This window comes from Dyadobacter sp. CY351, from assembly GCF_021502625.1.
GTDB lineage: Bacteria > Bacteroidota > Bacteroidia > Cytophagales > Spirosomataceae > Dyadobacter > Dyadobacter chenhuakuii.
Map to the genome: position 1 here is coordinate 115,344 of NZ_JAKFFU010000009.1, position 57,671 is coordinate 173,014.

46 protein-coding genes (1 of these 46 only partly in view) are annotated in these 57,671 nt (G+C 45.4%); 28 read left to right on the top strand and 18 right to left on the bottom strand.

From position 1 onward, the window contains the following. Positions 1-737, bottom strand: the beginning of a protein-coding gene (locus L0660_RS17560; RefSeq protein WP_235160558.1) for an efflux RND transporter permease subunit. 2,380 nt of this gene lie to the left of the window's left edge; the window shows 737 of its 3,117 coding nt (coding positions 1-737); it begins with the start codon at positions 735-737; its stop codon lies off the left edge, out of view. Positions 738-791: 54 nt separating this feature from the next. Next, positions 792-1,862 carry an efflux RND transporter periplasmic adaptor subunit gene (locus L0660_RS17565; protein ID WP_233797542.1) on the bottom strand — a complete coding sequence of 357 codons (1,071 nt, stop codon included), beginning with the start codon at positions 1,860-1,862 and terminating at the stop codon, positions 792-794. 263 nt (positions 1,863-2,125) lie between these two features. Here L0660_RS17565 and L0660_RS17570 point away from each other — a divergent pair, with 263 nt between their 5' ends. Continuing rightward, a complete protein-coding gene (locus L0660_RS17570) occupies positions 2,126-8,233 on the top strand; it encodes an alpha-2-macroglobulin (RefSeq protein WP_235160559.1) in 6,108 nt (2,035 codons plus the stop codon). A 14-nt stretch (positions 8,234-8,247) separates the two neighbouring features. On the opposite strand, the gene L0660_RS17575 is transcribed toward L0660_RS17570, so the two are convergent. The 5 genes from L0660_RS17575 to L0660_RS17595 all read right to left on the bottom strand — a co-directional run bounded on the left by L0660_RS17575 (position 8,248) and on the right by L0660_RS17595 (position 16,876). After that, positions 8,248-9,459 carry a DegT/DnrJ/EryC1/StrS aminotransferase family protein gene (locus L0660_RS17575; RefSeq protein WP_235160560.1) on the bottom strand — a complete coding sequence of 404 codons (1,212 nt, stop codon included), beginning with the start codon at positions 9,457-9,459 and terminating at the stop codon, positions 8,248-8,250. Between the two features lie 28 nt (positions 9,460-9,487). Next, the gene (locus L0660_RS17580; RefSeq protein ID WP_235160561.1) at positions 9,488-11,266 is read right to left on the bottom strand and encodes a metallophosphoesterase family protein; all 1,779 of its coding nucleotides are present in this window, start codon (positions 11,264-11,266) and stop codon (positions 9,488-9,490) included. Positions 11,267-11,418: 152 nt separating this feature from the next. After that, complete coding sequence (locus L0660_RS17585; protein ID WP_235160562.1) at positions 11,419-13,137, bottom strand: SusD/RagB family nutrient-binding outer membrane lipoprotein; 1,719 nt, start codon at positions 13,135-13,137, stop codon at positions 11,419-11,421. A 38-nt stretch (positions 13,138-13,175) separates the two neighbouring features. Further along, positions 13,176-16,520 carry a SusC/RagA family TonB-linked outer membrane protein gene (locus tag L0660_RS17590; RefSeq protein ID WP_235160563.1) on the bottom strand — a complete coding sequence of 1,115 codons (3,345 nt, stop codon included), beginning with the start codon at positions 16,518-16,520 and terminating at the stop codon, positions 13,176-13,178. Positions 16,521-16,657: 137 nt separating this feature from the next. Next, entirely contained in the window at positions 16,658-16,876 is a 219-nt protein-coding gene (locus L0660_RS17595; RefSeq protein ID WP_233797548.1) for a hypothetical protein, read from the bottom strand. Positions 16,877-17,048: 172 nt separating this feature from the next. Here L0660_RS17595 and L0660_RS17600 point away from each other — a divergent pair, with 172 nt between their 5' ends. The 4 genes from L0660_RS17600 to L0660_RS17615 all read left to right on the top strand — a co-directional run bounded on the left by L0660_RS17600 (position 17,049) and on the right by L0660_RS17615 (position 20,803). After that, positions 17,049-18,473, top strand: coding sequence for a BamA/TamA family outer membrane protein (locus tag L0660_RS17600; protein ID WP_235160564.1), 1,425 nt, complete (start codon positions 17,049-17,051; stop codon positions 18,471-18,473). Positions 18,474-18,591: 118 nt separating this feature from the next. Further along, a complete protein-coding gene (locus L0660_RS17605; protein ID WP_235160565.1) occupies positions 18,592-19,182 on the top strand; it encodes a hypothetical protein in 591 nt (196 codons plus the stop codon). 5 nt (positions 19,183-19,187) lie between these two features. Beyond that, complete coding sequence (locus L0660_RS17610; RefSeq protein WP_235160566.1) at positions 19,188-19,895, top strand: peptidylprolyl isomerase; 708 nt, start codon at positions 19,188-19,190, stop codon at positions 19,893-19,895. Continuing rightward, positions 19,895-20,803 (top strand): NAD(P)-dependent oxidoreductase, encoded by a 909-nt coding sequence (locus L0660_RS17615; RefSeq protein ID WP_235160567.1) that lies wholly within the window; start codon positions 19,895-19,897, stop codon positions 20,801-20,803. The genes L0660_RS17610 and L0660_RS17615 overlap by 1 nt, the downstream gene beginning before the upstream one ends. A 3-nt stretch (positions 20,804-20,806) precedes the next feature. On the opposite strand, the gene L0660_RS17620 is transcribed toward L0660_RS17615, so the two are convergent. The 5 genes from L0660_RS17620 to L0660_RS17640 all read right to left on the bottom strand — a co-directional run bounded on the left by L0660_RS17620 (position 20,807) and on the right by L0660_RS17640 (position 25,524). Further along, the gene (locus tag L0660_RS17620; protein WP_235160568.1) at positions 20,807-21,406 is read right to left on the bottom strand and encodes a Uma2 family endonuclease; all 600 of its coding nucleotides are present in this window, start codon (positions 21,404-21,406) and stop codon (positions 20,807-20,809) included. A gap of 77 nt (positions 21,407-21,483) precedes the next feature. Beyond that, positions 21,484-23,130, bottom strand: a complete 1,647-nt coding sequence (gene glgP, locus L0660_RS17625) for an alpha-glucan family phosphorylase (RefSeq protein ID WP_235160569.1) — start codon at positions 23,128-23,130, stop codon at positions 21,484-21,486. Between the two features lie 69 nt (positions 23,131-23,199). Then, positions 23,200-23,946, bottom strand: coding sequence for a hypothetical protein (locus L0660_RS17630; RefSeq protein WP_235160570.1), 747 nt, complete (start codon positions 23,944-23,946; stop codon positions 23,200-23,202). Between the two features lie 94 nt (positions 23,947-24,040). Then, on the bottom strand, positions 24,041-24,607 hold the full coding sequence (locus tag L0660_RS17635; protein ID WP_233797556.1) for a hypothetical protein: 567 nt from the start codon (positions 24,605-24,607) through the stop codon (positions 24,041-24,043). 152 nt (positions 24,608-24,759) lie between these two features. Next, positions 24,760-25,524 (bottom strand): DUF1080 domain-containing protein, encoded by a 765-nt coding sequence (locus L0660_RS17640; protein ID WP_026628728.1) that lies wholly within the window; start codon positions 25,522-25,524, stop codon positions 24,760-24,762. A 192-nt stretch (positions 25,525-25,716) separates the two neighbouring features. On the opposite strand from L0660_RS17640, the gene L0660_RS17645 reads away from it, so the two are divergent. The 3 genes from L0660_RS17645 (at position 25,717) to L0660_RS17655 (ending at position 32,240) form a co-directional block, all read left to right on the top strand. Further along, on the top strand, positions 25,717-27,561 hold the full coding sequence (locus L0660_RS17645; protein WP_233797557.1) for a family 16 glycoside hydrolase: 1,845 nt from the start codon (positions 25,717-25,719) through the stop codon (positions 27,559-27,561). A 29-nt stretch (positions 27,562-27,590) separates the two neighbouring features. Next, on the top strand, positions 27,591-29,525 hold the full coding sequence (locus L0660_RS17650) for a c-type cytochrome (protein ID WP_233797558.1): 1,935 nt from the start codon (positions 27,591-27,593) through the stop codon (positions 29,523-29,525). A gap of 174 nt (positions 29,526-29,699) precedes the next feature. Further along, positions 29,700-32,240 (top strand): hybrid sensor histidine kinase/response regulator, encoded by a 2,541-nt coding sequence (locus L0660_RS17655; protein WP_235160571.1) that lies wholly within the window; start codon positions 29,700-29,702, stop codon positions 32,238-32,240. Here the strand turns inward: L0660_RS17655 and L0660_RS17660 are convergent. Both L0660_RS17660 and L0660_RS17665 read right to left on the bottom strand, forming a co-directional pair. Beyond that, the gene (locus L0660_RS17660; protein WP_026628732.1) at positions 32,228-33,598 is read right to left on the bottom strand and encodes a sigma-54 dependent transcriptional regulator; all 1,371 of its coding nucleotides are present in this window, start codon (positions 33,596-33,598) and stop codon (positions 32,228-32,230) included. The genes L0660_RS17655 and L0660_RS17660 overlap by 13 nt on opposite strands. 129 nt (positions 33,599-33,727) lie before the next feature. After that, entirely contained in the window at positions 33,728-34,060 is a 333-nt protein-coding gene (locus L0660_RS17665) for a hypothetical protein (RefSeq protein ID WP_235160572.1), read from the bottom strand. A 536-nt stretch (positions 34,061-34,596) separates the two neighbouring features. Between L0660_RS17665 and L0660_RS17670 the strand changes: the two genes are divergently transcribed. The 13 genes from L0660_RS17670 to cysM all read left to right on the top strand — a co-directional run bounded on the left by L0660_RS17670 (position 34,597) and on the right by cysM (position 47,412). Continuing rightward, positions 34,597-35,322: a ferritin-like domain-containing protein gene (locus L0660_RS17670; protein WP_235160573.1), complete on the top strand. Its 726-nt coding sequence runs from the start codon at positions 34,597-34,599 to the stop codon at positions 35,320-35,322. Positions 35,323-35,349: 27 nt separating this feature from the next. Then, the gene (locus L0660_RS17675) at positions 35,350-36,141 is read left to right on the top strand and encodes a ferritin-like domain-containing protein (protein WP_235160574.1); all 792 of its coding nucleotides are present in this window, start codon (positions 35,350-35,352) and stop codon (positions 36,139-36,141) included. A 229-nt stretch (positions 36,142-36,370) separates the two neighbouring features. Continuing rightward, positions 36,371-37,603, top strand: a complete 1,233-nt coding sequence (locus tag L0660_RS17680; protein ID WP_235160575.1) for a sulfite oxidase — start codon at positions 36,371-36,373, stop codon at positions 37,601-37,603. 21 nt (positions 37,604-37,624) lie between these two features. After that, entirely contained in the window at positions 37,625-38,047 is a 423-nt protein-coding gene (locus L0660_RS17685) for a hypothetical protein (protein WP_233797565.1), read from the top strand. A 47-nt stretch (positions 38,048-38,094) separates the two neighbouring features. Continuing rightward, entirely contained in the window at positions 38,095-38,643 is a 549-nt protein-coding gene (locus tag L0660_RS17690) for a thermonuclease family protein (protein ID WP_235160576.1), read from the top strand. Between the two features lie 18 nt (positions 38,644-38,661). Next, entirely contained in the window at positions 38,662-39,318 is a 657-nt protein-coding gene (locus L0660_RS17695; protein ID WP_235160577.1) for a hypothetical protein, read from the top strand. 96 nt (positions 39,319-39,414) lie between these two features. Continuing rightward, positions 39,415-40,536: a hypothetical protein gene (locus tag L0660_RS17700; RefSeq protein WP_235160578.1), complete on the top strand. Its 1,122-nt coding sequence runs from the start codon at positions 39,415-39,417 to the stop codon at positions 40,534-40,536. A 78-nt stretch (positions 40,537-40,614) separates the two neighbouring features. Beyond that, positions 40,615-42,006, top strand: a complete 1,392-nt coding sequence (locus tag L0660_RS17705) for a hypothetical protein (protein ID WP_235160579.1) — start codon at positions 40,615-40,617, stop codon at positions 42,004-42,006. Positions 42,007-42,035: 29 nt separating this feature from the next. Further along, entirely contained in the window at positions 42,036-42,545 is a 510-nt protein-coding gene (locus L0660_RS17710) for a GNAT family N-acetyltransferase (protein WP_235160580.1), read from the top strand. 141 nt (positions 42,546-42,686) lie between these two features. Further along, positions 42,687-44,402: an AMP-binding protein gene (locus L0660_RS17715; RefSeq protein ID WP_235160581.1), complete on the top strand. Its 1,716-nt coding sequence runs from the start codon at positions 42,687-42,689 to the stop codon at positions 44,400-44,402. 108 nt (positions 44,403-44,510) lie between these two features. Continuing rightward, positions 44,511-45,242, top strand: coding sequence for an alpha/beta fold hydrolase (locus L0660_RS17720; RefSeq protein ID WP_235160582.1), 732 nt, complete (start codon positions 44,511-44,513; stop codon positions 45,240-45,242). A gap of 82 nt (positions 45,243-45,324) precedes the next feature. Continuing rightward, the gene (locus tag L0660_RS17725; RefSeq protein WP_235160583.1) at positions 45,325-46,533 is read left to right on the top strand and encodes a S9 family peptidase; all 1,209 of its coding nucleotides are present in this window, start codon (positions 45,325-45,327) and stop codon (positions 46,531-46,533) included. Positions 46,534-46,539: 6 nt separating this feature from the next. Then, positions 46,540-47,412, top strand: a complete 873-nt coding sequence (cysM, locus tag L0660_RS17730; RefSeq protein ID WP_235160584.1) for a cysteine synthase CysM — start codon at positions 46,540-46,542, stop codon at positions 47,410-47,412. Positions 47,413-47,488: 76 nt separating this feature from the next. Here the strand turns inward: cysM and L0660_RS17735 are convergent, their stop codons facing one another. After that, the gene (locus L0660_RS17735) at positions 47,489-47,908 is read right to left on the bottom strand and encodes a cytochrome B (protein ID WP_235160585.1); all 420 of its coding nucleotides are present in this window, start codon (positions 47,906-47,908) and stop codon (positions 47,489-47,491) included. Positions 47,909-48,014: 106 nt separating this feature from the next. Here L0660_RS17735 and L0660_RS17740 point away from each other — a divergent pair, with 106 nt between their 5' ends. The 3 genes from L0660_RS17740 to L0660_RS17750 all read left to right on the top strand — a co-directional run bounded on the left by L0660_RS17740 (position 48,015) and on the right by L0660_RS17750 (position 49,467). Beyond that, positions 48,015-48,317: a DUF4286 family protein gene (locus L0660_RS17740; protein ID WP_233797576.1), complete on the top strand. Its 303-nt coding sequence runs from the start codon at positions 48,015-48,017 to the stop codon at positions 48,315-48,317. Positions 48,318-48,544: 227 nt separating this feature from the next. Further along, a complete protein-coding gene (gene hpf, locus L0660_RS17745; protein WP_026628748.1) occupies positions 48,545-48,922 on the top strand; it encodes a ribosome hibernation-promoting factor, HPF/YfiA family in 378 nt (125 codons plus the stop codon). 131 nt (positions 48,923-49,053) lie between these two features. Further along, positions 49,054-49,467, top strand: a complete 414-nt coding sequence (locus tag L0660_RS17750) for a MaoC family dehydratase (protein ID WP_235160586.1) — start codon at positions 49,054-49,056, stop codon at positions 49,465-49,467. A 55-nt stretch (positions 49,468-49,522) separates the two neighbouring features. Here the strand turns inward: L0660_RS17750 and L0660_RS17755 are convergent, their stop codons facing one another. Then, the gene (locus L0660_RS17755) at positions 49,523-49,702 is read right to left on the bottom strand and encodes a hypothetical protein (RefSeq protein ID WP_026628750.1); all 180 of its coding nucleotides are present in this window, start codon (positions 49,700-49,702) and stop codon (positions 49,523-49,525) included. A gap of 253 nt (positions 49,703-49,955) precedes the next feature. Next, the gene (locus tag L0660_RS17760; protein WP_233797578.1) at positions 49,956-51,227 is read right to left on the bottom strand and encodes a pyridoxal phosphate-dependent aminotransferase family protein; all 1,272 of its coding nucleotides are present in this window, start codon (positions 51,225-51,227) and stop codon (positions 49,956-49,958) included. Positions 51,228-51,477: 250 nt separating this feature from the next. On the opposite strand from L0660_RS17760, the gene L0660_RS17765 reads away from it, so the two are divergent. The 4 genes from L0660_RS17765 to L0660_RS17780 all read left to right on the top strand — a co-directional run bounded on the left by L0660_RS17765 (position 51,478) and on the right by L0660_RS17780 (position 56,053). Continuing rightward, positions 51,478-52,983, top strand: a complete 1,506-nt coding sequence (locus L0660_RS17765; protein WP_235160587.1) for an acetyl/propionyl/methylcrotonyl-CoA carboxylase subunit alpha — start codon at positions 51,478-51,480, stop codon at positions 52,981-52,983. Positions 52,984-53,177: 194 nt separating this feature from the next. Then, a complete protein-coding gene (queA, locus tag L0660_RS17770) occupies positions 53,178-54,227 on the top strand; it encodes a tRNA preQ1(34) S-adenosylmethionine ribosyltransferase-isomerase QueA (RefSeq protein ID WP_026632829.1) in 1,050 nt (349 codons plus the stop codon). Positions 54,228-54,309: 82 nt separating this feature from the next. Continuing rightward, the gene (locus tag L0660_RS17775) at positions 54,310-54,975 is read left to right on the top strand and encodes a 2-C-methyl-D-erythritol 4-phosphate cytidylyltransferase (RefSeq protein WP_235160588.1); all 666 of its coding nucleotides are present in this window, start codon (positions 54,310-54,312) and stop codon (positions 54,973-54,975) included. A gap of 1 nt (position 54,976) precedes the next feature. Then, positions 54,977-56,053, top strand: coding sequence for a winged helix DNA-binding domain-containing protein (locus tag L0660_RS17780; RefSeq protein WP_235160589.1), 1,077 nt, complete (start codon positions 54,977-54,979; stop codon positions 56,051-56,053). Here the strand turns inward: L0660_RS17780 and L0660_RS17785 are convergent. Continuing rightward, a complete protein-coding gene (locus L0660_RS17785; protein WP_235160590.1) occupies positions 56,050-57,195 on the bottom strand; it encodes an acyltransferase family protein in 1,146 nt (381 codons plus the stop codon). The two genes, L0660_RS17780 and L0660_RS17785, sit on opposite strands and share 4 nt — an antisense overlap. Between the last annotated feature and the right edge of the window lie 476 nt (positions 57,196-57,671).

Here is a 57,671-nt window from a genome sequence, read left to right on the forward strand (position 1 = left end):
ACGATCATCTCATTAAAATCCTCCTCAGTCCTGAACCTTCCGATTGTTTTTACAGTCAGCTCCGTGTTATTTCCAGCCAGTTTACCACTGGGCAGCTCCACATTTTCCTTATCCAGCGCAATCTTCACATCCTGCGTGGTAATGCCGAGCGAAGCCATCTTAATCGGGTCCATCCAGATCCGCATGGCGTATTTTTTCTGGCCAAAGATCCGGATCTCGCTCACGCCTTCAATAGTCTGCAAACGCTGCGCGATCACATTTTCCGCATAGTCACTCACTTCCAGATGCGACCGCGTATCGCTTTTGAATGTCAGCACGATGATGGGTTCCGAGTTCGCATCTGCCTTGGCAACCACTGGCGGCCCGTCGATATCCAATGGCAATGTCCGGGAAGCAGAGCCTACCTTGTCCCGCACGTCGTTGGCCGCGCGTTCCATGTCCACACCAATGTCAAATTCAACCGTTATCTGGCTCGTTCCCTGGCTGCTTGTGGAGTTAATGGACTTGATGCCTTCAATACTGTTCAGCTGCTTTTCAAGCGGTTCTGTAATCTGGGATTCAATAATGTCCGCATTGGCACCCGTATAACTGGTCCGGATGGACACCACGGGCGGGTCAATGGAAGGAAATTCCCTCATTCCCAGAAATTTATATCCAAGAAACCCGAACAGTATGATCAGCAGGTTCATGACAATCGCCAGGACCGGTCGCTTGATAGAGAGTGTTGATATACTCATAATTGGGGATTAATGTCGGCTGACATTGGTTTTGACATGTTCACGATTCCTTCCTCAGTTCACCCGCACGGCCGTATTGGGCTTGATAGCGATAATCCCGGAGGTGATCAGCGAGTCGCCTGGCTGCAAACCTTCGATGATCTGTATTTTTTTATCCGTACGCAATCCGGTCACAACCATAACTTCCTGTGCTTTGCCGTTTTTTACAACAAAAACCTTCTTTCCTTTCAAAACCGGCACAATGGCTTCGGTAGGGATCATCATGGCCGATTTATTGGCATCCAGGTCTGCCAGGATCTTCACAAACATCCCCGGAACAAACCGCCCCGCAGGATTTGGCGCTATGGCCCGCACTTTCAGCGTTCGTAAACTTTCCTCCACTTTTGGATCTATTGCGAGGATTTTCGCATTGTAAGTTGAGGCATCACCGTCGAGATTGAACTTCACGACATTACCAACTCTGATGTTGGGCGCGTATTTTTCAGGGACAGTAAAATCCACCTTTACCGGATTGCTTTGAACGATGGTCACGATGGGCGTACCCGGCGCCAGATACGCGCCTTCGCTAATGTATTTCAATCCTACGCGGCCACTGAATGGTGCCCTGATCTCCGTTTTTTCCAGCTGCGCTTCCAGGACTTCCTTTTCAGCTTCCAGGATCCTGATGTTATTCGAAGTCACATCATACTCTTCCAGATTAATCGCTTCCACATTCAGAAGTTTCTTCTGGCGCGCTTCAATTTTCTTAGTAAGATCCTGATTGTAAGCAACTTTCTGCAATTGTGCTTGTAACTCCCGGTCATTGATCTTGCCGATAAGCTGACCTTTTTCAATAAATGCGCCTTCTTTGATATTCAATGAAACCAACCTGCCCGATGCTTCGGCCATGACATTAACCTCTTCATTGGGAATCACCGTTCCGGACGCGAAAATCTGATTTTCAATAGTTTCTCTTTTAACAACATACACATTGACCGGCACTGCTGCTCCGCCGGACGAACCGCCTCCTTTGCTTCCCGCTCCTTTCACTTCCGAGGGCTTATCCTTTCCCGGCTTAGAGAAAACGAAAAGTTTTCCCAGCACGAGCACAATGATTATCCCGCCAACCAGCATTATCGTACGCATATTTCAATCAAATAAATTTCGTTCAACTTGAATATTAATAAATTATATTTTTCCAAAAGGCTTTATTAAATATACTTCATATTGTACAAAGCGGCAATCAGCTCGTTTTTTACTTCTGCCGAATGTTAAATTCTAATGAAGCCTGGATACTTCATAACCGCCTCCGGATAAATGGTATCCCAAAACATTTCCGTTTTAGACTATATTTAGCGTAACGAGCATTAACGGCGTTCATCATTGCATTTCATTCTCCCTAAAAGAACATGACAGCATTCCGGGCATACTTCCCTTATTTCATCACATTCTTCATTTGCTACTTACCTATGCACACCAACGGACAGGAAAAGCTCAAAAACTACGATGCCCAATGGAAAATCGTTGAAGCACACGAGCAAAAAAAATTACCAAAATCGGCGCTCGAAGAAGTCAGGAAGATTTATGATCTGGCCAAAAAGGAAAAGCAGGAAGCCCAGGTGATTAAGGCCGCGGTGTACATGGTCACGTTGCAAGCCGAAACACGGGAGGATCATCAAACGACTGCCATTAAGGAGCTGGAAAAGGAGGTTGCGGAGAGCAAGGGCCCGGCAAAATCTATCCTAACAAACCTGCTCGCTTCCACTTATTACGGCTATTATAACAGGATCCGCTGGCAACTTTACCAGCGAACGGCCACATTGAATTTCATAAAAGAGGATATCAGCACCTGGTCTGCCGAGGATTTTCATGCAAAAATTGCTTCGCTTTATCTGGCATCCATTGCGGACGAAGCACTTTTGAAACAAACAAAACTGGAAACCTACGACGCGATCATTACGAAGGGAAACATGCGAAAGCTGCGCCCTACCCTATATGATTTACTCACACACAATGCATTACAGTATTTTTCAAATGACGAACGGGACATTAAGAAACCAGCTTACGCATTTGAAATCGACAAAGCCTCAGCTTTTGATCCGGCTGCCGACTTCATTCACCACAAGTTCGAGACAAAGGACAGCACTTCGCTTGAATTCTTTGCCTTGCAGTTGTATCAGAAACTAATCGCATTTCACAGCAATGATCCGCAGCCTGATGCATTGATCGACATTGACTTGCAGCGGTTACAGTTTGTGCGGCAAAAGTCGGTTCATCCGGATGCAGAATCCCGGTATTATATGGCGATCAATCATGTGGCGGAACAATATGCGCAAACCCCGGCCGCAGCGCAAGCCTGGTATCTGATGGCCGCTTACCATGATACATTTGGAAATACATTCAAAGCAAACGGGGATACGACCCATCGTTTTGCCAAAGTCAAAGCGGCTGAAATATGTGAAAAAGTCATTAAGGAAAACCCTGAAACGGAAGGTGGAATTAATGCTTATAACCTTTTGAACAGCATAAAAAGGCAAGAATTACAGTTCACCGCAGAACATGTCAACATTCCTGAAAAGCCATTTCTAACACTCGTTCATTATAAAAATCTCAGCTCGGTTTTCTTGAAGATCGTAAAAGCGACCGAAGAGATAAAACGGAGCGTTGACAAAAACGATATCAATGAAACCTTCCGGCTGCTTCACAAAGCGCCTGCATTGCGGAGTTGGGAACAAAAACTGCCTGACATGAAAGATTATCAGCAGCATGGCGTGGAAATTAAGGTGGACGGCCTTCCAAGAGGCGAGTATATGCTGATCGCCAGCTCGAAGGCCCACAGTCTGGACAGAAATTTCACCTCTGGTTTCAAGCCTCTTTATGTCAGCAACATCAGCTATGTTCAGCGCGATGAAGATTATTTTATCCTCGACCGCGACAGCGGACAACCACTTGCCGGTGCAAATGCTTCGATCTGGAACTCCATATATGATTATAAAACAAGCAGTTATGTCAAAGCAAAACAATCCTCTTATATAACCGACAAAAACGGTTATTTCAAACAGAAAGAAAATCCGAAACGCCCCCAATCGCAGGGCGTGTTACTGGAAGTCACGCATGGAAATGATCATTTGTTTATTCAGCAACCTGTTCACACTTACTATAACACAAATATTGATACTGCGCGAAGTGCGCACAGTGCCATTTATCTTTTTACGGACCGAAGTTTGTACAGACCTGGCCAAACCGTTTATTATAAGGGCATTGCTGCAAAAGGAAAGACGGTTTTACAAGATCAGCGCGAACAAATTAAAGTAGTACTTAAAAACGCCAACGGCGAAGTGGTCGAAAAGGCAACCAAAACCGTGAATGACTTCGGGAGTTTTTCAGGGTCATTTGTCCTGCCTTCCGGGACACTTAACGGCCAGTTTTCCATCGTAGCGAACGACCGAGACGTAACTGCTTTTCATGTGGAAGAATACAAGCGACCGCGATTTGCCGTGCAGTTTGATACATTGCGTGCATCCTATCAGCTGGGCGACAGCATTAAGGTGTCCGGAACAGGCACGGCTTATGCCGGCAATCAAATCGATGGCGCGAAAGTCGTTTACCGTGTGGTCCGAAGCGAGCGATATTTATATCCATGGATTTACAAATCCAGATATTTCCCAATTGCCGCCCCGATGGAAATCGCTCATGGTGAAACTGTTACTGATGCGTCAGGCAAGTTTCACATTTCTTTTGAAGCCATCCCTAATTTGAGGGCGAAGCAAGACCTGGAACCTGTCTTCAACTTTACAGTTTATGCCGACATTACGGATATAAACGGAGAAACCCGGAGTGCGCAAACGAATGTCAATGTGGGTTATAAATCCATTTTAGTTAAAACCGACATTCCGGAAACCATTGAGATCAACAAATTATCCGATTTCAAAATACGCACGGAAAATATGAACGGGACATTTGTTCCGTCACCTGTAACCGTAAAGATCGCCAGACTTTCCCCGGAAAACAGGCTCATCCGCCCGCGTTACTGGGAGCGCCCGGACGTATTTGTTATGATCAAACCTGAATTTATCGCAGCTTTCCCAAATGATGAATATGATCAGGAAACGGACAAGGAAAACTGGCCGGAGCAAAGTATCGTTTTCCAAAAAACAGCACAGATAAACGAAAAAGAGCCATTTCAACTCGATAAAACGAAACTAGCAGCCGGCGTTTATAAAATTGAAATAACAGCAAAAGACGAGCGAAATGCAGAGGTTAAGGATATTAAATACATGGAGTTGATTGATCCCGCGAACAATACGCTCATTTATCCGCAATACATTCAGGCAAAAGGCAGCACAACAATCGAACCAGGCGAAAAAACGAACATTCAGCTTGCTACGTCTGCCGAAAACGCATTCGTAATCACCAGTTCCGGCAAAAAAAGCAAGCCGGACAATTTTTCATTTTTCAAATTAAATGCGGAAAGAAAGTCCTTCGACATAACTGCAACAGAAACAGACCGGGGCGGTTTTGGTGTCGATTACCTATTTGTAAAGCACAACCGCGTGCACCAGTATCAGGATTTTGTGAGCGTCCCCTGGACTAACAAGGAGCTAAAAATTGAATATCAGACATTCCGCGACAAAACCTTGCCCGGCAGCAAGGAAAAATGGACCGTAAAAATTTCGGGTTACAAGCAGGATAAAGTGGCGGCAGAAATGCTTGCTGGCATGTACGACGCCTCTTTGGATCAGTTTTACAAGCATGAATGGAATAAACCCGATCACTGGCCGGTTAGCCCGGGGCTCGCCAGGTGGGAAAACGGACTTAGTTTTATATACAAAGATGCCCAGGTGCTTTATTCGGGCGCTGAACCTTACAAGCATTTCGAGAAGCGCTACGACAATTTGCTAGGCCCTGATTATGGCGACAATGGCATCATATTGAGATTGAGTGGCAGGGCCGGCGGGCTAAGTGGCGGCGGCCGTAATGTGCGAAACAGAAGTATGGTAATGAGCGCTCCGATGTCCGCAAATATGATATCCGAAGAGGAAGTAAAGGAAGCGGTGATCGCAAAGAAAATACCGTTTGGAGAAGACGCTGCTGCTTTAAATGAGGTGGTGCAAGTCGGTTATGGTGTTCAACAGAAAAAAGATAAGCTTAACACTATTCCACCAGCCTCTCCGCGCAAAAATTTTAACGAAACAGCATTCTTCCTTCCTGACCTGAAAACCGATAAAGACGGCAGCATTACCTTCTCATTCACGATGCCCGAAGCATTAACGCGCTGGAAATTCCAGGCATTGGCGCATACAAAAGAGCTTGCATTGGGTTACAGCAGCAAAGAAATCATTACGCAGAAAGAACTGATGGTGCAGCCAAATCCGCCCAGGTTTTTGCGTGAAGGGGATCAGATTACATTTGCCACGAAAGTGGTCAACTTGTCGGATCGTTCTTTAAAGGGGAAAATTTCCCTGCAATTGATGGATATAGAAAGCAACGAGGCTATCGACGCATTGTTTGCGAATGTGGGAGATGCAAAAGACTTCAATGTTGCTGCCGGGCAAAGCACGGTGGCGCAATTTGCCATCAGCATTCCCAAACCGTATTCCCAAACAGTTACCTGGCGCATCGTAGCGAGTTCAGGCAACCTCTCGGACGGTGAAGAAAACACATTGCCTGTGTTGTCCAACCGCATGCTGGTAACCGAAACATTGCCTCTGGCCATGCGCGGAACAGGAAGCAAGCAATTCAAAATGGAAAAGCTGATCAATTCCGGAAGTTCAAAAACGCTTACAAATCAGTCTGTAACCGTAGAATACACCAGCAATCCTGCTTGGTACGCCGTGCAAGCGCTGCCTTATTTAATGGAATATCCGTACGATTGTGCCGAACAAACCTGGAACCGCTATTATGCCAATTCAATGGCAGCCAACATTGTCGCAAGCTCTTCACGAATTGCCAGGGTTTTTGAAACCTGGCGCAAAAGTGACACGACGGCTTTGCTAAGTAATCTCCAAAAAAACCAGGAACTAAAATCGCTACTGTTGGAAGAAACGCCGTGGGTGCTGGCAGCAAAAACAGAAAATGAGCAAAAGAAGAACATTGCCCTGCTTTTTGATCTTTTGCGAATGACCAATGAGCTGAGCAGCGCTATTGAAAAGTTACAACAGCTTCGAAATCCGGATGGCAGCTTTTCCTGGTTCAAAGGCGGCCCCGACGACCGTTATATGACGCAATATATCGTTAGCGGAATAGGGCATTTGCGTAAGGCCAATGCTGTTCAAAAAAGCCAGGAGGAGCAAATTACTGTCATTATTAAGGCTGCAATCCCATATCTGGACGCTCGGATTATCGACGATTATAATGATCTGATCAAGCATAAGGCTAACTTAAAAGAGTATACGCCATCGACATTGGTGACGCAGTATTTGTACATGCGAAGCTTTTTCCCGGATCAGCCCGTGCCCGCTGCTTCTCAAAAAGCATATCGCTATTTCATGGAACGGGCGAGGGTTACCTGGAACATTCAGACCAAATACATGCAGGGGCTAATTGCCATAGCATTGCACCGCTCCGGTGACAAGACCACGCCTGCCGCAATCCTGAAATCACTGAAACAAACGGCTATTATAAACGAAGAGCTAGGCATGTATTGGAAAACGAACCAACGCGGCTGGTGGTGGCATGAAGCGCCCATCGAGCGCCAGGCATTGTTGATAGAGGCTTTTCAAGAGATTGCAAGTGATGTTGCGGCAGTGGATGATATGAAAACCTGGCTTTTGAAAAATAAGCAGACCAACAATTGGGAAAGCACAAAAGCCACTGCAGAAGCCTGCTACGCACTGCTTATGACCGGAAATAACTGGCTTACCGACGACCGCACAATATTGGTGCATCTGGGCGACACCAAAGTGGAGGCAGAGAAGACCGAAGCGGGCACGGGCTATTTCAAAACGAGGATCGAGGGAAGTAAAGTAAATGCTGGCATGGGCAACATTGAAGTGCGTGTAAACGGAGAAAAAAGCACTGCCAGCGCACCATCCTGGGGAGCAGTCTATTGGCAGTATTTCGAAGATCTTGACAAAATCACTTATTCAGAAACACCGCTTAAACTATCAAAAAAGCTATTTATTGAAAAAAACTCGGATAGCGGCCCGGTGCTTACTCCCGTAAACCCGGATGACATCCTGCACGTGGGCGACAAAGTGAAAGTCCGCATTGAGCTTCGTGCCGACCGGGGCATGGGATATGTGCATATGAAAGATATGCGCGCCTCGGGTTTTGAGCCTGTGAATGTGCTAAGCAGTTATAAATGGCAGGGAGGCTTAGGTTACTATGAAAGCACAAAAGACGCCAGTACCAATTTCTTTTTCAGCACATTACATAAAGGAACATACGTGTTCGAATATCCGCTATTTATTAATCAGGAAGGCGATTTCAGCAATGGCATCACCACCATCCAATGCATGTACGCCCCCGAATTCACCTCGCATAGCGAAGGGATCAGGGTTAGAGTTGGTAAGTAAATGATGCGGGCGGTTCAGCAAACTGCCCGCTGGATTTTCAAGATCGCATGCGCGAAAGCTTGCATATCTTCCTTTTCGCCTAGCAATGCGTGTTGGAGGATCCAGATGGCCTCAGAGCATGCTTGTTCGGCGTTAGGGCAATGGACCCGGGTGTAATCTACGTGGTCGGGGATGGCGTAGCACATGAAGTTTTTGTTCTGAAAAAGGGGCTGCTTGTATAACGGATGCGGATAACCTTTGAAACTGGGAACGCCTTCTGCGGCCAGCATTGCTGCGAAATCGTTTCTTGATAAGCCGCCAAATTCACTGGCGTCGTATTTAAAGATATAGATATGATAGCAATGCAACGTGATGGCCTCACTGCGGGTTAGTGGCATTAAGCCTCTTATATTCGACAGTAATTCATTCAGAAAAAGACCATTATCATTCCTCTTTTGCGTTTGCATTTCCAGCCTCTTCAACTGTTGTGAGAGCAGCACGGCTTGCATTTGGGTGATCCTGTAATTGCAGCCGGGATGGTAGTGATCATACCATTGACCGCCTTCAATGCGCCCGACATTCCGCAGGGAGCGCATCATGGCATATAACTCATCATCATTTGTGATCACAATCCCGCCTTCGCCGGAGGTCAGGTTTTTGGATGATTGGAAGCTGAAACTTCCCACATCGCCTATTGAGCCTAACTTTTTCCCCTTATACTCGGCACCATGGGCGTGCGCAGCATCTTCAATAACGCGCAGCCCGTGTCTTTTTGCAATGTCCATAATGGCATCCATATCACAGGCGAGCCCACCGAAATGAACGGGAATGATAGCCTTTGTGCGCTCAGTAATAGCAGCTTCTATCGCTGCCGGACTTATGATATAAGTGTCGGCCTCGATATCCACAAACACCGGAACACAGTTGCATTCGATAACTGATGAAGCTGTTGTGATAAACGTATAAGGCGGAACGATTACTTCGTCGCCCGGTTTTACGCCGCAGGCAATCAATGCGAGACGGAGCGACACGGAGCCATTTACGCAGGTAATGGCGTATTTGCTTCCACAATAGGCTGCAAATTCACTTTCGAACCTAGCGACCTCGTCACCGCAATCCGGATTTCCCCATTTTCCGCTCATGACGATCTCCGTGACCGCATTTACGTCATTGCTATCATAGATCGGCCAGGGAAATTCTTTGTCCACGACTTTTGAGCCGCCATGTATTGCTAGTTTTTCGCTCATTTCCAGCTCGTTTAACTAAAAAGACAATTTACTTTTTGATCACCAATTGGTCCTTTACATTGCCATCGGGATCGTAGCATTTGTACGAAAGTGTGTTTCCTTTGATCGCAATGTGCTGGTAAAGCGGGCCTTCCTTCATTCTTACCGCAGCATATTCTTCCGCTAACCAATATTCCAATTCTCCCGGAATGCCGATAGACACCGTGTATATTGTTCCCTTTGCCGGCGATGCCACGGGCTGTTCGTTGAACATTGGTTTTGTACGCAAATAATAATGCATATGCCCGCTCATGACCATATCCACGTGATATTTGTCAAATAGCGAACACCATTCTTTTATAATCTCATCATACGAATTATCGTAGTTGTAAGGCGGGAAATGGAGCATGACAAATTTCCATTTTGCGTCAGAATTTTTAAGCTGTTGCTCCATCCATGCAGTTTGCGCATGAATCGGCAGCGTCGCATCCATCATCAGGAATAGCGCATGCTCATAATTGAAGGCATAGGTCATTTCGGAAGGTTGCTTTTTGGGACCATTGTCTGGCAGGCTGAACATTTCCTTATACATCCACGCCCCGAGCCCATCCTGGCTGTCATGGTTACCCGGAACAGGCATCAATGGCTTACCCGTAAACACGCTGTCTGAATAATCCCAGAGCTTATCCCATTCGTCGCGGTGCAAGCCGGTGGTGACCAGATCGCCCACAATAGAGAAAAATGCTGTTTCGGGATGTCGTTTCAATGATTTTTTGGCCATATCACCCCAGGCCTCAGAATGGTGCGTGTCACCAAACCAGATAAAAGAAAAATCTTCTTCATTCAAAGGGGCCGTCGTGAATTCGGCATGTTGCGACCAGCCGCTTTTGGAAGCCAATACATACTGATAGGCTTGTCCGGGGTCCAAGTAATTGAGATTGGCTGTGAACCGGTTCACGAAACGATCATTCCGAAGGAGCCTGTCTTCCATTTTAAAGACGGAAGCATCTACGTAAAATGTATCTATACCGCCTTTTTCCCAGTATTTCACCTTCCCTGATTTTACTTCCGGGCTGGTTCTCCATTGAATGTCCATGGTTGTTTTCGGGTCGCCGCTCCAAGTGAGCACGACCTGATCGGGCTTTGTACTGGAAGGCGTGTCGGTTGTTCTGAATGCGTTTACCAGATGTGCTTCTCTTGCCCGGCCGCGAACAGTCGTAAAAAGCACCTGATCTTTCAGTTCAACCGAAAGGAATTTCAGCTTTAATTCGTCCCAATCGTGATAGGTAAATTCGTTAAGGTCCATGACACCCAATGCATACCGGGGATTCACATTCGTGATTTTGAGCTTATCCTTCTCATTTTGCGGGGCCACGGTAATAAAATAGACAGGCCGGTGTTTATCAAAACCATTTATTCCAAGTCCAACCTGTCCGGCAGGGAATTCCTTCTGCCAAACCTCGTACTCATACTCATCATTCTTGACCTGAAATTGAGTCAGTTTAAACCCGCTCGCCTCTATCCAGAACGGGACCACCTCCTGATCCCTATCCCGCATTAAGGAAACAATTACGGGCACATTGACATCGAATGTCCAGAATTTCTTTGATAAAATCTCTTTGTCTTTATCTGTCAGCAAGCGTAAAATATATTCATTTGAAATCGTATCAAGTTGTGTTGGCGGGAGGGTTCTGTAAAGTTTTGTAACCAAATTGTCTATCACTTCTTTTACAGTGCCCGAAGGAAGTTCGTTACTCTTATTGCAACCTGTGAAAAGCGCTGCGAGGCATGCAGCGAGGAGGATTGTTTTTAAATAGCTCTTTTGCATTGATTCTTTCTTTCAGAATAAGTGTGGATAATAAATGTTGTAAACAAAAAACCGCAGTAGCGAAAAAGGGCACGAAGCTGCGTTCCTTTTACTCTACTGCGGTTCTGCTATGATCGGGCTATTTGGCAAAAAAACAAAAGCCTGTTTACTTGTTACCAGGGTTTTCCCGTGCCCTGCACCAACCATGGTTTCGACCACTGGCTGTTTTTCTTACGCGGTCCTGAGAACTTGGTCTCCTCTAATTTTTCAATTGCACTCTTTACGCTTTCTCCGTTGTTGTTAAGCTCGTTATTGCTGTAAATAAAACGCAGCGGCAATGCGCGGGATGTAGGCGCTACGCCCGGAACCAATGCGGGTAAGCCGGTCCGGCGATAATCAAACCAGCCTTCTGTGGCAGCTGTCCAGCTCGACACCCATTTTTGTTCCATAATCTGGGCTAATGTTCCGTTATAGGCAACGCCCTTTTGCTTGACAAATGTGTCGTATTTATCTGCTACACCCCAGGTTTGCAAAGATTGCTTGATTCCATTGTTATAATGCGCAGCCGCAGAACCGGCAGCCCAGCCTTTCTGTGCAGCTTCTGCAAGAATGAATGAAGCTTCGGCCGCAGAAGCCAGTCTGGCTTTCAAAATCCCACCTTTATTTCCCTGATAAGTGTAGCTCAGCTGCGACGCATGCTGATTTTGCACTTGCTGGCCCGTCGTAGGGTTTTCATTGTAATAAGTCGGATCAATCATTCCCGGAGGAACGCCCACATATTCGCCTGTATTGATCGGCCCGTTGAATTGTTCGGGACGGCTGGGCTTGTAAGTATTAGGGTTAAAATGGCGCGTATATTTATGTCCTGCGGCAATTTTCACCCTTAATTCCTGCTCAGTAAACGATTTTACACCGGTAAGGATTTTGCCATCTTCCCGAATGAATTCATCCATTCCCTTAGCCAATGTCGGATCTGCCACCCAACGCACGTGAACGGGCTGGAACCACACTTTCAATCGGGGGTCTTCATTGGTTACCAGATTATTGATCAATGTGGATGCTGGTCTTCTCCTTCTCCAGTTGGATTCGCTGACGTCGTATGCCGTTGCATTGGGCCACGAATTGTTCGAATCCGTCCCTATGAAGTCCATTACTGCGTCATCACTGGCATCTTTGAAGTAAATTCCGGATGCATACACGGCCTCAATTCCCGGTTTGGCAATGTCAGGAAGCTTGCTGGAAATGCGCATATAGTAACGGAGCAATAATGTGTTTGCAAATTTTTGCCATTTCTGCGCACTTCCATTGTAATACACATCATAAGCAGGCGCATCCCTTTCATCACCGGAAGAGGCAAAAATGGCTGAGGCCGCCTTCAAATCTTCAATGATCCCTTTGTAAATTACTTCCTGACTGTCGAACACAGGAAGCATTGTCCCCTCGTCCCCTTTCAGCGCCTGCGTGTAAGGTGCGTCGCCCCAAAGATCGGAAATGGTGCCGAAAATGAATGCACGCATCGTTAATGCAACCGCTTCATGGAATTTGACCTTAGTCTCAACAGCTCTCTTATACAGCAGGTTGTTGTTTCTCAGAAAGCCATACCACGATTTCCATTCATCGTCCTCTTCGTTCCAGTTATAATCGTTGAAACCATCTTTCCAGGCATCTTCCTGGGTATGCTGAATAACGCCGGCGATTCTGCCATAACCTAGTTTTACATATTGGTTGGCAACGCCCGTCATCACGGTGGGCATTATCAAGTTGGGATTGGCGCGGTTTGGATCGACGCCATTTGGGTTCTCATTGATCTCCGTGAGACTTTCCTTACAGGAAGTTACCATCAACAGCGAGAGCATGAAAACAAGTCCGGGTATATATTTTAAAATCTTCATTGCTTTATTTTTAAAGTATGATGAGCAAAAGGATCTGATCAGAAATCGAAATTGAGCTTAAATCCAAACGGGATAGTCCAAGGCATCACGTTCTGTCTTTCAATTCCCTGGCGGAAGCCTCCTTTGTTGGGATCAGCCCAAAATGCACGCTCAGGATCGATGCCGATTTTTGAAGCGGTCCATAGCATAATGTTCCTGGTGTACAGCGAAAGGTTCGCATTTCTCACAACCCCGAAAAGGTTTGGAATCTTGTAAGACAATGTTACTTCGCGCAGCTTCACAAATGAAGCGTCAAATGTAACCTGCTGGTTGAAGCTCCACGGATACACAGCCGTGATAGGCAGATATTTGGTGCCTGCTCCACCCAGCCACTCGTGGTACTCCCCAGCCTCATCCTGCCAGACACCCGGAATAAATGCTCCGTCCCCATCTGGTCCGAAACCACCTGTTGCAGCCGTATGCCCTCCTACTCTCGGGAAATTTCCGTTTTGCGGGATAATGTATTTTTCAGGATCTGATTTCAGCAAGGCAACCAGCTCGTCGGGGCTATATTGGCTTCCCGGGATCAGGTTATCGATCTGACGTTGTGATTTCCAGTCAGATTCGCCATAGCGATAGGTGAATGACATAAATTCACCGCCTTGTCTCCAATCGAAGCTTAATCCCAGGGAGAATCTTTTGTAAGTCAGATTAGCCTGCATACCCACCAGAAAATCAGGATTGTAGTTACCCACTTTCACATTGTTTTCACGACCACCCAGGCTCTGCCAGTCCATATCCCCGCCTTCGCCATCATAGGCGATGATCGGCCAGCGATAATAAGGAGAAGCTTTGTCCTGAACAGTAGCAAACCCGCGGCTGTACATGTTGCCGATTTGCTCCCCTACGAACGTGTAAGCACCCGCTCCGTTCTCTCCCCATTGTTCAAAATACGGGAAGTTTGGTGCCAATTCTTTAACAGTAACACGGTTACGGCTGAAATTAGCATTTAAATCCAGGCTCCATCCGCCTCTGTTGCTGATAGGCGTTCCACCCAGCCCGATTTCCCAGCCACGGCTCACCAGCTTACCAGCATTGATGTTTTTGCTCGCATAACCCGTCGAAGGCGCCATCGGAACGCTGAAAATCTGGTTCGTATTAGCTCTGTCATAGTAAGTAATGTCGAATCTCAAACGGTTATTGAACAAGTTCAGGTCAATTCCACCTTCTGTTGACGTCGCGATTTCCGGAAGTAATGCAGGGTTCAGTAAGTTTTCGCCCAGATTTGCCGTTACCAGGTCTCCCCAGTTTCCTGTTCCGAGGTTTGGATACAATTGATAAGGATCCGTATCATTACCCACCTGCGCCCATCCTCCGCGGAGTTTCAGTAACGAAACTGCCGACGGCATATTAAATGTTGTGCTCGCCAACCAGCTCAATGATGCGGATGGATAAAAATAAGAGCGGTTGCTTTCGGGCAATGTACTCGACCAGTCATTCCGTGCAGTCAGATCAAGATAAAGCTGATCTTTAAAACCAATTGAGCTCAAAGCGTATAAGCTGTAAATGGCTTTCTTGAAACTGCCGTTCCCAACGACCCTGTTACCAACCGGAATGTTGGAAATGTTATACAGTCCGGGAACAGAAAGGTCCCTGCCGCCCAGATTTGAGCTGTTTTGGTGTTGCTGCATAATGTTACCACCACCCGAAATGCTGATATCAAAATCGCTGGCCTTTATAGTTTTAGTGATCAGGAAGTCAGCATTGCTTTCATTGCGACCAATGTTTTCAAGATAGTAACCGCCTTTTGCCATGCTTTTGTAGCTCCATGGAATTTTGGTTTCACGGTCTTCATCAAACATATCATGCGAGTAACGTGCGAAGGCAGTCAAACCCTCGGCAATCGTCCAGTCGAGCTTAACATTTCCGTACAAACGATCGCGGGTATACGCATTGGTTAAATGTTTGGCAAGAAAATAAGGATTGTCCGTTTCGCCTTTTGCTACGGTCATTTGCTCTATTTCTTCCAGGCCCGGTTTCCACACGCCTTTCAGATCCTCAATGTTGTAACTAGGCGAGTAATAAACAGCCTGCAGCGGGTTTCCGTCTCTTTCGGAAGTTTGCGGACGGCTGTTTGAGCTGGAACGAACGAAATTGATATTCGTGCTCAGTTTCAGATTTTTAGCCATATCAAATGTTCCTGCCAGCGACAACCCGTTCCGGTAAAGGTCCGAATTAGGGATCAGGCCCCGGTTGATCATATTGTTATAGGAAACCCGGTAAGTCGATTTATCGGTGGAACCTGAAACCGTGAGGTTATTGGTTGAAGTAATTCCTGTCTGCAGGAAGTTCTTCATATTGTCTTTGTAAGATCTCAGCTCAGTCGGGATCGGATTGCCTTTGTCGTCCAGCGGGCTGTTCCATTGTACTTCCTTATTACCGGCATCCAGCGGCAAACCGCCCCAGTATGCGGATGATTCGTCCAACTGGAAAGGTCTTTCACCATTTGCATATTTATAATGCAGATCCAGATATCTGTAAGGTTTTTCAAAAACATTGGAAGTGGAAAAAGAAACACCAAGACCCTTGCCTTTCTTACCAGATTTTGTTGTGATCAAAATAACGCCATTACCTGCCCTGGAACCATAAAGTGCTGCCGCGCTGGGCCCTTTCAGCACAGACATGCTTTCAATATCGTCGGGGTTAATGTCTGAAATTGCATTGCCATAATCGACTTTGTTGCCGCTTCCTTTTTCACTTACGTTAGCAAGGCTGTTGGCCAGCGGCACGCCATCCACAACAAATAAAGGCTGGTTATTTTTCAATGAAGCCGCTCCCCTGATCACAATGCTGATCGAAGAACCGATACCGCTCGTTTGGTTGATAGAAACCCCTGAAACGCGGCCGGAAAGTGAAGTAAGCACATTTTCATTGGCCACATTGGCAATATCCTTGGCTTCAACTTTGCCTACATTATAACCCAGTGAACGCTTATCTCTTTTTATACCAAGGGCAGTAACCACCGCTTCCTGCAATGTCGCTACGTTCTCTTCAAGGACCACATCCACCACACTTTTTCCCTGAACGGCTACTTCAATTGAGTTGAATCCAATGTAAGAAAACACAAGGACTGCATTATCACCGTCGGCATCAATGGAGTACGTTCCGGCAGCGTCGGTTGTGGTTCCAACCTGGGTGCCTTTCACCAGTACGTTAACACCGGGAACAACGGCACCGTCCACGGCAGATGTCACGGTTCCCCGGATCCGGGCTACGGATTGGTCCTTCGCGGCGCTGGCAGGTTTTTCACCCGCTACGACCGGCGCGTCCTTTCCGGTAAAAAGCAGCACGGTGAGCAAACACCAAAGCACGCGCCGCATATTAATGATAGAGATTGAATTCATAATCTTTGAATTTTAGGTGATTGTCATAAGTCATGATAACAGGAGAAAAGTCTTCGTGAAATGGCTTTAAATTCGGGTCATTTTTGGGGATAAATACAGTTTAAATGTGTTTCAGATACATTACTTGGGAGATTTGCTTAAGTACTATCGTTTTTGCCGGGAGCATGCCCGTTCCGGCTGTTGCCGTTCGGCTGATTTTGTTGGAGCAGATAGTCGAAGTAAATTTCCAGCGCGTCGGAATATTTTTGCTGGTCTGTTTCACTGTTAATGCCTTCCAGCAATTCGGACAGTTCTTCCCCTGTGAGTTTGTTACTGATCAGTTTATTAATCAAAGTTTCAGCCCGGGAAAGTGACATAGTAATAGCTGTTAAGTCTTTGTAGGATACTCACTGAGTTTATGAAAAGACTATCCCGATTATATGTTTTTTTAAATGCACCGTTATGTGAATTGAGATAACCTTATTTTTACCGAATATTCACCAAATTCAAGGAAAGTATCGTTTCTATGACGAAACCTGGCAGTGACGAATGAACCTTAAAAGACACTATAAGAAGATATACTTTCCGCTATTCGTATTCCTTTTTATTCAAATCGCTAACGCGCAAACAGTTGCAACCGACACTGCCGGAACAATCGTTGTGGGCGACATGCTTGTGGAAGGAAATCACCGCACAAGGGCCGGCATTATCCTGCGCGAAATGGCCATTAAAACCGGCGATACGCTGAGTGCCGCATTGCTGGCAGAAACCCTCGAAATTGACCGCAGGAAAATTGTCAACACCAATTTATTCATCACCGTAGACCTGATCCCGAAAAGCAATCCGGACTCGATCCGGACAGACATCAGGATTGTGGTCAAAGAGCGGTGGTATCTCATTATTGTTCCCGTTTTCCAGCTTGCAGACCGCAATTTCAACGAATGGTGGTATGAACGAAAACGGGATCTGTCGCGCACAACTTATGGCGTATATATGAGCTACGGTAATGTTACCGGCCGTGCGGATAAGCTGCGCTTTCTTGCGGAGTTTGGTTTTATTCCAAAATTCGAGGTTGCCTACACTTTACCCTATATTGACAAAGCACAAAAAACGGGCATTACGCTGGGCTCTTCTTACTCGATTAACAAAACGACGGCTTTCAGGACATGGCGGGATAAGCTGCAATACTTTAATAGTGAAGATATTAACCGGGAAAGATTCTATTCCTATGTGAGCATTAGCCGTCGGAATAAATATTACACATTCCATACTGCAGATCTGCGGTGGAGTTACAGCAAGATCTCCGACACCATTGCCGCTTTGAATCCGAATTATCTGTTAAAAGGACGAATAATCCAGCGCTACTTTCAGCTTACCTATTCATTCAGCTACGATAAGCGCGATAATGTTCAATATGCATTGCGGGGGCAAACGCTTGGGTTACAGATTTCGAAGATCGGCCTTTTACCAACCGACGACGTTAATATGACCTATTTTTACGGCTCCTACCGAAAATACATCCCGATTTCTAAAAGGTGGTATTTCAATACAGGCGTCCGGGGAAGGGTTTCCTTGCCAAAGCGACAGCCATATCTGCAAACGATCGGGCTCGGATACCGGAACGATCTAGTGCGTGGATATGAGCTTTATGTGGTTGACGGACAGGATTATGCATTGCTGAAAAATGAATTGAAATACAAACTCTTCTCATTTCAGAAACACTTTTCCTTTATTCCGATCAAACAGTTCAACACACTTCCGCTGGCCGCCTACCTGAACACTTTCGCAGATGCCGGTTATGTTAAAAACAGTTATCCTGAACTCAGTAACACGCGGCTGGGCAACTCGATGCTCTATGGCGCCGGTACCGGCCTCGATATTGTTACTTTTTACAATATACTGGCGCGGTTCAACCTTACACTGAACGGAAAAGGCGAGCGGCGATTCTTTTTCAACGTTTCCCGCGAATTTTGAAATCGTTTTCAAAATTGCCAAATATGGCTACATTGCAGCATTAAAAGGCCTTTTCGGAAAAGAAGGCACGACTATTGTAACACTTATACTAAACTGAATGAAAAAAACCTCTACACGCATGAAAAGTTTCAAAACCGGGTTTGCAGCTGTCTTTTTTGCATTGGCAATCTCAGGATGTGACACCAAAACAAACGAGCAATCCGAAGCGGCTACCGACTCTGTGAAGGTGGAAGCGCCAGCCGAGAATGATCTCAACAGCGATCAATCGGCATTGCTGCAAACAATCTTGGGCACCGATAAGGCGGAAGGAACCGTGCTTCGGGGCATTTCGTTCGGTGACCCGATCAGTAAGATCAAAGCTTCGGAAAATTTCGAAATGTTTGAAGAAACGGCGGATCATCTGGGATATACGGCTGAGACTCCGCAGCTGGAAACCATTGACGTACAATATTTTCTGACGCCCGACAAAAAGGTGAACAGGATCACCGTCGACGTTTATCTGAACAGTCCGGAAGCCACAAAGCAGCTCTGGAATGCAGGAAAAAATTACTTCACGAAGGATTATGATGCACCTAAGGAAGAACCTAATAAGGTTACCTGGAACAAAAAATCTGTTCGGGTTAATATGGAAGATGTTTCAAAAGGGAAGGATTACGGGTTAAAATTCCAGTTTGTCCCAACCGATAAAAATGTACTCGCGGCAAAATAAAATTTATGAAAACCAAAAAATCATTAGTTCTGGCGTTTCTATGCCTGTTTTCTGTGGGCGTTTTTGCCCAAAAGAGCTCTAAAAAAGATGATGTTGTAACGATCAAAACGGATCTGGGGACTATTAGGGTGATCCTATTTGACGAAACACCAAAGCACAAAGCCAATTTCCTTAAACTGACAAAAGATAAATTTTACGACGGTTTGCTTTTCCACCGCGTCATAGATGACTTTATGATCCAGGGCGGCGATCCAAATTCAAGAAATGCCAAGCCGGATGATATGCTCGGAAAAGGTGATAATGGCTACAAAATTCCTGCTGAATTCAGCCCCAAGCTGTTTCACCAGAAAGGCGCATTGGCCGCAGCACGTGACAATAATCCAGCCAAAGAATCGAGCGGATGCCAGTTTTACATTGTGCAGGGCCGGAAATGGAGCAAAAATGACCTTAACAAGCAGGCTGCCCGCGCTGCCAGGAAGCTAACTGATCCCCAAAGAAAAGTTTACGAGGAAATCGGCGGAACACCGCATTTGGATGGTTCGTACACGGTTTTTGGACAGGTTATCGACGGAATGGAAGTGATTGACAAGATTGGCGCCGTGGAAAAAGATGAACGCGACAGGCCAGAGAAAAATGTGTCTATGAACATGTCTGTCAAGAAAATGAAGAAGAAAAAGATCACCAAGAAATACGGCTGGCAATACGAAGCTTAATGCAAAAAAAACGAATACTGATCACCGGCTCCAACGGGCTGCTCGGGCAAAAGCTGGTGGATTTATTGGCTGGAAACGAGCAATATGAAACATTCGCCACTGCCAAAGGTACAAACCGGTTAGGCGTTTCAGATGGTTATCATTTCCGCGAAATGGACGTAACTGATGCTGTGCAGGTGGATGAAGTGCTTACGGAGGTAAAACCTGAGGTTATCATTCACACAGCCGCCATGACCAATGTGGATCAATGTGAAATGGAGAAGGATGCCTGCTGGAAACTGAATGTTACGGCAGTTGAAATCCTGATAGCGGCCTGTAAAAAGCATAACATTTTTCTCGAACACGTTTCCACAGACTTCATTTTTGACGGAACGTCCGGGCCATACAAAGAAGAAGACGAGCCTAACCCGATCAGTTTTTACGGTTGGAGTAAATTTGCAGCAGAAAAAGCTGTAATGCATTCCGACATTCAATGGGCCATTGCCCGGACTGTGCTGGTTTACGGCATAGCGCACGATATGAGCCGGAGCAACATTATTCTCTGGGTTAAAAAATCATTGGAAGAAGATAAGGCAATCAAGGTTGTCACGGATCAATTCCGGACGCCGACCCTGGCCGAAGACCTTGCTATGGGATGTTATTTGATTGCAGATCAGCGCGCAGAAGGTGTTTTTCACATTTCGGGAGCGGATTTTTTAACACCTTACGAAATGGCCATTATGGCAGCCGATTACTTCTCGTTGGACAAATCCCTCATCTCTCCTACCGACGCGTCAGCATTCACCCAACCAGCCCGCCGCCCCCCAAGAACCGGTTTTGACCTAAAAAAATCCCGGAATATACTTGGCTACGAACCGCACACATTCCGGGAAGGAATTGCTTTGATGGCGAAGCAGATTGGGCATTAATGCTTAGGATTGATCGATCAATGAGAGATCGAGCTTAAAGCCAGGAAATAATGGATCGCCCGAGAGCGGAGTGTTGAAACTATTAATGTGCTCAATCTCTCTGCCGCTTCTGTAAATCGAAACGCGTTCCTTGAAACGGTCAATAAGCCACGCAAGCTGGCAGCCATTATCTATATATTCCTGCATTTTATCCTGTAAATATCTCAGACTATCTGATTTTGAGCGAACCTCAATGATAAATTCAGGGCAAATCGGTGCAAACCTTTCTTTGTCTTTTATTGACAACGTATCCCACTTGTCCCTAGAAATCCAAGACAGATCCGGAGACCTTACAGCGCCATTAGGAAGCGTAATACCTGTGGAAGAATCAAATAATTTACCTGCTATGCCATGGGTTTTTAACCAAATTGCTAGTGCAGTACTGACTTCCAAATTAAAACTGCCTGTTGACGTTCCTGTTGGCGACATAAAAATGATATTTCCATATTTATCCCGCTCCAAGTTCAGCATATCGTTCATCTGGCAGAACCGGAAGAACTCGTCTTCACTCATGATATCCCCCACTTTGAAGGTCACGGGCAATGTGATCAGTGATGTGTCCATGATGAGTAAGTTTAAAGGCAGCAATTTACAAATACTACAACGATTATTGAATCCCTTAGATTTCCCGAAACGGCCGTTTAATAAAGCTTTTCATAATACTCCCGCGCCATGCGGTCGGAGTTAAATTCTATGCTGACATCGTTCATGCTGTTGAGCACCATCTGCTGCCATTTTGATTGGTTGGCATAGTAAGTTGGAATGACCGATGTTTCCAGCTTTTGCATGAGATTATCGCAATCCTGCTTGTTGATATCATCCCCTTCTGCCACGGGCAGCAGAAATGAATTCTCACTATCCTTCGAAAATTCGCATATCCAGCCGTCAAATGTCGACAGGTTCAGGGAAGCGTTCATAGCCGCTGTCATTCCACTGGTCCCCGAAGCCTCACGGGTAACGACGGGCGTGTTAAGCCATACATCCGAGCCGTCTTTCAGCAACTTGGAAAGTGCCAGCTCGTAACCCGTAAGCACCGCCATATTGGAATAATGATGGCTTGTATAAAACAGCTTGTTAAAAGTGTCAATCGCGCCCTCGTCCTTCGGGTAAGGTTTTCCGGCCCAGATCACCTGCACCGGCTGTTCCTTATTTTCCATGATTTTCTTGAAGCGTTCCAAGTCCCAGATAAGCATATCCGGCCTTTTATAAGCTGCAAATCTGCGGGCCCAGACAATGGTCAGCACATTGGGGTCGAATATTTTACCGCATTGATCAGCCACTGTTTTGAACAAAACCCTTTTCAGCTCTTTTTTTCTGGCAGAAATCCTTTCCGAATCCTTTGCTATCCGTGCGCTTTCCAATTCGCTATCAACCCAGTAAGTGTTGTTCTGCGCATTGGTAATGTGGCCGATCTCTGCAATGTTCTTATGTGATTTCCACATGTTTCGTGACACTTCGCCGTGGAGCTTCGAGACACCATTGGCCTTTCTGCTCATGCTTAATGCGGCCAGCGAGTGGTTGAATGTGTCGCCTTTTATGTTACTGATTTTTCGGACCGTGTCCAGATCCAGACCTGAGAAAAATCCGAGATTTTCGAGAAAGTGAATGTCATGCTTTTCGTTTCCCGCCTCTTCTGGGGTGTGCGTTGTAAAAACAACGCGCTTCTTCACCTCAGCCACTTTCTTGAGTTTCTTGAATAAATGAAAAATTCCCGAAACACCGTGCGCTTCATTAAAATGATACACCTGCGGTTCATAGCTCAATTCCTCCAGAAGGCGCGCTCCGCCGATGCCCAGCACCATGCACTGCGCCACTTTGTAGGTTACATCCGCGTCGTATAAGGAATAGCTGATTGCCCGCGTGGTATCGTCGTTGCCGTCGGTGTCCGTGGTTAGCAGAAATAACGGGGCAGATTGAAAAACATCTGGCGGCAGATAATACGCTGCAATCCAGACATCCTTGCCCATGATCGGAACCTGAAAGCGGATTTTTGTATCTACCAGAAATGAATACATTTTCTCATGAAACTCAGGCTGCATACTGCCGTCCTTTGTCCTGCCCTGATCGTAATAACCGTATTTCCAGAGCATTCCTACGCCTATAAGGTTCTGCTTCAACGCATATACGCTGCGCATGTGAGAGCCTGCAAGGAAACCCAGACCACCTGAATAGATTTTCAGCGCCTGATCAACGGCGAATTCCATTGAGAAATAAACAACTGATTTTTTGTATTTGTTATCCGGACTAAATGGATGCTTATAAGGAACTGAAAATGTTTGTTGTGACATTAAAAGGCAGATTATTAGTGAAACCTGCCAGCTTAGATCCGACAGGTTTTAAAGCATTTTTTCCCCAAATCACTTCCCGAACAATCTTGCCCAGAAGCCTTTGGCTTTTGTTTTGGTTTCATCATATTTCTCCGAGGCAACTTCCTTTGCTTCCCTGAGTTCGCTGGCGGCTTTGGCCTTCAGCTCTTCCGTTCTCTGCTGCGCTTCGGCCAGTTTTTCGGCTGCAATGGCTTTGGTTTCTTCAAATGCTTCGTTAAGATCTTCTCTGAGGTCCTCATATCTGTCAACAGCCGCATCCTTAATGTCTTCATACTTTTCAGTGGCTGCTTCTTTGAAATCTTCTGCTTTTTCGCTCAGGTCAGAAAAAATTTCTTCTGCTTTTACTCTTCCGGCGGCAATGTTCAGCTCGACTTCATTCTGTAACTGTTCAGTTTTTTGCGAAAAGCCTGATTTCACTTCCTCAGCATCTGCTTTTACCTCCTCCACTTTATCTTCTGCTGCGGCTTCCAATTCCAGCGCTTCGTCTATGGTCCGGTCGGCTGTCGATTCGCCTGCGGCTTTCAGATCGTCAAGTGTTTCGTAAACCTCCGACTTGATTCCGTCTGCTGCCACACCGGCCTCCTGAATTTCCTCTTCCGCTATTGTTTCCAATTCATCCGCTTTGTCTGTCTCAAACAATTCTGCGTCCTCATTTATTTCCTCCGCCTGATCCACGATCTCCTCCTTTTCCTCAGCAGCTTGCTCTTTCAGCTCTTCAACTTTCTTTTGAAGCGATTCTGTCACCTCTTCGGGTGTGGGTTTTACGTTTTCGGCCATTGGGAAAAGAATTATAAGGTGAAAAATATGTAACAGTTGATTTCGAAAGCTACAAAGGAGTTGGCAACGTTGCAAGGAACCATTCAGCTTTGTACTACTCTAACCTTCTAACCATCAATTTTTTAATAAGCTCATAAAACGGCTCAGGCTGCATCGTACGCCAGTTATTAAGCTGCAATGTCCCCCCGAAATTGATATAGTAATCGAGCCTGAATTTGTTCCATTGCTCCTCCACGTGCTCTCTGAAATTTACCGCAGCGATCCAGCCGTCTTCCACATCGTCAAACCATTCGGCATAGTAATCATCCTCGCTTCCATGAAAGTCCAGAACATTCTCACCCATCAGAATAAACTGGTTAATACCTTGATCCACAAGCGGATCAACAACCTGTCTTTTAAAAAACATAATGTCATTGTGCAGCGCATCATTCCACTCTCCAAACATTTCGATCACTGCATAACGCTTCGTATAATCGGCAAAAAGGATCTTTACATACAGCGTTTCGGAGCCGATTTCGTCCCATAACGGATGGATGTAGTAACCATAAATCGCATTTTCGTAATAATCCAGATTGTAGGTCCTGCCATGGAACGGCGATTTTTCGTCATGGCTGGCTATATAATGTTTTTCCCAATTGTAATAAGGCTCTATCTCCTGCATGACATTGAATTCTTAACGCAAATGATAAACTAATATAACGATAACAGAACAAAAAAAATGGCTTAAACAGTCTGTTAAACCATTTAAGCCATTAAAATATTATACCTGAATTCAGCCGTGCCCGAAGCACCTGCCGCCGGATCGCCTGCTGCTTACAGCTCGCGGATCCAGATGTTGCGGAAACTCGTTGTATTGTTATGGTCCTGTAACTTGATCGGGCCTTTTCCGTGTGGCTCGATCGTTGGCTGGCCTACATAAGGAGTTGTTCCCTGGATCATGGTGTGATTTTGAACCAAAACACCATTATGGATCACCGTAATGTATGGAGGAATCGTCATTTGACCATCCTTATTGAAATGCGGCGCTGTGTAAACAACGTCGTAAGTCTGCCATTCACCTGGACCTACGGTTGCATTCACAAGCGGCATGGTTTGCTTATAGATAGATCCGGCTTGTCCGTTGGAGTAAGTTGGGTTGTTATAGCTGTCCAAAACCTGCAATTCATAAATGCCCTGCATAAAAATACCGCTGTTACCACGTCCCTGGCTGTTGCCTTCTACTTTCGCAGGTGTACGCCATTCAATGTGCAGCTGGTAATCTCCGAAAGTCTGCTTGGTTTGTATATCGCCTGATTTGGGTGCAACGGTCATTGCTCCGTCCCCAACGGTCCAGGGCGCAGCGGCTTTGCCATCTTTGCCTGAAACCCATGCATCCAGATTTTTTCCATCAAATAAAACGATTGCGTCCGAAGGTGCAGTAAAACCGGAAACAGCCGTCGACGGTTTACCAGGCGTTACAACGCGGGGAACCGGGCTCCAAAGTTCACTCGATTCAGGCGTTTGCTTAGCAGGTTGCAGCTGGGCATGTGCAGCAAATGCCGTTGCAAGGCTGAACGCGGTTAGGATTAGTTTTTTCATTTTAAAAAATAACTTTTTGGACTAATTACTATTGAAATAATATCAAAACACAACATTAGGTAAAAAGCATTAACAAACGCGGTTCTCACCTAATTAAATGTAATATTTTGGATTCTTATCACGTAATTTGCACCCGCGTCGACCGATGGCCGGGCAGCATTTTAAATAAACCGATACAAGCTTACTTCACGTATGTTTAGAATTAACCGTTCTCTTTTCCAACTTCTTGCAGGTGGGATTGCTGCATTTGCTATGCAATCCGCTTATGCACAGCAGCCTATCCCTTTAAACGACCTGAGTGCGTTCACTACCAAATCCGACAACTGGAAGATCGTCGGTAATGCAGCAGCTGATATTTCCAAAGAAAATGTACTGATCACGACACCCGGAAAAGGTGTGCTGGCTTGTACACACGAAAAAGGAAAATACGGCAACCAATATGAACTGATCTCCAATTTCAAGCACGGCGATCTGGACATTGAGCTTGATTTTATGCTGACCAAAGGATCTAATTCCGGAATCTACTTGCAAGGCAACTACGAAGTGCAGCTTTTTGACAGCTGGGGTAAAAAAACGGCCAAGTACAATGATAACGGCGGAATTTACGAGCGTTGGAATGATTCAAAACCCGAAGGCGAAAAAGGTTATGAAGGTTATGCGCCGCGTTTCAATGTGGCCAAAGCACCCGGTTTATGGCAAAACATTAAGATTTCCTATCAGGCGCCCCGCTTTGATGCAAACGGAAAGAAAACCGCCAATGCAGTATTTCTTTCAATCGTGCTGAATGGCGTTACGATCCATGAAAATGTAGAAGTAAGCGGCCCTACCCGCGGTTCATTAACCGGCGAAGATGTGGCGATGGGCCCGATCCGCATTCAGGGTGACCACGGATCATTGGCTATCAAGAACATTGTGATCAATAATTTTGATAAAAAGCCGGGAACGTTATCGGAGCTGACTTACAAGACTTACTATGGTGCTTTGTCCGAAACAGAGGACCTTTCTAAAATGACAGCCGCTGAGACAGGCAAAGCAGAAGCGCTGAGCTGGGAAATACTGAAAGAGAACAATAATTACTCTTACGTATATACTGGCCGCTACAACGCGGCTACGGATGGCGATTACAACTTCAAGTTACAGGCTTCCGGAAATTCTTATTTGAAGATCGACGGAAAATATGTGATCGATGCCCAATGGAAGTCCAACAATGAATTCCGTGAGGGAAAAGTGAATCTGAAAGCGGGTGACCATACCATTGAAATATTCAATAACAAAAAAGATGGCTGGATGCGCCCGGTTCTTGGTCTTTGGGTGAGCGGACCTGGTTTCAGGGAAATTGCTTACCATACCAAAAGCTCTGCCATGGCTGGTGGCGTTAATGACCCGATCCTGATCTCTGCCGGAACAAACAATGTTACCCGGAGCTTTATGGATTTCAAAAAAGGCAAAGAAAAAAGACAGCGTGTGGTGCATGCAGTTTCGGTGGGAAGCCCTACTAATCTGCATTACACTTACGACCTGGACAAAGGTGCAGTTTTGCAGGTTTGGCGCGGTGAATTCCTGGATGCAACGCCGATGTGGCACGACCGCGGCGACGGATCTTCCCGTCCAAGAGGAAGCGTGACGCTATTGGGCAATGATATGGTCCTTGGTAAATCGGCAAAAGGAAAATGGCAGGCCGACACAACCGGCAGCGGTTACCGCCCGAAAGGCTATGTTCTGGACGATCAGGACGTTCCTACTTTCCAATATCAAGCATTTGGATCGGCTGTAACAGATTACATTTCCGTAGTGAATAACCAGTATTTCGAGCGGATTATCAAAGTAAACAATCCTTCGAAAGACCTGGTTGCCAGACTGGCTGACGGATCGAACATTGAAAAAGTGGCAGACGGACTTTATGCAGTTGACAACAAGTCGTACTACATCCAACTGGCTGATAAAAGTGTTAAACCTGAGATCAGAAGCGCTGACGGCGCGCAGGAATTATTGGTGCCGGTTACAAATGGTGAAGTGAAATATTCGATCCTGTTCTGATTCAAAATCCTTATAGACATTCATATATAATGAAAAAAATTGCTCAAATAGCGTTTGCTCTTCTGGCAACGATTTCAATGCTGAAAGCACAGGAATCACCCAAAGAAGAAGACTTTTACAAAATCGTCACCCCGCCCATTCCAGAGGGCATTATCCTTGAAGTGGGTGGATTAACGACCATGCCAAACGGCTCACTGGCCATTTCCACACGCCGCGGAGAGGTCTGGATCGTGGATAACCCGACCAGCCGGACGCCTTATTTCAGAAAGTTCGCGACGGGTCTGCATGAAATTCTTGGCCTTGCTTACAAAGAAGGTGCATTATACTGCGCACAACGCGGCGAGCTGACTAAGCTGGTTGATAAAAACGGCGATGGCAAAGCGGATGTTTACGAAACCGTTTACGCATGGCCATTATCCGGACATTATCATGAATATTCTTTCGGGCCTAAACTGGCACCGGACGGAAGCTTTTTTGTGAGTGGTAACGTGGCTTTTGGTGACGAAGAATGGTGGAGAGGCGAAAGCCGTGTGCCTGGCCGTGGCTGGATCTTTCACATTACCAATGACGGAAAATTCGAACCATATGCAACCGGCGTACGCTCTCCTGCGGGAATCAGCATGCTGGACGGCGAGCTGTTCTATACAGACAACCAGGGCGACTGGATGGGAACGGGCGGAATTTTTCAGGTTAAAAAAGGAGGCTTCATGGGCCACCCGGCTGGTTTGAAATGGGCTGCCGGTACACCCGTGAAACTTACAGAAAAGCAATTCTTCGCTGAGCGCGACAACCGCCAGAATAAAGACGACAAAGGACGGGCGATCAAGCCGGAAAACACAGGCAACGAAACGCCGCAGTTCCTTTATCAGCTGAAAGAAAAATATGATATGGTGCAGCTTCCGGCTGTTTGGTTGCCATATGGTGTACACGGAGTTTCTACATCAGAACTGATTTTGGATAATACACAAGGCAATTTCGGACCATTTACGGGACAGGTTTTCGTGGGTGATCAGGGACAAAGCAACATTATGCGTATTGTTCTGGAAAAAGTAAAAGGTGAATACCAAGGTGCGAGCATTGGTTTCCGCAGCGGTTTCCAGTCGGGCGTTTTGCGTATGGCTTTTGATAAAGACGGTTCTATGTTCGTAGGTGAAACAAACCGCGGATGGGGTTCGGCTGGTGATGCTAACCAGGGTTTGCAGCGCTTGGTATGGAATGGTAAAATGCCATTTGAAATGTACACAGTGAAGGCTCAGCCGGACGGTTTTGAAATAGAATTCACAATGCCGGTTGATCGTAAATCTGCGGAAGATCTTGATTCTTATAATGTGAGCAGCTATTTGTACAAACATTACCCTGTTTACGGCAGCCCTCCGATCGATACGAAGGAAGTGAAAGTAGTGGGTGTAAAGGTTTCTGATGATGCCAAAAAAGTGAGAATCGTATTGGATGGCATGCGTCAGTATTATGTGCACAAAATCCAGCTGGAAGGCGTTCGTGCTGCTACAAACAGCTGGTCGCTTGTTCATACGGATGCTTACTACACATTGAACAACATTCCTGACGGAGAAAAATTGAAAGTTTCTGACCTTAAAACGACCAGATCAGGAAAAGCGGCTGCCTCGGTTGCTGCACCTGAAAAAGAGCACGTTTCGCCGGATGGAAAAGGCAAAGCAACTACCGGCAAAGCCGCAGCCGTGAAAGTGCCTACGTTTGCAGAGGTAAAACCGCTTTTGGAAAAAAATACATGTCTGGCTTGCCACGCTGCCGACAAGAAGGTGGTTGGACCATCTTACCTGGATGTTGCCAAACGCAAATACAGCAATGAAAAGATCGTTGATCTGATCTATCATCCAAAACCTGAAAACTGGCCGGATTATGCAACGCCAATGCCTCCTATGCCGCAGGTTTCGAAGTCTGATGCAATGAAAATTGCTTCGTGGATTAATTCTCTTGCAAAATAATAAACCTGCATTTCGCAGCTGCGGGGTGCAATTTGAAATACGCTTGGAAAGGCTGCCCAAATATGCAGGGCAGCCTTTTTTCGTTATATTCACATTCTAAATCAGACAGATGCAGCTGAATTGCACCTTTTACGATTGTAAATTCGTTAAAGACATTGCATACTACATTCCGATATGTCCGCTCTTCGTGACCTTTTTTTCCTAAAATCAGTTAAAGGCAAAGTCTTGCTGGGATTTCTGCTGGCGTCGCTGGCATTGGGCACGTCGTGGATTATCAGTAAAGAAGCATTTGAAGATATGCTGATCAAGCTGGAAGTAATGTCTACGCCGAATGATAAGCTTCGGCTGGTCAATAAAGTTTTCAAAAACATCATTCAGCTCAACCACTTACAAAACACACGCACATTAAAAGGGGAAGAAAAAAACGAACAGGTTTTAGCGCAATCCAAAGAGCTGATCGCAACGCTGGATTCGCTGAGCAATATGAGCCTGGACGACCACCTTCAGATCATTCGCATTGACTCTATGAAAAGCCTGCTGAATGAGCGGGAAAAAATTTATGGAAAGTATGTCAAAGTCCGATCCAAGCTGGTCAATAACAAGGATCTGGAAGAAGAAGTAAAATCCATTTCCGGGCTGATCACTACAAAACTGAAACCGGATAGCACGGTTGTAAAAACGGAAAAACGAACTACTACAACGACCGTTTACACGGAGTTACCTGACTCTTTACAGCAAGCGAGCGAGAAAAAAGGATTTTTTAACCGGGTGTTTGGCGGTTCGAAAAAAGCAAAGAAAAACGCCCCTCCGCCACCCGCGAAAGTGGTCCAGAAACAGGAAGTGAATGTGCAGGTGGACACCATTACCGTTGCCCAGGAAGATAGCACCATTGAAAAAGTGGGCGAAGCGGTGCACGCCATTGAAAAGTCACAAAAAATCCGAACAACCAGCTTTGTAGACCGGGAGCAGGAACTTGCCACAGCAGGTAATTCACTCGTGCAGCAATTGTTGGATGTAATGCAGGAAGTGGAGGCAGAAGTGCTGAAAGAATCCAATCTGGAAGGTTCAAGGTCGAAAAACATTGTGACCGGCAGCATTAATACATTGGAGTATATCATGCTGGGATTCTTTTTCCTGACTGCGATGCTTTCCTATCTCATCTTTACGGACATTACCCAAAGCAACGCCTATCGCAGCCAGCTCGAAGAAGCCAAAGAGGAAGCCGAATATCACAGCATGGCTAAACAGCGGTTTTTATCCAATATGAGCCATGAGATCCGCACGCCGCTGCAATCCATTATAGGTTATACCGAAGCATTAAAAAAGGACGAAAAACCGAAGCGACAGGATCTGGAAACGTTGCATTCCGCGTCAGAGCACTTGCTGCATCTGGTCAATGAGGTCCTGGATTACAGCCGCATTATCTCGGATCGGTTTACTTTTGAGGAACGGACTTTCGCTATTAATCCGTTGCTTAATGAAGTGGTGCAGATGCTGCGGCCAACGGCGGTTTCAAAAGGACTTTTATTGCAATTTGAAAACGGGCTTTCTCCAAAACTCTATCTGAACGGCGATCCGTTCAGGCTGCGCCAGGTCCTTTACAACCTTCTTACAAACGCTATCAAATTCACCGAAAGCGGCGAGGTGGTATTGCGGGTTACAGGTTTTGAGAGTGACAGCGATCTTGAAATTGAATTTCAGATCTCGGATACCGGCATCGGCCTATCGCCGGAACAAGTTCAGCGCGTGTTTAACCAATTTGAACAAGCCGATCCTTCCATATCACGTAAATATGGCGGCACAGGTCTGGGCCTTAGCATTGTAAAAGCGTTGGTTGAAGGCATGTCGGGCAAGATTAAAGTCAAAAGCACACTCGGGAAGGGCACGACTTTTTTTGTAACCACCCGTATGAAAAAAGCTGAAACACTGGAAATAGCGCCCGAGGAAGCGGACAACAGGAATTATAATGTGGTCGGAAAAGTATGGCTCGTCGACGATGATGCCTTTATCCTGAAATGGTGTTCATCCGTTTTGGACAGGAACGGCATTCCGCATACATGTTTTTCTTCGGCAGAGGAAGTTTTGAGCCGTCCGTGGGATCCGCAGGTGAAGTTTGTACTTACAGACATGCGTATGCCTGGCATGAACGGCGCAGAACTTTGCAAACGCCTCCGCCAATCGGCTTCCGGGAGCACCAAATTCTTCGTACTAACCGCGCAAGCGCTTCCTGAGGAGCGAAAAGGCTTGCTAGGGATGGGATTTGACGGTTACTTAATGAAACCTTTCCATTCCAATGAACTGCTGGAATTACTGGAAGCCTCGTCCACAAAAGCCGAAGTTCCGGAAAAAACCGTGATCGAAAACTCCGAAACGGCGCTTGATTTTACATCATTGAATGAAATGACTTTTGGTGATGAAAGCCTGCTCAGGGAAATTCTGGAACAATTTGTAAAGGATTCGAGAAAGGATGTAAGCGATCTGGACGGTTACATCCAAAACAACGACCTGGACAAAGCGCAGGAACTCATGCATCGCCTGGCCGGCCGTACGGGACAGATAGGCGCCCGCGAGCTTTCGGCCAAGCTCCGTCAATATGAAGTTGCTTTGCGGGAAGACCCTTCTAAAATTTCAATCGCGGAAATGCAGCAGGTTGTGAAAAACGCTGCCATTGTGGTTGAGCAGGTTGAGGAAAGGGCCCTGGCTTACTCGATATGATATTTTTCTATCTTGTAATAAAGCGTTTTCCTGTCGATGTTTAACAGTTTCGCAGCTTTGCTCTTATTGTAGCGCACTTCCTGCAAAACCTTCTCGATCATCTCCTTTTCATGTGTTTCCTGCAAAGCTTTCAGATCTGAGCCCGTTGGCTTTTGCTGATCTTCCAGAGCGGTGATCATTTCCGCAGGCAATGCGCTTAACGTGGCTACTTCTTCTTTCGAGAGCAACACCAGTCGCTTGATGACATTATTCAGCTCGCGCAAATTGCCCGGCCAATCGTATTTATGGAAAACATCCATTACTTCTTTGGACAGTTCGCGCACATTCCTGCCTAATTCCTCGTTCGCTTTGTCTACAAAATGTTGAATAAATATGCCCAGATCCTCGCCTCTTTTTCTCAGCGCAGGAACTTCTATCTTAAATTCGTTTAATCTGTGATAAAGATCTTCACGGAAATCGCCATTCGCCGCGCTGGTCATTAGGTCCTCGTTGGTGGCTGCGATCAACCGCACATCTACCTTAATCTGCTGCGTAGCGCCTATCGGCACAATGATACGCTCCTGCAATGCGCGTAAAAGCTTGATTTGGACGTCATATCCAAGGTTACCGATCTCATCCAGGAACAATGTGCCGCCATCGGCTGCCTCAAACTGCCCTATCTTATCTTGCAATGCACCGGTAAATGCGCCTTTTTTGTGACCAAAAAGTTCGCTCGCAGCCAGTTCCTTGGATAATGAACCACAATCGATCGCTACAAACGGCCCGTTACTACGTTTGCTCATCTTATGGATCGACTTGGCGACATGCTCTTTTCCTGTACCACTTTCCCCCTGGATGATCACCGACATATCCGTTGGCGAAACCAATCGAACATACTCGTAAAGCTGCTTTGAAATCTTGCTTTTCCCTTCGATGAATTCCAGCGATTGCTTGTCGGCTTTCGCATTGACCTTCGTTTTTGGAGTCGCCTTTGTATCTGTTGATTCGGCTTTGTTAAGTGCTTCTCGTAGTACCATAAGCAGTTCCTCCGGGTTAACCGGCTTGGTTATGTAATCAAAAGCACCGATCTGCATGGCTGTAACAGCAGTACGCACATCGTGAAAGCTTGTCATGATGAATGCAGCAGTACGGTTTCCTTCACTTCTCAGTGCTTTTAGAAAATCGACCGAATTACCATCCGGAAGACGATAATCCAGCATTAACACTTCAAACGGTTCTTCGGTATCGCTACTTTTCAGTGCTTCTCTTGCTTCTTTGATATTTGAACAGACTTTAACCGAATGGCCATGCTTACCAAGGAAATTACTTAGCAGCTTTGAGAATGTAGTATCGTCTTCTACGAGGAGCAGGTGGGCCATGGGTTTTCTGATTATCAAAAATAAATACTAACTAACGAGCAGGGGAAATGTAAAATTATAAAAACAAACGCCAAAAGCCGGATAAATGTCCGGCTTTTCATTTTGAGCTAATAAATATAACGTGCAGTCCTAATCAACTTTCTTACCGTATTTGTCTAGATTGATGACAGTTGACTCTTCGCCTTTCCTGGCATTGATCTCAAAATACTGCGAGTTATCTTCCTTTGTAACCAAAAAAGCACTGGTAACCTGCCAGCCTGCATAAGCTTCTCCCGAAAGCGTATTCTTAACTGCTTCGGGCAGGTCATCCGGCCGAACAGCAACTTTATCCTGGCTTACGCTTAATTCAGTTACGACCGGGCTTGTTACATTGGCCTGCACATGGGATACACCCAGCATGGCAATGAATGTAGTGGACAGTATGATGTGCTTCATCTTGTTAATCGTGTTAGGTAAATTCATAAAAGCTCCTGATAATTTAGTGCCACAACCCAGCGCTATACAAATTAAGTTGATACTCAGATATTAACAAATCCCTTGTTCCATACATACGGCCCCACATGTACGATCTTTCAACAAGTTGTAGCATTAAACATCAGAACAGGAACCAGTTAGCAAAAAAGTGCGTATCCGACTTATTCAGGCTGATTTGCGAAATGATCCGAATTTTTTCAAGCAAAAAGTGCTTAGAAGAAAAGGATTAAGCTATCTTTGCATAGAAATTATTACTTAGTAACTGATAGTATTTAATCTACAATGCTCCGCAATATAAGGTCGTCCAGGCGATTTGGTATAAACGAATATTTACTCAACGTTACTTTCTAATATCGGATGATCCGAAAGCATCAAGAGCCTGGCAACAGGCTCTTTTTGTATTTAAGCCCCCCGCCAAAATCGCTTTCATTTTTTCGTTAACTGATCTAAAGTAAATAGGAGGTCGTAGGTCTGTTAAATCTTTTCGATAAACGAAAGGAAAGTCAAGAAACCTTTTTATTGCTATGAACAGACAAACGAAATCAAAAATCGACTCCGGAAAAGAAGAGGGAGCAAGCGCGTCAGTTGTCAACCGACGTCTATTTTTGCGTTCTGCCGGATTGGCCACGTCTTTGGGAACCATTGTAATTGCTGCCGCTTGTAATGACGACGATCCGGATCCGATGATCCCTGGAACGGGCGACAGTGTGGACCTGGGCTCAGGAGATGTTGGTGTATTAAACTATGCATACGCGCTTGAACAATTGGAAGCTGCTTTCTATACACAGGTTATTGCTACACCATTTGCAGGCATTACCGACGCGGAAAAAACAATTCTTACCGATATCCGTGACCACGAAATTATTCACCGTGACTTTTTCAAGAAAGCATTGGGTGACAAAGCCATTAAAGATCTTACTCCAAACTTTGCAACGATCGACTTCACAAAACGCGATTCAGTTTTAGGTGCTGCGAAGCTATTTGAAGATACAGGTGTTGCTGCATATAATGGTGCAGGCAGACTGCTCAAAGACGGCGGAAATCTGCTTCTTGCCGGAAAAATCGTTTCTGTTGAAGCCCGCCACGCAGCGGTGATCCGTGATTTGTTGAAACCAAAGTCTGCTGATTTTGCCGGCGATGATATCATCAACGAAAACGGGTTAGACAAAGCTGTTGCCCCTGCCGATATCCTTGCTGCCGTAAAAGGTTACGTGAAGGATACGATCACGGGAGCAAATGTGGGTAAATAATTTAATAACTAATTTGATTCAGAAACAATGGATATTTTCAAAATTATAGATGACTTTCAAAAAATTGACGGGGATGCAGCAGGCCGCCTTGAGTTTGCCACACGTCGTCACTTTATGAACAGAATCGGCAGTAAGCTTGCAACAGTTGCAGTTCCTACTGTCTTTGCTTCAATTGTAAACAAAGCGTATGCGCAGTCTGCGAAAGCAATCGACGTGCTGAACTTTGCACTGACACTTGAATATCTGGAAGACGAGTTCTACAAAGCAGGAAACGCAGCCGCGAACCTGATCCCGGCCTCGGATAAAACGATCTTCACACAAATCGGCAAGCATGAATCACAGCACGTAGCATTCCTTGTGAAAGCTTTGGGCGATAAGGCGATCAAAAAACCAACATTTGATTTCAAGTATGGTGGCGCTTTTAATGATGTGTTTACCAATTACAAAACTTTTGTAACTGTTTCCAGCGCACTGGAAGATACAGGGGTGCGTGCTTATAAAGGACAAGCGGGCGAATTGCTTGCTGATGCGCAAATCCTGGAATACGCATTGCAGGTTCATTCGGTAGAAGCACGTCACGCGGCTATGACGCGCAGGCTGGCTGCAACGGTTACAGCAAACCCGGCTATGAAAGGCTGGATCACCGGTAAAGAAGGCGCAGTTGCGGCCATTTATGCAGGTGAAGACAATATGACACAAGGCGGTGTAAACCTGAAAGGCCTTGCTTCGAAATCGGATGCAGCTATAACAGAGGCATTTGACGAACCATTGACGAAAGCCGCAGTGCTTTCAATTGCAGGTCCGTTCATTAAGGCATAACACGAGTTAGTAAGCATTAGTAAATTCTCCCTGTTGGACGTATACATGCACTTTTTTAAGTGAGTAATGTTCGAATGTCAGTACACACTATTATCGTAAGCGAGAGGTTGTCCAGCGGGCAGCCTCTTTTTTTATTAAAAATCGCTTAAATCGGGTTGATTGGGTGCTATACTAATATCGTTTATGTAAATTCGACCGTTGATATTTCGAACTATTTCTGAACCTCATAATGAATTCCGGATCCGACAGACGTGGCTTTTTGAAGCAAAGCAGCATGGCAGCACTTGCTGCGGCAATGGGAACGAACATTGTTTTTGCCAACAAAATGCCCAAAGGTTATATCCCGCTCCTATTCGATGAAAAGGACGCGCTTAAAGGCAAAAGCCAGGAAATGATCGTGCAGGGAGATAAGCCCTGGAATGTGGAATCGCCCGTTCATTTGCTCGACGACCGCATTACGCCGGTTGACAAAATGTTCATCCGGAATAACGGGCTCATTCCAGAAACGATCGACGTGGCTTCATGGACATTGACAATTGATGGAGAATCGGTGAAAGCGCCGAAGACATATACTTTGGCTGAATTAAAAAAGAAATTCAAACCTTACACTTACCAGCTGGTGCTGGAATGCGGCGGTAACGGCCGTTCCGGCTTTCAGCCGCAAGCCTCGGGAAACCAGTGGGGACAGGGTGCGGTGCATTGCGCGGAATGGACGGGCGTTCGCTTGAAAGATGTGCTGGCCGATGTGGGCATTAAAGGTGATGCGGTATACATTGGTTATCATGGTAAGGATCAGCATTTGAGCAAAGACCCAAAAAAGGAAGCTATTTCACGCGGTGTCCCGATGTCCAAAGCCCTGGAAGACGAGACGATCATTGCATGGCAGTTGAATGGTAAGGACATCCCGGAATTTCACGGTTATCCGTTAAGACTGGTTATAGGCGGCTGGCCAGCTTCTGTTTCCGGAAAATGGCTGAGCCGGATCTCGGTCCGGAATAAAGTACATGATGGTGCCAAAATGGAGGGCCATAGTTATAAGATGCCCAAAAGCCCGGTTTCACCTGGTGAGGATGTGCCCCAGACGGACGAGTATTTTAAGATTATTGAATCCATGCCCGTTAAATCGCTCATTACTTTTCCAAAATCAGGCGCAATGATCGCACCTAACGCAGAACTGGCGTTACGCGGACACGCATGGGCGGGCGACCATGCAATTAAGAAAATGGAGGTTTCGATTGACTTTGGTGCAACCTGGAAAGAATGCAAGCTCGAAGCGCCCGCTAACAGACTGGCTTGGCAGCATTGGAATACCAAGGTAAAATTCCCCTCGAAAGGTTATTATGAAGTTTGGGCCAAGGCAACCGATGACAAAGGAAATGCACAGCCCATGGTCATCCCGGCCTGGAATCCGGGCGGTTACATGAATAATGCCTGCGAGCGGATCGCTGTTAAAGTCGGTTAATCACAGAGAAAATTTCCTGCAATGCATTTGATAAAAAATAAAAATGTTGGCCTGCTGCTCACACTATTCCTTTTTTTGGGATTGGTTTCAACGGCTTTTCGTACAGAAACGCGTGTTGAGAATCAGGCAGGGTTTGCCAGTATGCCTTTGGATACAGCGAAAACAGATAAAGAAACCGGCCTGGTAACGGATCAGAACCTTTATATGGTGAAGGCGCAATGTACGAGCTGTCATTCGTCCAAGCTCATCATTGCCAACCGATTCACAAGGGACGGCTGGAAACAGAAGATCCGCTGGATGCAGGCCAATCACAATCTGTGGGACCTGGGCGAAACGGAAAAACAGGTCCTGGATTATCTGGAAAAACATTATGCTCCTACGGCAACAGCAGCCCGCAGGAAGCCCCTCAACGACATTAAGTGGTACAAGCTTGAAGAACAGTGAAAGTGTTTAGCGTGAAATTTTTTAGAGTAAAAGTGAGTAGAGTGAGAGTGAGTAGGGTAAGATTCAATGTTTTGATTGCGCTGACATGCTTGTTGACGCTTTCGTCTTTTAGTAATAATAATGCAATCCGCCTCCAAAATGGCAGCATTCAGCAGCATTATGACTTACCAAATCCCTTAAAAGCAGAGGTTATCGCGATTCAGGATGGTGACACCATTGAGCTCAAATTCCTTTTTGCAGGAAAAAAAGCAGGTCAGAGAATGGGGAAACCAATCAGGATCAGGCTTTTGCATGTGAATTGCCCCGAACGCGGGCGGCCTTATTATAAAGTTGCAAAGCAATACACAAGCCAGCAATGTTTCCGGAAAACGGTTCAGATCAGGCATGCTGGTAACTTTGATAAATATGGCAGGTTACTCGGCGAAGTTGTGCTCCCCAATAGCCGGATTTTGAATAAGGAGCTGGTTAAAGCAGGACTGGCTGTACATTTCAAAAAATATTCGAAAAGCCAGGAATACGCTAATCTCGAAATTCAGGCCAAAAAGCAAAAGGTTGGTATATGGAGCCAGTCGTCGTTATTTTTAGGTCAATTATAATTCTGATAAACACTATAAATGTCTTCCGCCTCAGCACTTTACCAGATACTGTATCAAAACGAAACATTGTTCCGTTTAGAAGGAAGCATTGTGCCTGAGGTCCTGGAAAACCTAGTTGTAAATGAGCCTGAGCGTGATCCTGCAACTGCACCCATACAAGCATCTGCACCTGTACAAGCACCAGCAACTGCGCCTGCTGCACCCGAAGTTCCGCAGCCAATAGCAAAATCAACTCCCAAAACTCCTGCTATCTTGCCTAATCCAGGTCCGGCGCCTGCATTACCCAACGCAGACTTCCCGGCATTGCTGCACAGCATACTAATCCTGATGGACGCGCCAAAGCAGAAAGAAATGGCTGCGTCGGAAGCATTGTTCCTCGACAACATTCTGAAAGCAGTCGGACATTCCGTGGAGAAAGCGGACATTTTGAATTACAGCTTTCTCAAAGGTCCGGATGCCCGGAAAGTTTTATCGGAGAAGAAAACGAACTTCTTTATCACCTTCGGCGTGCCGCTCATTAAGCTGCATTTGGACTTGTTACTTATGCCTTACACGCCCAAGCTGGTCGACGGCGTCTGGTTTCTGCTCACCGATCCGTTACATATTATTGAAGCCGACAGGACTCTCAAGAAGAAACTATGGCAGGCTTTACAGAAGATGTTTGAAATGTCCTAATCATCAGTTGGTTACCTTTTTTAATCCCCGGTCATCACAATAATGTAGCAATTTTCTCTGTTTTCATGGATAATCGCAGGTTAACCATGAAAAACTATGGCAAAATTGACTGAACTAATTGCGAATTGGTTCCGCCCAAACGCATCCGACGCGGACCAATACTATGATGATGAGCCTGTTGAAAACGCAACAGCTCCCAACGCTCCCTCTGATTATACACCTGTAACCTACATTCAACCAACACCCGTACAGGCCCCTCAACCTGCTGTTGCCGAAATTCCTGAAATACAGAAAGTGGAAGTGCCCATGCCGTATTGGCTGGAAGACGAAGATACATTGCGTGATGAGGGTGTTTTGTTTGGACTTTCTGAGTCTGACCCGAACGAAAAGACGGACATTATCCAGAAGTATTTTTCAAATCTGGTTGCCGGCCACATTGCCAGTATTGAACAGCATAATGAACGCATTCAGGAACTTAACCTCTTTATCGGGCAGAAAAATAACCGGATTGAGGAATTAAAGGACAAGTTAAAAAACCCGGTTAGTAACACGGAACGCGAGCACCATTTGCCCCGCACATTAATGGGCATAACACTCTGCGTGGCCATGTGTATTGGCAACTTCTTCCTGATCCGGGAATCATTGAAACCTGCATTTGCAGATAATTCGTGGATCGCGCTCGGTGTGTTCCTGGCGGGAATGTTCAGCTTATTTGGCAAAATTTCCCTTTTCCATGACACTGAATCCCGGGTGACCTGGAAGTCGCTACTGGAAGAGATCGGGCTTCCGTTTGCAGCAGCATTGTTTGTGTTTGCCAATGTTGTTACACACCAGACCTGGTGGCAGGCATTCGCGCTGTTTATATTCGTTTTCTTTCTTTTTATGTTCGCAGGCAAGCTTTTGCTGAGCAACATTACGGTTTTATGGAACGATACAAAGGCTTGGCTCCATATCCGGAAAGACAGCCAGGATTTCGCTGACAATAATTACAACTGGGAAAACGAATGCCAAACCCTGCAAGTGGAAATTGACGAGCTGCGCGTCAAAAAATGGCAGATCCTGCGTGACCAAAGCACTTCAGAAACGGAACGCGACAAGCTTTATGCAAAGAGGGATATGCTGGTAAAACTGTTTGAAAGCGAGTTTTACCTGGCCCGCAGAATGAAAAACGAGCTCACCACAAGACAGCTGAATCTGATCCGCAAAAGCAGGGATTAAGCTTACAGGCACAGCTTTTTCGAAGTAATGTGCTGATAATTAGAAAATTGATTTCGATCATACAAAATACGAAACGTCATGAACGAGCAGAATCCAAACCAGGGCGGCGACTTCCAGCACGGATATTCCAGCGGAATCGAAGGCATTGACCGCCAGGTATATGAGGCCTATCTGTCCAGCAATGTGAACCACGACTGGGTTATTGATAGAATTAACACCAAAAGAGAAGAACTTTCTTCGGTCAAAAATAAGCAGCAGGAAACCATCAGGCAGCATAAAACTGCTTACGACAAACTGCAAAATGAAGTGATGGGCCTTAATAATGCTGCCAAAAAAGTGCAGGACAGCGAGAAGTCCATAGCTGAAATTGACTCTATAACCGAGGAATTGAGGGAAAAACGTGCGAGCAAGGCGCCATCCTACTCCTTAGTTGCCGGACTTATATTTCTGGCAGCGGGGATATCCTTCATTGCGGGTGACCTGATCATTTCCCACGAGATCGTGGCCTACGCCTTGAATATCCGTAACTCCAACGAAGCCTGGGCATTTGCGATCGGTTTGGCCATGCTTTCCATCCTGTTGAAGCCAGCCTATGACCGGTTGGTAGAAGAACCTTATCACAAAAATGAAACGCCCAAAGCGAGGTCACGTTATGCCGGATTTAAACTGGTGCTTTCCATTTTTGCGATTGTTACCCTGATCATTTTAGGTTGGTTCCGTTATGAAGCCTACCGGACAGATAAGCTGAAAGAAGCGATCAATAAATCGGTTAAAAACCTGCAATTGAATGCTGTTGACCCACTTACGGGTGCGCCGGTGAACAGTCCTGAGTTGACGAATAAGATCGAAGAAGCGCTTCGTAATTCGGATCAGCTAAATCTGGATCTGGTTAATAGTCCCTGGGCGTTGCTTTCCTTCGTCATGAGTGGTGTGCTTTTTGCGATTGCCGGTGCCGTCTCGCTGGGTATGGCATTGCCTGTCTTGCAGGGTTTCTGGTATAGATGGCTGCAAATTGACCCAAAACTTTGGCGTTTAAGACGCAGAAGAAAACGCATTCTCAAACAAATGGAGCCATTACAGGAAACGCTAACCGCACATTTGACACAGAAAAGTATTTTGGAGAATGATATTGCGGTCATGCCTGCCCTGGAAGAATTGAAACAAGAAGAAGCCAAGATCAAAGCGGAGATAGAAAGCCTGGAAGCAGAGCGGAAACAAACATTAACCGACACACGTGTACATTCATACGGAGACGGTTATGCGCATGGTCAGGTGAGCCGGGATGTGATGGGCGAAGAGGAATATGATGCATGGAGAAACAGCCATTTAACCGTTTCCAACCTGGCATTACGCGCCAAATCCAATGCCTCGGCAGACCGCGCAGTTCCCCGTTCACGCGCTACGGGAATGCGCCCACACCAGGCAATCCGGAAAGCAATAACAGACCGGTTTGACGAAAACAACTCATAATGTTCTAAATTGGGGGTTAAATTATTGATATGATTCTAACCCCCAATTTAAGGATTGTACCCTGCGACGATACGCTTTTTGACGCCATACGCATGGGTAATAACACATTAGCACGCGTAATGGGTGTGAATGTCCCTAAAAAGTGGACCGAGTTCCGGGATACTTTTACGCCATCTTACCATCGCTGGAAAGCCCACCCTCCTTTACGGGACTGGTGGGTTTATTTGGTTATACACATGCCTGACAACATGCTGATTGGCTCCTGCGGCTACAAAGGCGAACCGGATGCAAGCGGAATGGTCGAAATTGGTTATGAGATCATGCCTTCACACCGTTTGAAAGGTCTGGGATTGGAAATTGCAAAAGGGCTTACCGAACATGCATTTGCACAACCCGGCGTTCATAAGATACTGGCGCATACATTAAGGGAGGAAAATGCATCTGTGAAAATCCTGGAAAAAATCGGTTTTAAGCAAACTGAGGATATTAACGATCCCGACGAAGGGCCGCTGTGGCGTTGGGAACTGGCACGAAAATAATTCCTGGGAGGCTTTTGCGTTATCATTGAGAATTATTGTTTTTCAAAAAATTAATTGGACACGATCAATAATTTTCTTTTGTTATTGATTACCTTGATTTTTGGAAACGCACCTATTCCGAACCCTTTTCCTTTTTGAATTATGATCGCTATATCTAAGGAAACCTATACGTGGCTGAAAAATTATCCCGAAGGAATTCCCTACGAAATAAACCCTGACGCCTACGTTTCCCTTGTTGACATGATGGAAACGACATTCCGCGACAATGCGGACAAGCCTGCTTACACCAATATGGACAAGCAGCTAACGTTTGGCGAAGTCGATGTTTTGTCCAGAAATTTCGCGGCCTATCTGCAAGGACTTGGCCTGGTTCAGGGCGACCGCATTGCTATCCAAATGCCAAATCTGCTGCAATATCCGGTGGCCATGATGGGTGCGTTAAGGGCAGGATTGATCATTGTGAATACGAATCCGCTGTATACGCCGCGTGAGATGCAGCATCAGTTCAAGGATTCAGGCGCCAAAGCGGTTGTGATCCTGGCGAATTTTGCCATGAACCTGGAAAAAATTGTTGCTAACACCAACATTCAGCACGTAATCATCACCGAGATCGGGGATCTTTTGGGATTTCCTAAAAAGCTGATCGTCAATGTTGTTGTAAAATATGTGAAGAAGATGGTGCCGAAATACAACCTTCCGGACGCTGTCTCTTTTACCAAAGCATTGTCCATAGGCGCGGGGCGCGAATATAAAAGGCCAAACATTTCAGGGATTGACATTGCATTTATCCAATATACGGGTGGAACAACAGGCGTTTCAAAAGGCGCAATGCTCACCCATCGCAACCTGATCGCCAATGTAGAGGGAATCAATGAATGGCTGATGTCTAAAATGAGACGTTCGCCAGCCACAGGCCAGCTTACCATTGTTGGAGCATTGCCATTGTATCACGTTTTTGCATTGACCATTAACGGCTTGTGCGGCATTAAATGGGGTGCGCTCAATATCCTGATCACCAATCCAAAGGACCTTCCGGCATTTGTGAAGGAATTGAAAAAATTCCGTTTTCACATTTTTCCGGGCCTTAATACATTGTTTAACGGGCTTCTCAACAACCCCGATTTCAGTTCCGTTGATTTTTCTGAACTTAAAATAACCATTGCCGGCGGCATGGCGCTGCAAAAAGTAGTTGCCGAGCGCTGGGAAAAAGTAACCGGCTGTCCGCTCGTAGAGGGATACGGCTTATCCGAAACGTCTCCGGTGCTTTCTGTAAATCCATTGGATGACCATCATAAGCCAGGCACAATAGGACTTCCCTTTCCGAGCACGGAAATGCGTATCCTGAAAGATGACGAAACCTGGGCAGCCGTTGGTGAGAAAGGCGAGATTTGTGCCAGAGGACCACAGATTATGCTGGGCTATTACAACCGCCCCGACGAAACTGTAAAAGTGATATTTGAAGACGAAAGTGGTAGATGGTTCAAAACGGGTGACATTGGTTATGAAGACGCAGATGGTTTTTTCAAAATCGTGGACCGTAAAAAAGATATGATCCTGGTTTCCGGGTTTAATGTGTATCCTAATGAGATTGAAGATGTGGTTGCGCAATGTCCGGGTGTTATGGAAGTTGCGTGTGTAGGCGTTCCTGATGAGAAGTCGGGTGAGCTTGTAAAAATATATGTGGTGAAGAAAGATCCTGCGCTTACGGAAGAAAAAGTGAAGGCCTTTTGCAAGGAAAATTTAACGGGCTATAAGATCCCGCGCCAGATAGAATTCCGAAATGAATTGCCAAAAACGAATGTTGGAAAAATCCTGAGAAGGGCACTGCGGGAGGAAGAATTGGCCAAAGCGAAATAGCGGATATCTGGTATTATTTCACAATTCCTTCATTTCAAAAAGCCCGTAAAGCGCAAGGTTTATGTATATTTAGCCAAACAAGTTCTCAACCTTGAAAAGCAAATCTATATGAATCTACACCGTAAAACTCTGGTATTGCTGCATGGACATGGCATAGATGATACGATTTGGGATAACCTTGATGCCGCGCTTAATAATGATTTTACAATAGTAAGGCCTAATATTTCCCTGTTCACATTCTGCCAGTCCGTTGAAGATTATGCAGATGAATTGCATCGGTTCCTGACCAATGCCAACATTACAAAGTGCGTGCTGATCGGCCATTCGATGGGCGGTTACATTGCCCTCGCATTTGCAGACAAATACCTGGACATGCTCGAAGGTTTCGGGTTATTCCACTCCACTGCCTATGCCGATGACGAGGCAAAAAAACACCAGCGCAACCAGACCATCGATCTTCTTAAAAATCATGGAACGGAAGCATTTGTTAAAAACACGGCTGGAAATCTTTTTGGGGAAAGATATAAAGAACTTTACCCTGAGAGGATTAAGGAACACATCAACCATTTTGGCAAACTTCCCGCGGAAGCGCTTATTGCAGGCATTGCAGCCATGCGTAACCGGCCAGACCGCACAGCGGTGCTCACACGCATGACGTTCCCGGTTTTGCTCATTATTGGTATGCAGGATAAGCTCATTCCTTTTGAAAGCGTAATCACATTGTCGGAATTCCCCAGACAGAGCTATCCATTTATCCTTGCAGAAGCAGGGCATATGGGAATGGTAGAGCGGCCCGATGCCACGGCGCGTATGATCAACTGGTATATGGGAAAAATTTAAGTCAGAAATTTATCCATTTCACGATCTAAAAAAGGTCATCGTTCGTTATCTAAACTTGAACGATGACCTTTTCTTTAAGAATATGCAAAAATTTACGATCGTAGTGTTTCAGAGGAGGTTATCCTTCCTGCTTGTGTGGAGTTTGTTGCTGCTTTACTCCTGCAAAGACGACAAACCACTGCCTGTGGACCCGCCGGTTGAGAATAAATATCTCACTGAAAGCACGGTTATCACCGAAATGACCAAAGAACAGGTGATCGAGAAAGCCGGTGACCTCAGACCATTGGTATCTGCATATGTCAAAAACGGCATTAAGGTTTTTAAAATCACTTACAAGACAAAGAATACGGACGGAACGGACATTATGGCTTCCGGCGCATTGATTTTACCGTCGACGCCCAATCCCGCTTCTATGATCAGCGTTCAGCACGGCACGATCCGCGACGACGCATCTGCACCTTCCAATTTCAAGGACGGGGCCGAAGCAGCTTCCTTCGGGGCATTATTTGGCTCAATGGGATACATTATTGCTTACCCGGATTACATTGGTTACGGCGCCTCCAAAGATCTTCCGCATCCATACGAACACAGGGCGAGCCTGGCCTCAGCTTCACTGGATATGCTGCGCGCCGCAAAGGAATTTGTGAAAGCGCAAAAAGATGTGAAATGGGATGAGAAACTGTATGTCGCAGGTTATAGCGAAGGCGGTTACGCAACGATGGCGCTCCATAAGATGATTGAAGAAGAAGCGGCTGGTGAATTTGACCTTCGTGCTGCCAGCTGCGGCGCGGGTGCTTATGATAAAACGGCGTTCATGAAGCACATTATCAATACAAAAACGCACGGAATTGCTTCCTATAATGCACTTTACACCTGGGTGTTGTTAACCTATGACCGCATTTATAAACTGAACCGCCCGGCTTCCTACTATTTTAAAGAACCGTTTGCGACTAATATTACAGCAAACGGGATTTCTGCACCGATTGGGCAAAGCTTTGATTCCGCTTTGAATGAAAGCTTCAAAACAGATTTGAATGATGGCAAGGATGAGAAGTTTATTGAGGCCATTGCAGATAATGATGTTTACAACTGGAAACCCAAAGCACCTGTCCAGCTATATCACGGCGATAAGGACGAACTTGTTTTTTACTTCAATTCGGTAAAAGCATATGATACAATGAAAGGAATGGGTGCCAATGTGACAATAACACCGGTGCCGGGCGGCACGCATAGCAGTTCCATATCGTCATTCCTGATTGGAACGCTCGCATTTTTTACCTCTACAAAATAACATTACATGTTTTCACTTCTTGATCTGGTTGGTAACACCCCTCTTATTGAATTAAAAAAGATCAATCCCAATCCGGACGTAAAAATTTATGGTAAGCTGGAAGGCAACAATCCGGGCGGCAGCGTCAAGGACCGTGCAGCATTCAGTATGATAAAAGGCGCGATGGATCGCGGTGAAGTAACTTCCGGCACCAAGTTGATTGAGGCCACCAGTGGAAATACAGGCATTGCCCTGGCAATGATAGCACGGCTGTTTGATCTTGAAATAGAGCTTATTATGCCTCAAAGCTCAACAAAGGAACGTGTGCTGACGATGGAAGCCTATGGTGCAAAAGTTGTACTTTCGGAAACAATGGAGAGCGCGCGGGACATTGCGGAGGAGAAAGCAGCTGCTGGTGGTTATTTTATGCTGAACCAGTTTGCAAACGAGGATAACTGGAAAGCACATTATAGGACCACAGGGCCAGAAATTTATAAGGACACCAACCAATCCGTGACCCATTTCGTGTCTTCTATGGGCACTACCGGCACTATTATGGGTGTTTCGCGCTATTTGAAGGAACAAAATCCGAACATTCAGATTGTAGGCTGCCAGCCTACCGACGGTTCGAGCATTCCCGGCATCAGGAAATGGCCGGTCGAATATCTTCCCAAAATATTTGAAAGAGAACGTGTTGACCGCGTAATTGAGGTTACACAGGATGATGCGGTGCTCACCACGCGTAAACTGGCAAGAGAAGAAGCTGTTTTTGCCGGAATGAGCAGCGGAGGCTCAACCTGGGCAGCCATTGAACTTGCCAAAGAATTGAAGGAAGGCGTGATCGTTTGTATCATTTGCGACCGCGGCGATCGCTATTTGTCAAGCGATTTGTTTGGCTAAAAAGAAAGGCTTTTCAAATTCCTGAGACTATGCTACCGGATTTGAAAAGCCTTTAATTAAAACTTGATGACGCGGATCAGAACCAGCCGGAGCCAAGGTTTCTGAAAGGCCATGGAATAGCCACAAGAATGATAATAAGGCCCATTGTGTAAAAGTAGAGCACTGTTCTGTGCTTGGCAGCGCCGGTCAGCTTTTTCGATCTGATTCTTCCGACGGTGATCAGCACAATGGCGATCAACATCATGAATATGTGCTCGATTGAATAAAAACGAAACACTTTCTCGCTGATCAGGTCAAAATTCACTTTTGCGCTCATGGTATAAAGGATCAGTCCAAGCAGCAGCTGCGTGTGAGTTGCAATGAATGCGAACAGATAGACTTTGCTATCGCCCTGAGATCCTTTCTGCCAATTGGAATAAGCCGTGAAAATCGCTGCAATCAAAAGTACCAACACTACATAACGGAGGCCTGAGTGGGCACGTATAAGCGCGTTCATATCAAATCAGTTTATGGTGAATAAGTAAAATTATGCAAATGTAACGCTCAACCGAGCATTATGCTTGATATTTGCACAACAAAAAGTCCCGATAATTAAAAATATCATGATCATATTTAACATTACAGTCAACATTAGTTATGCCGCCGAAAAGGATTGGCTTGATTTCATGAAGACAGTCCACATCCCCGAAATCCTGGCGACAAAACTGCCGCTTGAGTGTAAACTTTTCCGCTTGCTCACCGAGATAGAAAACGAAGGTTCGACTTACACCACGCAGTTTTCGTTCCGGACCATGGAAGATTTCCTTGCTTACCAAACCGGCTTTCAGGCCGACTTGCAGGAGCGCCACCATGCGCTTTTTAATGGTCAATATGTATCTTTTCGGACACTTTTGGAGGAAGCATGACGCTTTCCATCCCCACTTTTGAGGTAAAATAAATATATTTAAAAACAACCCGGTTTACTTGACATTACCCTATTATTTCCTTTTATTTAATATACCATTAAGATCAAAAATGGTGTTTGGGGAGCGATTTGAAATTGGGTGGAGAGGATCGAAACTTGTATTGGCGGCCCCGGCATACATGTTGACAGGATGGTTTAAAATATGTTTTACCTTAAAACAAAGTGCTTATGAGACTGCAAATGCAAGCAATTCATTTTGACGCCGATCCTAAGTTGTTGAGCTTCATTCAACAAAAGCTAGATAAACTTGATACCTTTTATGACCGGATTACTAGCGGAGAGGTGTTTTTGAAATTGGATAAAAGTGACAATGCCAAGTTACAGACCAAACTTCTTGAGGTTAAGCTTTATGTTCCGGGAGGAACCATGTTTGTGAGAGAGCAAGGGACGACGTTCGAGGAAGCAACTGATTTAGCAATAGATACATTGAAAATGCAGGTTAAAAAGTTTAAAGACAAACGTAACAATGCCAGGGCACCGAAGATTATTGAAGGTGTAGCATTAGAAGACGGCGTTACGCTCATAACGGAGGAAACTGAAGAGTAACAACATATATTATAAGCAAGAGAAGCCGCCCCGGTCCGGGACGGCTTCTCTTGCTTTAAGGCAAACGCGTTTGTTTGCAACAATCGGATAATTGAGCGAATTTAGATTTTTGTTAATATAAAAGCGATTTTATGAATATTGAACCTGTTGTGGATAGTAGTTTCGAACAGCCATTTCGTCTGACCCAGGAAGAAGTTCAGCGGTTTGCGGATCTTACCGGTGATAACAACCCCATTCACCTGGATGCGGAATATGCTGCAACGACCTCATTTAAAAAGCCTATCATTCATGGCATGCTGGGCGCCACCATTTTCACAAAAGTGCTGGGAACACAATTTCCAGGCTTTGGATCTATTTACCTGAAACAAACATTAGAATTCCTGCGCCCTATGTTCGTTGAGACGGACTACAAAGCCGTTTTCACGATCAAAACCATTAATCCGGAAAAGCACATTGCTGAGATATCCACTGAGATTGTGGATGCGATAACCAAAAAAGTGGTGACGCGTGGTGTGGCTACAATGATCAATACAGAAAAGTTCTAAAGATAAAAGCCCGGACAGGACTGCCCGGGCTTTTATATCATTTATCCTTCTCAGATTATTCTGCAGTATTCTTCTTATTTTGAACTTCGGCACGGATATCCTGAGCCAACGTTTTAAGGTCTTGCATTCCTTTACGTACACGTGTTCCAGCAGCCTGGTTGCCTTTGTCATAAAACTTATCGAAATCGCCTTCCAGTGAAAGGATCAGATCTTTAACTTCATCAAATCTTGCCATGTTTGTGTTTGTTTTTTAGTTTCAAAATGCCTTTTACACGCTAAAAACGCATGTTTTGACCGAAATTTAGTAATTAAAAGCATTTCCGCAACCCAAAAAACAAAAAAAAACACTTCTAAAATGCAATTAATTATTTGCAAACACCTAAATATCTTAAAATCAGACATTTAGTAATTATTAAATTTTCAAAATAAAAATAAAAAAAAGAGGGCTTTTGTGAAAAAAGCCCTCAGAAAGCGAAATATGCCGATTTTTACTCGATAACCTCTTGAACGTCCTCAACCTGGTAAACCCTGTTTTTCAGTTTGTCCGCCAGCGTCGTGAACGCATTTAATGTATATTCCACATCATCCAATGTATGCGCAGCAGTTGGAATAATGCGCAGCATGATCTGACCTTTCGGCACAACCGGATACACGACGATAGAGCAGAAAACGCCCATATTCTCGCGAAGGTCACGCACCATGCGCGTTACTTCCGGCACGCCGCCTTCACTGTGAAGGAAAACCGGAGTAACCGGCGATTCTGTTTCACCAATGTTAAAACCTCGTCCCCTTAGTCCGTCCTGCATAGCCTTAACATTCTCCCAAAGTTTCGCGCGAAGCTCCGGCATTGTCTTGATCATTTGAAGACGCTTGCGGCAACCTTCTACGTATGGCATCGGAAGCGCTTTCGCATATGTCTGCGAGCGCATGTTATATTTCAGGAACATGATAATTTCGGGATCGTCAGAAGCGATAAAAGCGCCAATTGCGGCCATCGATTTCGCAAATGTTGAGAAGTAAAGATCAACCTCTTTCTGAACGCCCAAAAGCTCTCCTACGCCTGCGCCGGTTTCGCCCATTGTGCCAAATCCGTGAGCATCATCCACAAGCAGACGGAAATCATACTTCTTCTTTAATTCCACAATCGCTTTCAGATCGCCAACTTTACCAGACATGCCAAAAACGCCTTCGGTAATAACAAGCACACCGCCACCTTTCTCGTTGGCCAGTTTCGTAGCACGGATCAGGTTCTTTTCAAGGCTAGCCATATCATTATGGTTGAACTTGTAGTATTCACCTAATTTGGCCTTGTGCAAGCGAATTCCGTCGATGAGGCAGGCATGTGATTCCGCATCGTAAACAATCACGTCACGGTGGTCACAGATACACTCGATCGCCGACATGACGCCCTGATATCCGTAATTCAGAAGAAATGCGTCTTTTTTGCCTACAAACTCAGCAAGTTCTTTTTCAAAAGTCTCGTGAAGCTCGGAATTTCCCGACATCATTCTGGCTCCCATTGGATAGGCAAGTCCCCATTTGGCAGTCGCTTCCGTATCAGCTTGTCTGATTTCCGGATGATTAGCCAGCCCCAAATAATTGTTCAAGCTCCAATTTAACACCTCACGGCCCATAAATCTCATGCGCGGCCCCAGGTCTCCTTCCAACATTGGGAAAGAAAAGTAATGGTGGCTGTTCAGCATTTTGGCCGGTGTCCCGATAGGGCCGGAGTTGTTGCGTAATTTCTCAAAAATATCCACTCGCTTTTATTTTATGTGGGTAACCAATTGATATAAATGTTAGATAAATGCAAAATTAACAAAATTTGCGCTTACTTTAATACAATCCAGCCCCTGGCCTTGATTGTAATTTAGTAAAATAACAAAAATCGTGCGCTAACTGACATCATAAAATCGGGTATTCTCCCACCAAATAAAAAATCCTGGCATTTCTATTAAGAATGCTTTTGTTATCTTACAATCATTGATTGCAATAATCCCGTCTATCTGAATGTCATCAATCAAAAAAATACTGGTTGCCAATCGTGGCGAGATTGCATTGCGCATCATGCGTACGGCGAGAGAAATGAACATTGCGACGGTTGCTGTTTTTAGTGAGGCGGACAGGAAGTCTCCGCACGTGCGTTATGCGGATGAGGCGGTTTGCATTGGACCTCCATCGTCCTCAGAATCTTATTTGAGAGGTGATAAAATAATTCAGGTCTGCCGGGAGCTTCATGTAGACGCCATACATCCCGGCTATGGCTTTTTATCCGAAAATGCCGGCTTTGCTCAAATGGTGAGAGAAGCAGGAATTATTTTCATAGGCCCATCGCCTGAGGCAATCGAGATCATGGGCAGTAAGCTGGCCGCAAAGCAGGCAGCCCGCCGATACAACATCCCTATGGTGCCTGGCACAGAGACAGCCATAACCGATCGCATAGAAGCCAAAACGAGAGCGCGGGAAATTGGTTATCCTATTTTGATCAAAGCTTCTGCTGGTGGCGGTGGAAAAGGCATGCGGGTGGTTGATAACGAAAGTGATTTTGACGAACAAATGGACCGGGCCGTTAGCGAAGCGCAAACTTCTTTTGGCGATGGTTCTGTATTTATTGAAAAATACATTACTTCCCCCAAACACATTGAAATTCAAATTTTAGGCGATCAGCATGGCAACATTATCCATTTGTTTGAGCGCGAATGCTCCATTCAGCGCCGGCATCAGAAAGTAATCGAAGAAGCCCCTTCTATATCAATCACAAATGAAACCAGAGTAGAAATGGGCCGCTGTGCCATTGATGTGGCCAAATCATGCGGATATTATGGAGCCGGGACGGTTGAGTTTATTCTGGACGAGCAGGGAAATTTCTATTTTCTGGAAATGAACACGCGCCTCCAGGTGGAACACCCTGTAACGGAACAGATTACGGGTGTTGATTTGGTAAAACAAATGATCTTCATTGCAGAAGGAAAGCCTTTGACATTGAAACAAAGCGACCTTGCGATCAAAGGCCACGCGATAGAAGTGCGCGTTTATGCGGAAGACGCCACCAATAATTTTCTTCCCGACGTGGGAACATTACATACATATATTAAGCCGGATGGGAATGGCGTCAGGGTTGATGATGGGTTCGAACAGGGCATGGACATTCCGATCTATTACGACCCGATGATCGCAAAGCTTATCACTTACGGTGCAGACCGTGAAGAAACCATTCAGAAAATGATCCGGGCCATTGACGAATACCAGATTTCGGGCGTGCAAACCACGCTGCCTTTCTGCAAATTTGTGATGAACCATCCTGTATTCAGATCGGGGAATTTTGATACGAACTTTGTAATAAATCATTTCCAGCCCCAAATGCTGACGGAGGAAATTAGCAGCGACTCTGCCCGGCTAGCGGCCATCATCAGTGCGCATCTGTTGCAGAAAACGCAGTCTGATACTGACTTGAATAATGCTTCTGAAAATAAAAAAGCTTCTCTATGGAAGCTCCGCCGCATGCACAATCTTTAACGGATGCCTTTCTTGCATTTTCCCGGGAAATTGCCTACTTTTGCGGTCTTAATTTTTTGGAATGTTGGATTGCATAAAAATTACAGAATTTGGAATAACTATGCAAGTAATCCAGCCCTCAACATTTCTTTCATAAGAAGTACACTATTGCCTTATTTGGCTCACGACTAAAGAAATTCACAGAATATTCAGCTATGAAGCTATCCGAATTTAAGTTTGATCTTCCCCAGAGTTTAATTGCACTTCATCCTTCAGACCGCGGCGAATCCCGCCTTATGGTTGTTCATCGTAAAACAGGAGAAATAGAACATAAAACCTTTGCAGACCTTATCAATTATTTTGACGACGGGGATGTAATGGCCATTAATGATACAAAAGTTTTTCCGGCCCGTCTGTTTGGTCAAAAGGAAAAAACGGGTGCAAAAATTGAAGTGTTCCTTTTGCGCGAACTGAACCGTGAAATGCGTCTTTGGGACGTTCTGGTTGATCCTGCGCGTAAAATCCGTGTTGGTAACAAGCTTTATTTTGGAGACAGTGACCTGGTTGCTGAGGTGATCGACAATACAACTTCACGTGGCCGTACGATCCGTTTTCTTTATGACGGTGACAACGACGCGTTCATGAAACTTGTTGACGAATTGGGTGAGACGCCGCTTCCTCCGGAAATTATTTCCAGACGTAAAGTTGAAACATCTGACAGAGAACGTTTCCAGACCATTTTTGCTGAACACGTTGGCGCAGTTGCAGCCCCTACGGCTGGAATGCATTTTACGAAGGCGATCATGAAGCGTTTAGAGATTAAAGGTGTCAATTTTGCGCCTGTAACCTTGCATGTTGGGCTTGGCACATTCCGGACTGTGGATGTGGAAGATCTCACGAAACACAAGACAGATTCTGAAAATTATAGAATTACACAAAGCAGCGCCGACATTGTCAACGCAGCCATTGATAACAAAAAACGCATTTGCGCAGTTGGTACGACTTCATTGAAAGCGGTCGAATCTTCTGTTTCTGCGAGCGGACATTTGAAAGCAGTTGAAGGCTGGACAGACAGGTTTGTGTTTCCTCCTTACGATTTCAAAATCGCGACTGCGTTGCTATCTAACTTTCAGCTTCCTGAGTCCATTTTATTGATGTCGGCTTGTGCATTTGGAGGTTTTGATCTGGTTATGAAGGCTTACGACCTTGCGATCAAGGAGAAATATAAGTTTTTCACCTACGGCGACGCGATGCTGATTATTTAAGGTTTAAATAAAATTCAAGATGGTCATTTGTGGTCAAGGATTTGATTTCCTGATACATAAATGACCATTTTTTTTGACTGCTATGCAAGAATATGTCATTATAGTTGCCGGAGGAAGTGGAAGCCGCATGAAAAGCGAGCTTCCCAAACAGTTTTTGAAAATCAATGGTCTGCCAATCCTGATGCATACCATTCACGCATTCAGGAAATATTCTGATGCACTGCAAATCGTTTTGGTTCTTCCTGCTGAGCAGATGATATTCTGGAAAAAGCTTTGTGAAGAACATTCATTTCAAATTGCATGCACATTAGTTGCCGGCGGTGATTCCCGCTTTGCATCTGTAAAAAACGGGCTGGACAGCATTCAAGATCATGAAGGATTGGTTGCGGTGCATGATGGCGTAAGGCCCGTTATCAGTAAAGAAATTATCGCCGCAGGTTTCGTAAAAGCCGCTGAGCAAGGCAGCGCGGTTACCAGTGTTCCGCTCAAAGATTCAATTAGAAAAGTTGAAGAAAACGGGAAAAACCTGGCTGTGGACAGAACCGCATTTCAACTGATCCAGACACCTCAAACATTTCGCCTGGATTGGATGCAGCAAGCATTCGCAGTAGATTACAATGAGCAATTTACAGATTGCGCCAGTGTCTTGGAGGCCGCAGGCTATCCGATTCATCTGATTCCAGGTGCTTATGAAAATATAAAGATTACAACACCGGAAGATTTGCGGTGGGCCGAAATATATCTTTGATATGACCATCAACGAAATCATATTACTGCGTCTTTATAATCAACAAATTTCCCATAATCCGTCGAGCACACCGGAGGAAGTCGTGGCGTGGATGGGCGCTATACAAGCGCAGGACTATGCGGGCGCGAAATGGTCGCTCGGTTTGAGGCTGCCAAAAAGTACGGAATCAGACATTGATAATGCTATTGCGCGGAAGGCGATCATTCGGACGTGGCCTATGCGGGGAACCTTGCATTTCGTTGCTGCTGATGATGTGAGGTGGTTGCTCAAATTACTGACGCCCCGAATAATTGCAGGGTCAGCCGGTCGGCACCGGCAATTGGAATTGGATGAGGCAGCGTTTAAAAGAAGCGAGGAACTGCTATTTAGTGCATTGGAAGGCGGAAAGCAACTGATGCGGAGCGAAGTATATGCCATTTTAGAGCATTCGGGTATTGCAACGGCAAATCAGCGCGGCATGCATATCATTAATTATCTTGCTCAAAAGCAGGTTTTATGCCACGGTGTGCACAATGAAAAGCAACCAACATATGTGCTGCTGGACGAATGGGTTCCTGATTCCAAGCATTTGGAACCAGATGAAGCATTGGCAGAACTGGCATTGCGCTATTTCAGAAGCCATGGACCGGCTACGCTCAATGATTTTGTCTGGTGGTCTGGGTTGAAGATTTCCGACGCACGAACAGGTTTAAATTCAGTTTCATCGGCTCTTAAAATGATTGAGTGCGAAGGAAGAACTTATTGGACAGGACCTGAACATCCTGAAATGAGCTCTATCCCTTCAACATTTTTACTACCAGGTTTTGATGAGTATATGCTGGGCTACACGGATAGAACGCCGATCCTGGCAGCTCAATATGCAGGTAGAATCGTTCCTGGAAACAACGGAATGTTTATGCCAACCATTGTATCGGATGGGCAAGTGATAGGCCTTTGGAAGCGAATTTTAAAGAAGGACAAGATTTCAGTAGAAGCTATGCCTTTTGAGAAAGTCAGTAAGGCCAAAATTAAATCTATCGCGACAGCAGCTAAGAAATATGGTAAATATCTTGGCAAAAGCGTCTCGCTTGCTGACTAGACTTTTACAAAGATTTTATGTCTGTAAAGAAAATAGAGGAAAAACCAGACGATCACAAACCCTCCTAATGCATTAAATACTTCATGCCATTTTTCTGGCGAATACTTATAAATCCCTTCAAAGAGAAGTTTCGAGGATGCATTGAAGTCGATAAACCGGACTGCCAGATAAATTACAAGAGAGTTCATTCCTATCACCTGGAAGAAAAAAGCCCACTTTTTACAGCCTTTTACATCTATGATCCAGTAAAATATAGCCAGTAAAGTGAAAGCCATTCCGGAGGTAAGCATGATGAATGAGCTGGACCAGAGGTGTTTGTTTATTGGAAAAGCTAAATTCCAAATTAAGCCGGAGACAATTCCTACAATTCCGCAGAAGAAAAGCTGCATAAGCTTGGTTCTGGCAATGTGGCTGCGCAGCAGGATGTCACCGGCAATGGTCCCGAATAACGTCAGACAAATAGATGGAAATTGTGTCAGTAGTGCGAGCTCATCATAAGTGCCTTGTTTCAGTTTGCCTGGCATAAAGTTCCGGTCAAACCAGCCAACAAGGTTGCCTTCGAACGAAAGGTCTCCCGCTCCGTAACCGGGCACCGGAATGAATATCAACGCCAAGTAATACAGAATAAGCGTCGAGATTGCAATCCAAATTCTATTGGTAAAGGAGAAATTCAGGTAAAAAATAGCCCCAATGAATGTAGCCAGGCCTATCCTTCCTAAAACACTTCCATAGCGAATCTGCGCGGGATCAAATAAATCGATTGGGGCATTTTTATCGAGGATACCAAGCGCGATCAATATCAACATTCGTTTGAATGTCTTTCTCAAAATTTCCGACTGGGAGATTCCTTTTGCTAGTGCTCCCGTTACACTAAACGCCAGCGATGTGCCCGCTAAAAACAGGAATAGGGGAAAGATAAAATCATAAAATGTAAATCCGTGCCATTCGGGATGTATGAATTGCGCTGAAATTGCGTCTACGGCATTAATACCCGTTTTACCACCCAATAGGAAAATAAAAGCACCGCCTCCGGAAATCATAAGCATGTCAAAGCCGCGGAGCGCATCCATTGAAGCAAGTCTTTTGACATTGCCCAATTCCTTCTTACTTGATGCCGTTACGTTGGCCGAAGCAGTCTCCATAGTTCTGATGTTAGCACTAATTAAAAAGCCGCACGCTTTGACTTTTTACTTAAAACGCTGCTTATCAGATTTCTTTCAAGATTTTTCAAACACAAATTTTCCTCATATGAAAGACTTAATGGATGACTTCGGTTGCATGCGGGCGTCTTACGCCGGGTTGGTAGTACGCTCACAGTGGGAATAACAAAATCTGATCGACAAACCGCACTACTATCTCTTTATCATGTGTATCTCAACAAGCAGTCAGCCAACTATATGCTGATAGATCCATGCATTATTCCCAAAACCGATGTGTTTGAGTTATATATGGTAGTGATTCGGCCACTTACGAAGGCGTATATGAATGTGGGTTTGGGCAAACCACGGAATTCGAACTGAGAGTCGTCAGTAATTTAGTCAAGAAAGCCAAGAAGACGCAAGATTTAAAGACATCAAACACATAGGAGGGACGAGTATTTTGATTGTTCAATTGTGAG

Bases quoted from the DNA above. Each gene is read 5' to 3' on its own strand.
- L0660_RS17600 (WP_235160564.1), top strand. From the start codon at position 17,049: ATGAACCTTAAAAGACACTATAAGAAGATATACTTTCCGCTATTCGTA.
- L0660_RS17765 (WP_235160587.1), top strand. From the start codon at position 51,478: ATGTCATCAATCAAAAAAATACTGGTTGCCAATCGTGGCGAGATTGCA.
- glgP (WP_235160569.1), bottom strand. From the start codon at position 23,130: ATGTCACAACAAACATTTTCAGTTCCTTATAAGCATCCATTTAGTCCG.
- L0660_RS17695 (WP_235160577.1), top strand. From the start codon at position 38,662: ATGTCTTCCGCCTCAGCACTTTACCAGATACTGTATCAAAACGAAACA.
- L0660_RS17640 (WP_026628728.1), bottom strand. From the start codon at position 25,524: ATGAAAAAACTAATCCTAACCGCGTTCAGCCTTGCAACGGCATTTGCT.
- L0660_RS17635 (WP_233797556.1), bottom strand. From the start codon at position 24,607: ATGCAGGAGATAGAGCCTTATTACAATTGGGAAAAACATTATATAGCC.
- L0660_RS17685 (WP_233797565.1), top strand. From the start codon at position 37,625: ATGCATTTGATAAAAAATAAAAATGTTGGCCTGCTGCTCACACTATTC.
- L0660_RS17675 (WP_235160574.1), top strand. From the start codon at position 35,350: ATGGATATTTTCAAAATTATAGATGACTTTCAAAAAATTGACGGGGAT.
- L0660_RS17705 (WP_235160579.1), top strand. From the start codon at position 40,615: ATGAACGAGCAGAATCCAAACCAGGGCGGCGACTTCCAGCACGGATAT.
- queA (WP_026632829.1), top strand. From the start codon at position 53,178: ATGAAGCTATCCGAATTTAAGTTTGATCTTCCCCAGAGTTTAATTGCA.
- L0660_RS17720 (WP_235160582.1), top strand. From the start codon at position 44,511: ATGAATCTACACCGTAAAACTCTGGTATTGCTGCATGGACATGGCATA.
- L0660_RS17595 (WP_233797548.1), bottom strand. From the start codon at position 16,876: ATGTCACTTTCCCGGGCTGAAACTTTGATTAATAAACTGATCAGTAAC.
- L0660_RS17575 (WP_235160560.1), bottom strand. From the start codon at position 9,459: ATGAGCGAAAAACTAGCAATACATGGCGGCTCAAAAGTCGTGGACAAA.
- cysM (WP_235160584.1), top strand. From the start codon at position 46,540: ATGTTTTCACTTCTTGATCTGGTTGGTAACACCCCTCTTATTGAATTA.
- L0660_RS17780 (WP_235160589.1), top strand. From the start codon at position 54,977: ATGACCATCAACGAAATCATATTACTGCGTCTTTATAATCAACAAATT.
- L0660_RS17670 (WP_235160573.1), top strand. From the start codon at position 34,597: ATGAACAGACAAACGAAATCAAAAATCGACTCCGGAAAAGAAGAGGGA.
- L0660_RS17775 (WP_235160588.1), top strand. From the start codon at position 54,310: ATGCAAGAATATGTCATTATAGTTGCCGGAGGAAGTGGAAGCCGCATG.
- L0660_RS17700 (WP_235160578.1), top strand. From the start codon at position 39,415: ATGGCAAAATTGACTGAACTAATTGCGAATTGGTTCCGCCCAAACGCA.
- L0660_RS17650 (WP_233797558.1), top strand. From the start codon at position 27,591: ATGAAAAAAATTGCTCAAATAGCGTTTGCTCTTCTGGCAACGATTTCA.
- L0660_RS17750 (WP_235160586.1), top strand. From the start codon at position 49,054: ATGAATATTGAACCTGTTGTGGATAGTAGTTTCGAACAGCCATTTCGT.
- L0660_RS17735 (WP_235160585.1), bottom strand. From the start codon at position 47,908: ATGAACGCGCTTATACGTGCCCACTCAGGCCTCCGTTATGTAGTGTTG.
- L0660_RS17680 (WP_235160575.1), top strand. From the start codon at position 36,371: ATGAATTCCGGATCCGACAGACGTGGCTTTTTGAAGCAAAGCAGCATG.
- L0660_RS17665 (WP_235160572.1), bottom strand. From the start codon at position 34,060: ATGAATTTACCTAACACGATTAACAAGATGAAGCACATCATACTGTCC.
- L0660_RS17620 (WP_235160568.1), bottom strand. From the start codon at position 21,406: ATGGACACATCACTGATCACATTGCCCGTGACCTTCAAAGTGGGGGAT.
- L0660_RS17785 (WP_235160590.1), bottom strand. From the start codon at position 57,195: ATGGAGACTGCTTCGGCCAACGTAACGGCATCAAGTAAGAAGGAATTG.
- L0660_RS17725 (WP_235160583.1), top strand. From the start codon at position 45,325: ATGCAAAAATTTACGATCGTAGTGTTTCAGAGGAGGTTATCCTTCCTG.
- L0660_RS17615 (WP_235160567.1), top strand. From the start codon at position 19,895: ATGCAAAAAAAACGAATACTGATCACCGGCTCCAACGGGCTGCTCGGG.
- L0660_RS17710 (WP_235160580.1), top strand. From the start codon at position 42,036: ATGATTCTAACCCCCAATTTAAGGATTGTACCCTGCGACGATACGCTT.
- hpf (WP_026628748.1), top strand. From the start codon at position 48,545: ATGAGACTGCAAATGCAAGCAATTCATTTTGACGCCGATCCTAAGTTG.
- L0660_RS17655 (WP_235160571.1), top strand. From the start codon at position 29,700: ATGTCCGCTCTTCGTGACCTTTTTTTCCTAAAATCAGTTAAAGGCAAA.
- L0660_RS17570 (WP_235160559.1), top strand. From the start codon at position 2,126: ATGACAGCATTCCGGGCATACTTCCCTTATTTCATCACATTCTTCATT.
- L0660_RS17740 (WP_233797576.1), top strand. From the start codon at position 48,015: ATGATCATATTTAACATTACAGTCAACATTAGTTATGCCGCCGAAAAG.
- L0660_RS17580 (WP_235160561.1), bottom strand. From the start codon at position 11,266: ATGCAAAAGAGCTATTTAAAAACAATCCTCCTCGCTGCATGCCTCGCA.
- L0660_RS17590 (WP_235160563.1), bottom strand. From the start codon at position 16,520: ATGAATTCAATCTCTATCATTAATATGCGGCGCGTGCTTTGGTGTTTG.
- L0660_RS17565 (WP_233797542.1), bottom strand. From the start codon at position 1,862: ATGCGTACGATAATGCTGGTTGGCGGGATAATCATTGTGCTCGTGCTG.
- L0660_RS17715 (WP_235160581.1), top strand. From the start codon at position 42,687: ATGATCGCTATATCTAAGGAAACCTATACGTGGCTGAAAAATTATCCC.
- L0660_RS17645 (WP_233797557.1), top strand. From the start codon at position 25,717: ATGTTTAGAATTAACCGTTCTCTTTTCCAACTTCTTGCAGGTGGGATT.
- L0660_RS17610 (WP_235160566.1), top strand. From the start codon at position 19,188: ATGAAAACCAAAAAATCATTAGTTCTGGCGTTTCTATGCCTGTTTTCT.
- L0660_RS17660 (WP_026628732.1), bottom strand. From the start codon at position 33,598: ATGGCCCACCTGCTCCTCGTAGAAGACGATACTACATTCTCAAAGCTG.
- L0660_RS17630 (WP_235160570.1), bottom strand. From the start codon at position 23,946: ATGGCCGAAAACGTAAAACCCACACCCGAAGAGGTGACAGAATCGCTT.
- L0660_RS17585 (WP_235160562.1), bottom strand. From the start codon at position 13,137: ATGAAGATTTTAAAATATATACCCGGACTTGTTTTCATGCTCTCGCTG.
- L0660_RS17755 (WP_026628750.1), bottom strand. From the start codon at position 49,702: ATGGCAAGATTTGATGAAGTTAAAGATCTGATCCTTTCACTGGAAGGC.
- L0660_RS17605 (WP_235160565.1), top strand. From the start codon at position 18,592: ATGAAAAGTTTCAAAACCGGGTTTGCAGCTGTCTTTTTTGCATTGGCA.